Here is a 50,553-nt window from a genome sequence, read left to right as displayed (position 1 = left end):
TCCTTATACAGCGGCAGAGATCGCAAACGCAGTAAGAGATATTGCTTCCAAGCATATCCAGCAGGTTATGGATATCAAGGCAGTAAATGTGGTAGAGACAGCAAACATCCCGGATGAGCCATCAAGCCCAAGCGTACCGAAAAACGGTGTGATCGGCGGACTTCTGGGTATCCTTCTGGCAGCAGCCGTTGTGCTCATCGTATATCTGACAAACGATACTGTAAAGACACCGGAAGACGTAGAGAAATATCTTGGATTAAGCGTACTTGGTACAATCCCATACTCTTCCAAAATGGGCAAGAAATCCAAAAAGAAAAAGAAACGTCACGCATAAAAATAACAACAACGGATCAAAGTGTTGGGAAAGGCCGGGAGCAGCAAAAATATGAAGAAATTTTTTGTGTTTTTATTAGTGGTCATCTGCCTTGGTATGGGAGTCGGTGTAGTATACATGAAGAGCTCCGAGGATAATGAAGGACCGAAGATCACATTTGAAGAGGGAAAAGATACGAATTATACATCCGATATGACAGAAGAGGATCTTCTGAAGGATGTAAAGGCACAGGATGACAGAGATGGAGATGTTACAGAGTCTCTTACTGTAGAAACCATATATCCGAAGACTGACGGAAAACAGGTTTCTGTTATCTTTGTTGCAAAGGACAAAAACAACAATGTAACAAAAAAAGAATTTACCATGGAAGCTCAGGACGGCAGTGCCGAAAATCCGCAGCTGGGACTGATCGATAATGACGGTCTCACAGAGGACGGAGATTCCACAGACACCACAGAGCCTGCAGAAGAGACAGATATGCAGGATGGGACAGAAGCAGACAGCACATATGCTGAAAGCGGAGATTCCGCAGAAGGAGAACTGACTCCGGAGGAACAGGCGCAGAAGACACAGGAAGACAAGATCGAGCAGCTTTCTCCGCAGGATCCGAAGATGTATCTGACTACCTATTACGTAGAGGTACCGGTAGGAACTACGCTGGATAAATTAAGCTATGTAAAGGATATCCAGGATGATACAGAGTCAACCAGTGATCTTTTCAAAAGGATCCAGATCACCGGTGATGTAAATACAGCTGCACCGGGAACTTACGAGCTTACATATTATGTAGTAGACAACAGTGGAAACAGCTCCAACGGAGCCGTACTTACCATTGTAGTGAAATAAATATCATCCCCTCTCCAGGTGCCTGAGATACCGGAGAGGGGATAAAAGTAACAAAAAATGTAAGCGAGGGAAGGCGTAGAAAAGAATATGTATCAAAAAGAAAACAGCAGCTGGGTAAAACATGCAGATTTTACGATTTGCGATATGTTGTGTCTGCAGCTTGCGTTTGTACTTGCATATTGGATCCGAAACGGGATCGATCAGCCATACGAGACGGAGCTGTATCGAAATGTGGCAGTGGTGATGTTTCTTATCCAGCTGATGGTCACATTTTTTAATGAAAGCTTCAGCGGAGTTCTGCGAAGAGGAATGCTGGTGGAACTGAAGAAAACCTTTGAACAGTGTACACTGGTCTGCCTTCTGGTCCTGGCATATATGTTTCTTTTAAGAATTGGAAACAATTATTCCAGAATGATCCTGCTGATCACCTATGTGCTTTATACCTGCTTCAGCTACTGCGGCAGACAGGCACTGAAGAAATTCCTGAAGGATCACAGATACGAAGAAAGCGAGAAGCGATCCCTGCTGATCGTTACAGTCAGTGAAAATGCAGACAATGTGGTGGAAACCATCCGCAAGAATAATTACGGAACCTATCATCTGGCAGGAATCGTCTTTATGGATTGTGACAAGAAGGGTGCATCCGTCTGTGGAGTACCGGTAGTAGCCGGGAGTGAGGATATGATCTCCTATATCCATAAGAACTGGATCGATGAAGTATTTTTTGCAGTGCCTAAGGAAATCCCGATCCCGGAGCAGATGATCAAGGATTGCTCTGCAATGGGAGTTGTCATCCATATGAGACTGGCAACTATGAAATCTCTTGGCAAGAACCAGGTGGTGGAGGAGCTTGGCGGATACACTGTGCTTTCCAGCAGTATCCACATTGTGACACCGCGCCAGATGTTTGTGAAACGAGCTATGGATATCGCAGGCGGTCTGGTAGGTTGTCTTTTTACAGGAATCGCAGCGATCTTTCTGGTTCCGGCCATCAAGATCAAATCTCCGGGTCCTGCATTTTTCTCACAGGTCCGCATGGGAAAGAACGGTCGTCCGTTCAAGATCTATAAATTCCGCTCCATGTATATGGATGCAGAAGAACGCAAAAAAGAACTGATGAAACAGAATAACATAAAAGATGGAATGATGTTCAAAATGGATGATGATCCACGAATCATCAAAGGAGTAGGACATTTTATCCGAAAGACATCCCTGGATGAATTTCCACAGTTCTGGAATATTCTGAAAGGAGATATGAGTCTTGTAGGAACCAGACCGCCGACAATGGATGAGTGGGAGAAGTATGAGCTTCACCATCGCAAACGTCTGGCCATCAAGCCGGGACTTACCGGTATGTGGCAGGTAAGCGGTCGAAGTGATATTACGGATTTCGAGGAAGTCGTAGAGCTTGACACAAAGTATATTGCCGAATGGTGTCTGAAGCTGGATATAGAGATCCTGGTTAAGACAGTTATGGTCGTTTTCCGCGGAAGCGGCGCCAAATGATCCATACATATTGAGATTCGAATATAATGACCCGGGCTGCGGAGACGCAGTTCGGGGATAAAAATAAATTAGATAAGTTATAAATATAAAAGAGGAAGTAAAAAATGCAGATTTTATTGATCATGCTGATCGTAGTACTTCTTGCGTTCTCGGTCCTGCTTCTGGCACTGGCAAAACAAAGTCCCAGGGAAAAGCAGACAGAAGACAAAGAGCAGGAAGAATACATCAGGGATTATGCAGAAACAGTAAGACAGACCGGAGGAAGTATGAAGAAGTTAGAACATTGGAAAGTAATTGCGATATATCTGATCATCTATGACATGATAGCTGTTAATTTTTCTTATTTTATGGCGCTGCTGGTGAGATTCGATTTTCGGTATTCCTCGATCCCCACAGACTATTTTGCCGCATGGAGGAGTTTTGCACCAATCTATACCATTATCATCCTGGCAGTGTTCGGATGCATGCATCTGTATAACAGTGTATGGCGTTTCGCAAGCTTCCATGAGCTGATCAAGATCACGGTAGCAACTGTGATCACAGGCGTTCTGCATATTGTGGGTATCACGATCTTCTGGGAACGGATGCCGGCTTCCTATTATCTGATCGGTATCATGCTGCAGTTTTTTCTGACTGTAGGCGTACGTTTCTCCTATCGTTTTGTACTTCTTGAGCGGAACCGCAGAGAAAAGAGCGAGCGTGAGGAGCGGAGCAAAAACGTGATGATCATCGGTGCAGGAGAAGCGGGAAGGACCATTGTCCGGGAGCTTCAGAATGCAAAGGAAACCAATTCCAGAGTACGCTGCCTGATCGATGACAATCCGAATAAATGGGGAAGATACATGGAAGGCGTTCCGGTGGTAGGCGGAAGAGACGATATTTTTCTCAATGTGGACAAGTATCATATCAATCAGATCCTTCTTGCGATCCCGACGGCAACACCGCATCAGAAGCGGGATATCCTGAACATTTGCAAGGAAACCGGCTGCGAGCTGAAGCAACTTCCTGGTGTATATCAGCTTGTAAACGGAGAAGTATCCCTGAGCAAGATGAAAAAAGTAGCAGTGGAGGATCTTCTCGGACGAGACACCATCAAAGTCAACATGTCAGAGATCTTTCAGTATCTGAAGGGCAAAAGGATCCTGGTAACAGGAGGCGGCGGTTCCATCGGAAGCGAGCTTTGCCGTCAGATCGCAGGTCATGAGCCGGAGCTTCTGGTGATCTTCGATATTTATGAAAATAACGCTTACGACATTGAGCAGGAGCTGAAGGCCAGTTATCCGAACCTGAACCTGAAGGTACTGATCGGCTCCGTCCGTGACAGCAAAAGGATCAACTGGGTATTTGAAACCTATAAGCCGGAGATCGTATATCATGCAGCCGCACATAAGCACGTACCGCTGATGGAGAACAGCCCCTGTGAGGCAATCAAGAACAATGTGGTAGGAACCTATAAGACTGCATATGCGGCAATGATGAACGGCTGCCAGCGATTTGTGCTGATCAGTACCGACAAGGCTGTAAACCCGACCAACATCATGGGCGCCAGCAAACGACTCTGCGAAATGGTAGTCCAGAGCATGAACATGGTCAGCCACAATGGACACACCGACTGGCTGCCACGACTTGGCGGACACAGAAAAGAAAACCTGGATGCACTTCACGACAACGAAGGCCAGGCATATGTAAGTGAAAACCATACATCGAAAGCAGGAACCGGCACAGAATTCGTAGCTGTACGATTCGGAAACGTTCTCGGCAGCAACGGAAGCGTGATCCCGCTGTTCAAGCGCCAGATCGAAAAAGGCGGCCCTGTCACCGTCACACATCCGGACATCATCCGCTACTTTATGACCATCCCGGAGGCCGTAAGCCTTGTCCTCCAGGCAGGAACCTACGCCAAAGGCGGCGAGATCTTTGTCCTGGACATGGGAGCCCCGGTAAAGATCGACACCCTTGCCCGAAACCTGATCAAGCTTTCCGGCTACACACCGGACGTAGACATCAAAGTCACCTACACTGGCCTCCGACCAGGCGAAAAGCTCTACGAAGAAAAGCTGATGGCCGAGGAAGGCATGGAGAAAACTCCAAACGACCTCATCCACATCGGCAAACCCATCGAAATGGACGTACAGGAATTCTTCAAACAGCTGGAAGTCCTGGCAGCATACGGCTACGCCAACAGCGAAAAGATCCGGGACATCGTAGCCGCGATCGTACCGACCTATCACTCTGCGGATTCCGACCTGAAGCTGCATAAGAAGGTGTATGAGGAGCTGATGAGTGAGGCGGCTGTGGCTGCGGAGAAGAATTGATAACTGGTCAATAATTTACATATATACGAAAACGAAGGAGTGTTGAAATAATGAAAATCCCATTTTCACCGCCAGATATTACAGAGACAGAAATCGAACAGGTAGCAGAAGCTTTAAGATCCGGATGGATCACAACAGGACCGAAAACAAAAGAACTGGAAAGAGAAGTTGCGGATTTATGCGGCACCAATAGAGCTGTATGCCTGAATTCGCAGACTGCATGTGCGGAAATGACACTTCGTCTTCTGGGAATCCACGAAGGCGATGAAGTGATCACTTGCGCTTATACCTATACCGCAAGTGCATCGGTGGTGTGTCATGTCGGGGCAAAGCTGGTTCTTATTGATACACAGGAAGATTCTCTGGAAATGGATTATGACAAACTGGCAGAAGCTATTACAGAAAAAACAAAAGTGATCATTCCGGTGGATCTTGGCGGAGTGCCATGCGACTATGACAGGATCTTCTCTATCGTAGAAGAGAAAAAGAAGCTTTTCCATCCAGTCAATAAGCTTCAGGAAGCAATCGGAAGAGTTATCGTAATGGCAGATGCAGCCCATGCATTTGGTGCGACCTGGCATGGAAAACCAGTGGGCAGCATTGCAGATTTTTCAAACTTCAGTTTCCATGCAGTGAAAAACTTTACAACAGCAGAAGGCGGCGCTGTGGCATGGAGAGATATCGAAGGAATTGATAATGAAGAAATCTATCATCAGTATCAGTTGTTATCACTTCATGGTCAGTCAAAGGATGCCCTTGCCAAAACACAGCTTGGCGCCTGGGAGTATGACATCATCGGACCTTGGTTTAAATGCAATATGACCGATGTAGTTGCCGGAATCGGCCTGGCGCAGATGAAACGATATAAAGGCTTGCTTGCAAGAAGAAAAGAAATTATTGGTAAATATGATGCTGCATTTAAGCCACTTGGCATCGGAGCACTGGATCATTACACCGATGAGCATCAGTCCTCCGGACATCTGTACATCACCAGAATCCCGGGAATCACTCTGGAACAGAGACACGAGATCATCGTCAAAATGGCAGAAAAAGGTGTTGCCTGCAACGTACATTACAAACCACTGCCAATGATGACTGCTTATAAAAATATGGGATTTGATATCAAGGATTACCCGAATGCTTATAAGCGATTTGAAAATGAGATCACATTGCCGCTGCATACGAAGTTGACGGATGAGGAAGTGGAGTATGTGATTGAGATGTTTTGTGGGGTTGTGAAGGAATATATTAAATGAAAAAGATCATGATTTTGGGAGCAAGTATACTACAGCTTCCAGCAATAAAAAAGGCAAAGGAAATGGGACTGGAAGTTGTAGTTGTCGATATGAATCCGGACGCAGTAAGCTTTCAGACAGAAGGAATCGAAAAAGAAATCATAAGCACGATTGATATACCTGAGATAGTGAAAGCTGCAAAAAGACATTCTATTGATGGAATCATGACACTTGCTACAGATATGCCAATGAGAGCAGTAGCGGCAGTGGCAAAGGAAATGAATTTGATTGGAATCAGTGCAGATACAGCTGTGAAGGCAACAAATAAAGCGGAAATGAGGAATGCACTGAAAAAAGCAGGTGTTCCAATTCCTGTATTTTACAAAGTATCTACAAAAGAAGAATATCTGGAAGCAGTAGGAAAAATAAAAGAAGCAGGTTATCGATGTATTATAAAACCGGCAGATAATTCGGGAAGCAGGGGGATTGATCTGCTTAAAGATTATAACAGTGAAACTGTGGAAAAGGCTTATAACTACAGTAAGGAATCTTCAAGATCCGGAGATCTCATGGTTGAAGAGTATATGGAAGGGCCAGAGGTAAGTGTAGAAACTTTAAGTGTCAACGGTGTATGCCATGTTATTCAGATTACAGATAAGCTGACAACAGATGCACCATATTTTGTGGAAATGGGACATTCACAGCCATCAGGTCATACAGAAGAAATAAAGAAGCAGATAGCGAAAGTGGCTATTGCAGCGAATCATGCAATTGGTATTTCAAATGGACCATCCCATACAGAAATCAAAATAACGAAGGATGGACCTAAAGTTGTAGAGCTTGGAGCACGGCTGGGAGGAGATAATATTACGACTTATCTCACACCTCTTTCCACAGGTGTAGATATGGTTGAAAGTTGTATACGAATTGCACTTGGTGAAACTGCAGATTTAGAGCCTAAATTTCATAAAGCATCTGCTATAAGATATTTTAGAGTTGAGCAAGGTTTCATTAAAGATATCAGGGGACTTGAAGAAGCCAGAAAGATTCCAGGCGTAAAACAGATTTATGTTGTACATGGAATCGGGGAAAAAATGAATGGCATAAAAAGTAGTGGAGATCGCAGCGGCTTTGTAATCGCTCAGGCAGATACAGCTGAAGAGGCTGTAGAAATATGTGAAAAAGCGCTGGATTTAATAGAAATTGAAATGGAGTAAGGGAAGTATAAATTCATGTATGAAAGATACATAAAAAGATGTTTGGATGTTATATTTGCAGTCATTGCACTGCCAATCGTATTAGTAGTCTGTATTATTTTTGGGGCACTGATCTGGCTGGAGGACAGAGGAACAATTTTTTATCTGGCAAAGAGAAGGGGAAAAGACGGGACAATCTTTAATATGTATAAGCTTCGTTCCATGAAGGTAAATGCGCCAGATATTAGAAATAAGGATAATTCAACTTTTAACAGTGCAGATGATCCAAGAGTAACAAAAATCGGAAAGCTGATGAGAAAAATTTCAGTTGATGAGCTACCGCAGGTATTTAATATTCTGAAAGGAGACATGAGCTGGATCGGACCAAGGCCAGTAACAACAGACAGACCATTGTCTGAGTATGACCAGAAAAGAAAAGATCGTTTAAAAGTAAAACCAGGCATTACAGGGTATACACAGGCCTATTATCGAAATAATATTTCGCAGGAGGACAAACTGGCTTTGGATGCAAAATATGCACAAAAAGTAACATTTCTGGGAGATTTGAAGATTTTCTTTAAAACAATTGAAACTGTAGTATGCAGAAAAAATGTTTATACAAATTAGAAGGGAGAAGAAAAAATGGGTGTTGAAGGAAAAAGACTTTTAGTATTAGGTGCTGGAAGAGGACAGATCGGACTATATAAAGCAGCAAAAGAGATGGGAATTACAACAATTGCAGGAACCATGCCTGATAATAATCCTCCAGGAATTCCTCTGGCAGATGAAGTGTGCTTTATGAATATCGCAAATCCTGATGAGGTTGCTAAAAAAGCAGCGAAGCTTAAATTGGACGGAGTGGCTACTTGCTGTCTGGATACAGGGATTTCAGCTCTTGGAAAAACCTGTGATTCTTTAGGATTAACAGGACTTCCGGAAAAAGCAGCCATCATGTGTAATGATAAGTCAAAAATGAAAAAAGCATTTATGGAATACGGTGTAAGTACAGCACAGTATTTTGAAATTTCCAATGAAGAGGAATTAAAAAATGCATTGGATAAAATTAAATTGCCGGTGATCATTAAAGCAACGGATTTACAGGGAAGCAATGGAATTTACATAGCAAAAACAGAAAAAGATGCCTATGACGGATTTCATGCAGCAATGAAATTAACGAAAAGAAGTTATTGTATTGTTGAGGAATTTATTGAAGGCTGGGAATTTGGCGCACAGGCATTTGTCTATAATAATGAAGTCCTTTTTGTAATGCCGCATGGCGATGAAACATATATGAGTCATACTGCAGTACCTGTAGGACATTATGTTCCGTTGGATTGCGATGAGAACATCCACAAACAGACGGAAGAAGCTGTAAAAAATGCAATCAAAGCTTTAGGATTGAATAATTGTGCAGTAAACGTAGACTTGATTTTGAGAGACAATAAGGTTTATGTAATTGAGCTTACAGGCCGTGTAGGTGCAAACTGTCTTCCTGAACTGGTTGAGATTAACTTTGGAATTGAATATTACAAAATGATTGCTGCAATGGCTGTTGGAGAAAATCCGTTGGAGTATTGGGGAAAGAGAAATTCCAAAACAACGGCAGGACTGGCACGAATGATTCTTTCAACAGAAGAAAGTGGAACCCTAGAAGATATCAAATATACCGGAGAAATGGATGAAGATATTCTGGAAATAACATTCTTTAAAAAAACAGGAGATCAGATTCGAAAATTTGTATTTTCAGCAGATTGTATTGGCCAGATTATTGTAAAAGGATCTACATTGGATGAGTGTAGAGCAAAAATCAATAAAATCATGAGTAATATTGAAATAAAACTCAAATAGGAGAACTGCAGTATAGCTGGCTGTTTATAAAAATTATAAATGGCCAGCTGTATACGATTTTAAGAAAAGATAGAAGAGGAAGATTAATGAAAACGCTGTATTTGCTTACAAATTCCTTTCCTTATGGAGATTGGGAGCCTTATTTGGAAACAGAAGTAAAATATTATGATGACTTTGATGAAGTATATATTTTTGCATTACAGATTAGAAAAGAACACTTAAAAAGAAAAAGAACTGTTGGAAACAATGTGAAAGTAATTCCAATTATGAAAGCGTCAAATAAAACCTATTTATTATATAGTTTCAGGACTCTGACAGATATTAATTTATATAAAGAATTTGCACGCCTGGTGAAATCACGTAGATTATCTGTGCGAAATTTTGTAAACATGTTTGTTTATTTCAGTCGTTCTCATTATGAAGCAGATTTAATAGATAAAAAAATGAAAGGACATGTGAATAAAGAGTCAATATTTTATTCATATCGTTTTGAATATCAGCCATATGTGGCAATGTTATTAAAAAAGAAATGGAAATTGAACAGTAAGATTGTAAGCAGGGCACATCGGTATGATCTTTATGAAGAAGAACATAAAGGGAATTATATACCAATGAGAGAGGGAATTCTTTCAAAAATTGATAATATATATCCATGTTCAGATCATGGTACCGATTATCTGAGAAAAAGATTTCCTCAATATAAACAGAAAGTGCATACCAGATTCTTAGGAACAATAGATCATGGAGAAAAGGAGTATCTTTTCAATGATAAATGTTATGAAATTGTCAGCTGTTCTACAGTGACAAAGGTAAAAAGACTGGATTTATTGATAAATGCATTATCTCAAATTAAGACTATCCCGATTAAGTGGACACATTATGGGGATGGAATTTTAATGGATGAAATAAAAAAAATGGCAAAAGACAAACTGAGAGATAATATTCAATATGAATTTAAAGGAAATGTCAGTAACACAGAATTAATGAAACAATATCAGGATAAAAATTACTACGTGTTCGTGAATGTAAGTTCATCAGAAGGAATTCCTGTATCAATTATGGAAGCAACATCTTTTGGAATTCCGTGCATCGCAACAGATGCAGGGGGAACGAAGGAGATAATTAGTGATAAAGAAAATGGGGTTTTATTAGATAGAGATGCAAGGACAGAAATAATTACAGCTAGTATCAGTAAATTTTGTTCTATGACGGACGAGGAATACAGAGAGTATCGCCGCTGTTCAAGGGAAAGATGGATAAGTAAATTTAATGCAAAATCTAATTATGAAATATATGTTACACAACTTTTGAAACAGATATCAGGAGATAAAGAATGAAGATTAGTTTAAAAATCAATATGAAAATGATTGCATTTTTATTGCTCATGTCTATTTTGGGGATTGTTGCAATAATTGTAAATGTAAAGCCTCTATATCTATTTGTTCTTTGCTGCTGGCTGTATTTAATGTTTTATGCATATAGTGATATAGACAATAGGGGAATGCTGTTTGCTTTTTTAATTGCTTTTTTTGTATTTTTACTTGGAAGAGATTTTCTTCAGGAATTTTTCAAATACAAAGTTGAAAATTTTGATCAAAAAACTCAGAACCACGCATGGATCAGCTCTAGTATTTCATTGTTAACTATTATCATGGTATATCCATTATGTTCAAAAAGATATAAGAAAAAAATATCAAAAAGAAAAAAGGAAAATAAAATATATACTTTAATTGCTCAAAAAATTAGTCGAGTAGTTTATTATTTTTCATGGATATTTGCAGTGACATCTAAAATAGTTGTGGGTATGTTTGTATCTGCAAGAGGTTTTACTGATTATTATACAGATTATTCGGAATATTTGTCAGGAAATTCTTACCTTTATATAATTAGTAAAATGGAATTGATCATGCCGGTTGCCTGGTGTATATATTTGGCAACGTTACCAAGTAAAAAACAGATTAAGATTCCGCTTATTTTATACATATTATATTTAATTGTATCATTGGGAAGTGGGCAGAGATCAACTGCGATATTGGGAATATTGTTTGTTTTTGTATATTTTATTTATAGAAATGGAATGAATTCAGAAGAAAAATGGCTGACAAAAAAAATGATAGTAGGAATAATTCTAATTCTTCCGTTTTTAGCTGTTTTTGTATCTGCATATAATATATGGAGAGAGGGTGGAAATGCCAGTTCTTTAAACTTTTTTGAAGGGATTTTAAACTTTTTTTATGATCAGGGAGTTACAGGTAATGTATTAAAAAGAGCCTATATGTATAAAAATCAGATTCCAAAACAAATTTATACATTAGAGTTTTTACACAGTGGAATTCTTGCAAGATTATTCAATATAAAGGTTTATCATGGAAATACTGTTGATCATGCGATGTACGGAGGAAGCTTTACCCATACATTGGGATATACAGTAATGAATTCTGCATACTTAGCTGGACGGGGAACGGGATCAAGTTATATAGCTGAACTGTACCAGGATTTTGGTTATACAGGGATTATACTTGGAAATATTTTATATAGTTTTCTTTTGGCAAGAATTACAAAAAATGAAGATAATGACAGTTTATTAAAAAAATCAATAAAATTTATGATTATAACACAGCTTTTATGGGCACCTCGTGGAAGCTTTACATATTTTATTTCGCAGAATTTGACTCCTACAACAATAGCAACATTGTTATTAGTTTTTGGTATTTCTTACTTATGGGAGAAAAGAAAGTATGCAAGAAAAAGGAAATATTCTTAGGAGAGATCAAAGATGAGTAGTAACAAAATACAAAAATCGATAGGATGGTCGCTTTTTTCGGAAATTGCAGTTAAATTTGTTGTTCCAATAACAAATATGATTTTAGCAAGAGTGTTGACTCCAGATGCTTTTGGGGTAGTTGCTGTATGTAATATGCTTATAAGCTTTGTGGATTTAATTACGGATGCCGGGTTTGGAAAATATATTGTTCAGCACGATTTTGAAAATGATAAGGATAAAGAAAACTATATAAATGTTTCCTTTTGGACAAATCTTGGTATATCTGTTGTAATGACGAGCCTAATAATAATTTTCCGGGTACAAATGGCAACAATGCTGGGACACAGGGAATATGCAAATGTAATTTCTATTGCCAGTATTCAGTTAATTATAACATCTATATCTAGTACACAAACAGCAATATTTAGACGAAATTTTGAATTCAGAAAATTATTTATTGCACGTATTTCAGTAGCAATTGCGCCATTGGTAATTACAGTACCACTGGCAATTATATTGAGAACTTATTGGGCATTAGTTATAGGAAACCTTTGTGGAGCATTAGTTAATTCTATTGTTTTATCGGTCTTTTCTAATTGGAAACCTTCTGTTTATTATAGCTTTAAGCTGTTAAAAAAGATGTTTAGTTATAGCTTTTGGTCATTATGTGAGGCATTGGCTAATTGGACTATTTTTTGGGTTGATACATTTATTGTAGGAAATTATTTTTCTGAATATCAATTGGGGTTATATAAAAATTCAACTAATATGGTTCAATCGATAATGGGAATGATTTCGGCATCTATGAGTCCAGTTTTACTGTCGACATTATCAAGACTGAAAAATAATCCAGAAAAGTATAAAAAAGCTTTTTTAAATATACATAGTTTGATAATATATTTAGTCGCACCAATGGGAATTGGTTTATTTTTATACCGAAAAATGGCAACTTTATTGTTATTTGGAAGTAAATGGGGAGAGGCTTCTAATATTGTTGGCGCATGGGGACTTATGATGATGTGTAGTGTCATATTTTATAGTTTTCCTGCTGAATTATATAAATCAAAAGGTATTCCACAGATGTTGTTTCTTTCTCAATGTATATATTTGTTATTTATGATACCAATATGCGTAGTAACAGCAAAGTTTGGATTTTGGATTATGGTGTATTCGCGTTGTGGGGCTATAATAATTCAGATGATCATTGGGATTGTCTTTATGAAGAAATTTTTTGAAATAGATTTACAAGATTATTTTAAATCATTTTTATATCCATTGATTGCGACAATTGCTATGATATTAATTTCGGAAGTTACAAAATGGTATTTAAAAGGAATAATTGGAGATTTTATAGGAATATTAGTATGTGTTTTAGTATATTTGGCAGTTGTATATGTTGTAGCCAGAAAGCAGTTATTAAATATTATTCAGACAATAAAAAAAGAAAAAGTATAATAATATAGAAACGCTATTGGTGAGAACAAAGATATACAGTTATTTCAAAGAAGATATATCTAGCATAAATAATGCTCAGGAAGCGTTTTCACTTCCTGGGCATTCTGTAGTAAGTGCGAATATTAATTATCTCCTGTTAGATAAAATGAAATGACACCTCATTTGTAGCAACGAGGATTTACTTGCATATTAGAGTTGATAATAATAGTGGTAACAGGAAGCACTGCATACAAAAGGAAATCACAGAAAACTCATCATTTCTCTCGCAATTTCAGAACATCCTCAAGTGGCAACCCTGAAAATCTGGAGATATCCTCAGGAGAGAAACTGGGATCCTGCAGCATGCGTTGTGCAGTTAATAAAGCTTGTTCCTGAAGACCTTGGGCGTGACCTTGGGATAGACCTTCGGCGCGTGCATCATCGCACATTTCCTGAACAGCCTGACACATATTAACACTCCCTTCTGTTTCTGTGAAACGTAAATTGATACCGGTTATGGAGTCAATGACTCGGGCTGCTTTGAGTTCGAGTGAGCGGAAGCCAGGGGTCTGTGATGTGAGTTCCTGAAGCTTCCGTTTATCTTTGGAGTATTTGATGAAGAGCATGACTTCTTTGAGAGTGCTCTGGAGTTTGTCAAGTTCTTCATCTTTTATCTCGGCGGGTGAGAAGAGATTGATCCGGTAATCCGGGACCATGGAAAGAATTTCGGGGTCCTGGACAGAGAGCATTTCGTGGAGGCTTCTGGGAGCTTTCCAGGTGTCGGAACCGAAGTACACGACTGTGGGTATGACCGGGATCAGCCGGTCATCCTTGTAGAAGCCGGTGAGATATTCTCCGGATGTGGAGGGCCATTGCTTTGCTTCTCTGTGGGTTGTCAGCCATGTAATCTTTGGTGATGGTATCCTTTGTACCCATAGGTTTCACCACCTTCGATCTTGTTATGTGATCAGAGTTATTTTATCATCTGATCCATTTTCAGGGTAACATAGTTCATTGCTTTTGGAAAGAGGATTTTGTGAAAAAGCTTCAGAGCTGCGCAGGTAAGGCGGATATGTTTGTCGAACGGAGTCGAAATAAATCAATAGACAAAAAGAGCGTATTGTGCTACTCTGAAAGCACGAATCACGTGGCGATTGGCATATTTGTATGTGATTTTTCGCATTGAAAGGGAGTGGAACGCGGAATATGAAGAGACCGAAGCTACCGGTGGGAATTGAGAATTTTCAGGAAATTCGTCAGGCGGATTTTTATTATGTAGATAAGACCAGGCTTATCGAACAACTGATCGATCAGTGGGGGAAAGTAAATCTTTTTACGAGACCTCGGCGTTTTGGGAAAACATTGAATATGAGTATGCTTCGTTGTTTCTTCGAGATCGGGGCAGATGAAGCGCTGTTTGAAGGTCTTTATATTTCCCGGAAACAAGAATTGTGTGAACAGTATATGGGGAAATTTCCGGTAGTGTTTTTATCGCTGAAGAATGTTGATGGACTTACCTTTGAGAATGCACGCTATCAGCTGACAGAACTGGTAGGCAGAGAGGCCAGTCGTTTTCTGTTTTTATTGGAGAGTGACAGACTGACAGAAACGGATAAAGATATATATCGTACATTGATCTCTGTGGAGAATGGCCGATATTCTATGGATGAAAATATTCTTTCTTCTGCGTTGCAGATATTGTCTCAGCTGTTGCATAAGCATTATGGGCAGAAGACGATCATTCTTATAGATGAATATGATGTTCCTCTGGATAAGGCTTTTCAGCATGGATATTATAAAGAAATGGTGCTCATGATACGCGGTGTGTTCGGACAGGCACTTAAGACTAACGATTCTCTGTATTTTGCAGTATTAACAGGGTGTCTTCGCGTGTCTAAAGAGAGTATTTTTACAGGACTTAATAACTTCAAAGTGCTTTCGATCACGGATCATCGATTTGATGAGCATTTTGGTTTCACAGATGATGAGGTCTGCAGATTGCTTACAGCATATGGCATGGAGGATCATCTTTCCGAAACAAAGGAATGGTATGATGGATATCATTTTGGAAATACGGATGTGTACTGCCCATGGGATGTGATCAATCATGTAGATTGTCTGCGTGGGAATCCGGATGCGGAGCCGCTGTCTTACTGGATCAATACCAGTGGGAATGAACTGGTAAGGAGATTTATTGACAGGGCAGATAAGACTACAAGAGATGAGATAGAGCGTCTGATCGCAGGTGAGTCTATTGAGAAAACGGTCCGTATGGAGTTGACCTATGATGAAATCGATAATAGTCTGGATAATCTCTGGAGTGTATTATTTACTACAGGATATCTTACACAGGCAGGGAAGACCGAACGAGGAGTGTATCGTCTGACCATTCCGAACAGGGAGATAAGAGAAGTTTATGTGCTTCAGATAAAGGAATGGTTTGACCGCGCAGTGCTGAAAGAGGCGGAGCCGACGAAAAATCTGCTGAAAGCAATAAAAGAAGGGAATGCAGGTGAGATTGAGGAACGCCTTACAAAGATTCTGGGAAATACGATCAGTATTTTTGATACAAAAGGACGAAATGAAGAAAAAGAAATTTTTTATCATGGACTTTTGTTGGGGCTTTTGCGTAGTGATCCAAACTGGCTTGTTCAGTCTAATGCGGAATCTGGAGATGGTTTTGCAGATATTCTGGCAGAACCGGAAGATCCGGATGCCGGGATCGTTATCGAGCTGAAGTATTCTCAGACTTTTTCAGGGCTGCAAAATGCATGTGAAAGAGCGCTGGCACAGATCAGAGAAAAGCGGTACGATGAACGGTTACGTAATGAAGGAAGAAATAATATTCTGGCGTATGGAGTTGCTTTTTGTAAGAAGCGATGTAAAGTGGCTGTTCAGAGGCTGTAAATCTGCTGGAAATATAGATAATATTATTGATGTTCATACAGAAAGATAAGAACAATTCTGATCGATCTGTATGACACATCAATATATAAGATAAGTTATAAATATTAACATACAAAGGAGAGCAAGAAATGGGAAAATATTTTGGTACAGATGGCTTCCGTGGAGAAGCGGGTGTTTCGTTAACTGCAGATCATGCTTTCAAGATCGGGCGTTTTCTGGGATGGTATTATAATGAGCTGCGCAGAAGAGCGGGGGAGACGGCTGCGGCCAGGATCGTGATCGGCAAGGATACCCGACGTTCCAGCTATATGTTTGAGTATTCGCTGGTTGGCGGGCTGGTGGCATCCGGAGCGGATGCTTATCTTCTTCATGTGACAACAACGCCGTCTGTGGCTTATGTTGCCCGTACCGATGGTTTTGACTGCGGTATTATGATCTCTGCCAGCCATAATCCTTATTATGATAACGGGATTAAGCTGATCAACGGCCAGGGTGAGAAGATGGAAGAGGAGATCATCGCTCTGGTGGAGGATTATCTGGATGACCGTCTTCAGCTGTTCGGAGAGAAATGGCATGAGATTCCTTTTACAAAGGGCGGTGAGATCGGCAGGACGGTGGATTATTCGGCAGGCCGGAACCGTTACATAGGATATCTGATCTCCCTGGGAGTATATTCCTTTAAGGGAATGCGGATTGGTCTGGACTGTGCCAACGGAAGTGCATGGAATATCGCAAAGGCGGTTTTTGATGCGCTGGGAGCGAAGACTTATGTGATCAATGCTGAGCCGGATGGTACCAATATCAATAACAATGCCGGTTCCACCCATATTGAGGGTCTCCAAAAGCTTGTAGTGGAGAAGGGGCTGGATGTTGGCTTTGCCTACGACGGAGATGCGGATCGTTGTCTCTGTGTGGATGAGAAGGGAAATGTGGTCAGCGGGGATGCGATCCTTTATGTGTACGGCCGTTATATGAAGGAGCGCGGAAAGCTTCTCACCAATACGGTTGTAACTACGGTAATGTCCAATTTTGGCCTTTACAAGGCTTTTGATGCTCTTGATATTGAGTATGCGAAGACAGCAGTAGGGGATAAATATGTTTATGAATATATGATGCAGAATGGCTGCCGTATTGGTGGTGAGCAGTCCGGGCACATTATTTTTTCCAAGTATGCATCTACCGGGGATGGCATCCTTACAAGTCTGAAGATGATGGAAGTTATAATGGCAAGGAAGAAAAAGCTCAGTGAGCTTACCGCTGATCTGGCGATCTATCCCCAGGTTCTTGAGAACGTGCGTGTCCATGACAAGGCAGCAGCGCAGGCAGATGTGGATGTGCAGGCAGCAGTAGAGCGTGTGGCTGAGGCGCTTGGAGACACCGGAAGGATCCTGGTGAGAGAATCCGGCACAGAACCTCTGCTCCGTGTTATGGTTGAGGCAGAGAGTGAGGAGCTTTGCAGAAAATATGTGGACCAGGTGGTTGAGATCGTCCGTAAGAAGGGGCATGTGGCAGAGTGATGTCCTGGATGCAGACCGCAGGTGTCTGAAGAACGGAGCAGTCAGAAGAATATAAAAATGCAATAAGAGGAGAAAAAAATCATGTGTGGAATTGTAGGTTTTACAGGCAGGCATCAGGCAGCACCCATCCTTCTGGACGGGCTTTCCAAACTGGAATATAGAGGATATGATTCCGCCGGCATCGCAGTGCGTGACGGGGAAAAGGATATCGAGATCATTAAGGCGAAGGGCCGTCTGAAGGTCCTTCTGGAGAAAACAAACGCAGGTGAATCTGTTCCGGGTATGTGCGGGATCGGTCATACCCGCTGGGCAACTCACGGAGAACCATCAGAGGTCAATGCCCATCCTCATGTCAGTGATAACGGAAATGTGGCAGCTGTGCATAACGGCATTATCGAGAATTACCAGGAGCTGAAGGAGAAGCTTCTCCGCAGGGGATATTCTTTTTATTCTTCCACAGATACGGAGGTTGCTGTGAAGCTGGTGGATTATTACTACCAGAAATACGGCGGATCTCCGGTTGAGGCAGTGCGTCATGCCATGGTGCGTATCCGTGGTTCCTATGCGCTGGCAATGATGTTCCGTGATTATCCGGAAGAGATCTTTGTAGCGAGAAAAGACAGCCCTATGATCCTGGGTGTGGAGAATGGAGAATCCTATATCGCATCGGATGTTCCTGCGATCCTGAAGTATACAAGAAATGTTTATTATATCGGAAATCTGGAGCTGGCATGTGTAAAACCGGGTGAGATCACTTTTTACAATTTGGATGGTGAGGAGATCGAGAAGGAGCCTAAGATCATTGAGTGGGATGCAGAGGCAGCGGAGAAAGCCGGTTTTGAGCATTTCATGATGAAGGAGATCCATGAGCAGCCGAAAGCAGTTGCAGATACACTGAACTCCGTTATCCGGGAGGGCAAGCTGGATCTGACGGAGATCGGTCTGGATGATGAGAGGATCCGCAGCATCAGCCAGGTTTATATCGTGGCCTGCGGTTCTGCTTACCATGTGGGAATGGCTGCACAGTATGTGATCGAGGATCTTGCAGGTCTTCCGGTGCGTGTGGAGCTTGCTTCGGAGTTCCGTTACCGGAAGCCGCTTCTGGATTCTGACGGCCTGGCAGTGATCATCAGTCAGTCCGGTGAGACTGCGGACAGTCTGGCTGCGCTTCGGGAATGTAAGGAGAAGGGGATCCGCACGCTGGCTATTGTCAATGTGGTGGGCTCTTCCATTGCAAGAGAGGCGGATCATGTATTCTACACACTTGCAGGACCGGAGATCTCGGTTGCTACCACCAAGGCGTACAGTACACAGCTGATCGCTTCCTATGTGCTGGCATTGCAGATGGCACTGGTCCGCGGAAAGATCTCAGAGGAGCAGTGTGAGTCCTACATTAAGGAACTGAAGACACTTCCGGACAAGATCGGCAGGATCATCGAGGATAAGGAAAGGCTTCAGTGGTTTGCCTCCAAGCAGGCCAATGCAAAGGATATCTTTTTTATCGGAAGAGGGATTGATTATGCCATCAGCCTTGAGGGCAGCCTTAAGATGAAGGAGATCAGCTACATCCATTCTGAGGCGTATGCGGCTGGCGAGCTGAAGCATGGCACCATTTCCCTGATCGAGGACGGCACTCTTGTGATCGGTGTCCTGACACAGCCGGAGCTTTATGAGAAAACAGTCAGCAACATGGTGGAGTGCAGAAGCCGTGGAGCGTATCTGATGGGGCTTACTACGTTTGGAAACTATAATATCGAGGATACTGCAGATTTTACGGTTTATATCCCGAAAACAGATCCGCATTTTGCAACTTCTCTGGCAGTGATCCCGCTGCAGCTTCTGGGTTACTATGTCAGTGTAAATAAAGGTCTGGATGTGGATAAGCCGAGAAATCTTGCTAAGAGTGTTACCGTGGAATAAGGATATCTGTTTCATGGAAGGAACATTTTAGAGGCAGTTCCGTGACATCGTGAGAGCATAAAAGAATCATGATATCACGGAACTGTTTTTGCATTTGGCGATTTACGATATTTCTTGCTTTTATCAGTAAAAAAGCGTAAAATGATTAGGATATTTGAATCTGTACAGAGGGTGTCCATATGTAATATTCTCTGTACCATCAAAAATGGAGGATTGCATATGAGAAAAATGGGAAAACATATCCCAGGGCTGATCGTGACGCTTGTGGTTCTGATCACAGCGATCGTATTTGCGGTCATGCTTCTGAATATGAAGGTGATCCCGACGAAGTTCATTGCAGTGATCGGACTGGTAATGCTGGTCCTGATCGTGATCGTCGGAGCGCTTGTATGGAGTACGGATGGTAAGATAAGATTTGTAGTGGGAGTGATCCTGGCAGCAGTTTTTGCAGCAGTATTTATTCTCGGAAGTATGTATGTTTATAAGACACATTCCACACTGGCAGGGATTTCCGGTGTGAACACAGAGGTTACGGAGGTCGGCATTTATGTCCGTGCAGATGATTCTGCAGATTCCATAGAGGCTACAGCAGATTATGTGTATGGTGTGCTGACAGATCTTGACAGAGCCAATTCGGACAAGGCTATCCAGGAGGTGGATTCCGAGACAGGCAAGACTGTGCAGGTCCAGGAGTATGCAGGACTTACAGAGCTGGTTGACGGTCTTCTGAACGGACAGACAGGTGCGATCGTGCTGAACAGCGCATATTTAAGCGTTATTGAAGAGATGGATGGATATTCCGATATTTCTTCCAGGATCAAAGAGCTGACCGTGAAGAAGGTGGAGACGACCATTGAACCGCAGGAGACAGAGGCGAAGGCTGAAGAGAGTACCAATGACGGTTCTGTATATACCATCTTTATCAGTGGTATCGACAGCCGCAGCGGCCTTGTTGCAAAGAGCCGAAGCGATTCCAATATCATTGCTACGGTAAATACAGCTACCAGACAGGTGCTTCTGATTTCCACACCTCGTGATTATTTTGTACCGCTTTCTATTTCAGGCGGACAGAGAGATAAGCTGACACATGCAGGTATCTATGGTATCAATGTATGTATGGATACTCTGGGAATGCTTTATAATGAGGATATCAACTATTATTTCCGTATCAACTTTGCGGGATTTGAGCAGCTGATCAATTCGCTTGGCGGAGTTACTGTTTATTCTGACTATGACTTTGATTCCAAGAATGAGACAGGATATCACTTCAATCAGGGAGAGAACTACCTGAACGGTGAGCAGGCTCTGGTATTCAGCCGTGAGCGTTATGCCTTTAAAGAGGGCGACCGTCAGCGTGGCAAGAACCAGATGGCAGTGATCAAGGGTGTGATCAACAAGGCTCTTTCACCGGAGCTTCTGAAGAATTATTCTTCTGTTCTTTCCAGCATCCAGGGATGCTTTGAGACCAATATCTCCTACGAGGAGATCGCCAGACTGCTCCAGCAGCAGCTGAACAACGGTGGTGACTGGAACATCGTAAGCTACAGTGTAAATGGTACCGGTGACACACAGAAGCCGTATTCTATGAGCCAGAAGGCTTACGTTATGATTCCGGATGAGTCTACCGTTCAGAAGGCGGAGGCCATGATGAAGAAGGTTCGTGACGGAGAGACTGTTTCCCAGGAGGAGGCAGACAGTGCAACATCAGCGGCAGTAGCTACGGATAATGATGCACAGGCAGCTGCAGAGGGAAGTACAGCAGAAGCGCAGGGTGAGACTGCAGATGCCACACAGAATGGCACAGCAGATGCCCAGAGTGCAGACGGAACTGTTGCACAGCAGTAAGATAAAATTATTAAATTTTAGCATAAGAACAGCCGGGGAAGCGTAAAGCTTTCCACCGGCTGTTTTTTCATGAGAAACAGAACGAAAAAAATCCACCGGCGATCACCGATGGATTTTTTTTTACAGGATCTCTTTCAGATATCTTTCCAGGGCATCCTGCCATGTTGGAAGTGGCTGGAAGCCGTTTTTTACAAGCTTGGATTTATCCAGGCGGCTGTTGAATGGACGTACAGCCTTGGAAACGCCGTACTCTGCAGTTGTGACAGGAGATACCTCTACTTTTTCGTATTCCTTGTGGCCGAGGGCAGCAGCCTGGCGGAAGATCTCTTTAGTGAAATCATACCAGCTGATGAAGCCGCCTTCGTTGGTTGCGTGATAGTAGCCGTATTTCTCTGTCTCGACCATGTCTACCAGAAGACGTGCAAGGTCGTAGGTGTAGGTCGGAGTTCCGATCTGGTCACTGACTACGGTAAGCTTGTCATGGGTTTTTCCCAGATTTACCATGGTACGGATAAAGTTTTTGCCGTTTTTGCCGAATACCCATGCAATACGTACGATAAAGAATTTATCTACAGTGCCGGATACTGCCAGTTCACCGTCAAGCTTGGTCTGACCGTATACGTTCTGTGGAGCGTAGTCCTTGCAGTCCGGATCCCATGGTGTGGTTCCCTGGCCGTCAAAAACGTAGTCTGTGGAAATATACATCATCTTGATGCCAAGCTCCTTGCAGATGTCCGCAATGTTCTGTGTTCCTACAACATTGACAAGACGTACCTTCTCACGGTTTTCCTCGTCCTCTGCAGCATCTACGGCTGTCCATGCGGCACAGTGTACTACTGCATCAGGCTTTACCTCACGGATGGTTTTTGCTACCGCTTCTTTATCTGTGATATCAAGCTGCACATAAGGCATGGTGGTAACAGGAGTACCATCAGCGATGCCGCTGTAGGAAGGAGCAATGTCACTTCCTACGCCTTCATATCCACGGCCGGACAGTTCATTCATTACGTCATGGCCAAGCTGGCCGCCAACACCTGTTACGAAAAATTTCATGCTTTAACCTCCTCGCGGTTTCCATACATTTCTTCGTAGTAGTTCTGATACTCGCCGGAGATGATGGTTTCCCACCATTCCTTGTTGTCAAGGTACCATTTGATGGTCTTTTTGATTCCGTCTGCGAATTTTGTTTCAGGAAGCCATCCAAGCTCGTTGTGGATCTTGGTCGGGTCGATAGCGTAGCGCATGTCATGGCCTTTACGGTCTGCTACATGTGTGATCAGGCTTTCCGGTTTGCCAAGCTCCTTGCAGATCAGTTTTACGATATCGATGTTTTTCATCTCGTTATGTCCGCCTACATTGTAAACCTCGCCTACACGTCCTTTGTGGATGATCAGGTCGATGGCACGGCAGTGATCCTCAACATAGAGCCAGTCGCGGACATTTTCACCCTTTCCGTAAACCGGGAGTGGTTTGTCGTTCAAAGCGTTGGCGATCATCAGCGGGATCAGCTTTTCCGGGAAGTGATACGGGCCGTAGTTGTTGGAGCAGCGGCTGATGGTCACAGGCAGGCCGTAGGTTCTGTGGTATGCGAGAACAAGAAGGTCAGCACCTGCTTTGGAGGAGCTGTACGGGCTGCTTGTATGGATCGGAGTTTCCTCTGTGAAGAAGAGGTCCGGTCTGTCAAGAGGAAGATCTCCGTAAACCTCGTCTGTGGAAACCTGATGATAACGCTGGATTCCGTATTTACGGCAGGCATCCATGAGAACAGCAGTACCCTTGATGTTGGTGTCAAGGAATACCTCCGGGTTTTCGATGGAACGGTCTACGTGGCTCTCAGCTGCGAAGTTTACCACGATGTCAGGATGCTCCTCCTCGAAAAGCTTGTAAACAGCGTCACGGTCTGTGATGCTTTCCTTTACAAAGCGGAAGTTCGGTTTGTCCATGACCGGTGCAAGAGTGGAAAGGTTTCCGGCATAGGTCAGGCAGTCCAGGCATACGATACGGTAATCCGGATGAGCCTCCATCATATGAAAAATAAAGTTGCTTCCGATAAATCCGGCGCCGCCGGTAACGATGATTGTCATAAAAAATCTCCTTTATAATAAATGATTGATCTTATGCGGATTCCGTCGAAACGGAGTCCGCAGGTAAATTCAGTGTCGGAAAATCAGATCGGCTTAGTGAAGCGCGTCCAGATATTTTCCATCCAGAACATCCTTGAGATACTGGCCATACTGGTTTTTCTTAAGGATTTCGTAAACCTTGAGCACGTCCTCCTTTGTGATCCAGCCGTTTAAGTAAGCAATCTCCTCAAGGCATGCGATCTTGCGGTGCTGATGCTGCTCCATGGTTTTTACGAAGTTGGTTGCCTCTACAAGGCTTTCATGTGTACCGGTATCCAGCCATGTGAAGCCCTGGCCCAGAAGCTCAACGTTCAGCTGTCCTTTCTCAAGGTAGATACGGTTCAGGTCTGTGATCTCAAGCTCGCCTCTTGCGCTTGGCTTCAGATTTTTTGCGTACTCTACAACCTTGTTGTCGTAGAAGTAGAGACCGGTTACACAGTAGTTGCTTTTGGGCTTTTCCGGTTTCTCTTCAATGGAAACCGCTTTTCCGTTCTGGTCGAATTCCACGATGCCGAAACGCTCCGGATCATCTACATAGTATCCGAAAACAGTGGCACCTTTGCCTGTTTCTGCGTTGTCTACAGCAGCTTTCAGGCGCTTTTTGAGGCCATGTCCTGCGAAAATGTTGTCACCAAGGACCATACATACGGTGTCGTTGCCGATGAATTCCTCGCCGATGATAAATGCCTGAGCAAGTCCGTCCGGGCTTGGCTGTACAGCATAGGTAAGGTTGACACCGAACTGATGGCCGTCACCGAGAAGCTCCTCAAATCTCGGGGTATCCTGCGGGGTGGAGATGATCAGGATATCACGGATGCCTGCGTTCATAAGAACAGACATAGGATAGTAGATCATCGGTTTGTCAAAGATCGGCAGAAGCTGTTTGGAGGTCACCATGGTAAGTGGGTAAAGACGTGTTCCGGAGCCTCCGGCTAAAATAATTCCTTTCATATGTTTTCTCCTTTGCGTGATGATGTGCAGCATAAGTCGTGCCTGCACATAACTTTGTTACTGTAACTGTATTATAAAAGGTGACGCAAGGTCACCTTCAAGAGCTTTTTTCATATTTTTTATTTTTGGCTATTTTTCACAAAGAAATACGCCGGCATCTTTGGTAATGCGGAATCCTTTGGCAGTTTTTCTGGCGGTGTAGGCCCGGAATTCCTTGTAACGGTCCAATATATACTGATTCTGGTTGCCGTGGCAGGAGAGGACGTAGGAGATCAGCGGCTCCGCATCCTGGACCAGAAGGCAGTCTTCATAAGAAAGCCACTGAGCCTTTGGGAAAAAAGGCGCTAGGATACTCTGACCGTTTTCACGTCCGAACCGTTCATAAAGCCGGTCTGCGGAAAGCACGATCCGTTCATCAAAATCCTGCACCAGCTGGCTGACCTCCTGCATATGTGCCTTTCCGTAAGCACTGCAGAGAAATCTTCCGCCGGGAGCGAGGACACGGCGGACTTCCTTCAGGACGGAAGGAATATCATCGCAGTAAAAAAGCACGTGATTGGCGATCACCAGATCAAAGCTTTCGTCCTTGCAGGGGATTTTTCTGCAGTCAAAGGCCCGGAATGCAAACCGGGTATCCGAGGAACCGATGGCTCGTCTGGCATCGCGGAGCATACCGCTGGAAATATCGGAAAGTGTGATGGAGATATCCTCCGGCAGAAGGGAAAGATTGTCGGTCCATAACGTTCCGTCCCCGCAGCCCAGCTCCAGAATACGAAGACCGGGTGAGATCCGGCATTGCTCAAAGATCCAGGGAAACCATCCCTGTTTGTTCTGGGAGTACAGGCTGTGGAGGTTGATCCTGGAGGAAATGTTGGTGGCATTCTGATACTGATTCTTGAGGCTTTTTTCCATGCCGGTCAGGTGGATCAGGTTCAGCATCTGGCTCCAGTCAATGGTGTGCTGTTCCTTTATCATCTGTGCGGTATCCTGGATCGCTTTTTCCACCAGCTGCATCTGTTCGATCCGGTCACGGACCAGACGAAGCTGGATATTCAGAGAATTCAGCATGAAATGATAATCGGAATCACCGATGGTCATTTCACGGATGTCATCCAGGGAAAAGCCCAGGTATTTCAGAAGGAGGATCTGCTGAAGCCTTGCAAAATCCTCATCTGTATAAAAACGTGCGCCGGATTCGGTGACGAGAGAGGGTTTCAGGATATCCTGTTTATCATAATAGCGGACAGTACGCAGAGTTACGTGTGCCATGCGTGCAAATTCGCCGGAAGAATAGTAGCCGTCTTTTTTCATAAAAAATAGAATCCTTTCTGAGGAAATAACAAACATCCTGTCATAGAAGTCATAAAAGAATTATAATTCAGATCCGGAAGCCGTACAAGAGTAAAACGTATAAGAGCAAACCGTACAGGAGAAAAACAGCATTGACAAAATTCTGCTGGTTTGTTAGTATATCGTTTCGAAAAAAAGGGAACCCCGGAATCATATTTCCGGGATAAGCGTTCGATATAAAAAGGAGTAATTTTTATGCGAAACCGTACTCTGGATATGGTAAAGGCAATCTGTGCTTATGCAGTTGTGCTTCTTCACGTCCATTTTCCGGGAAATGCCGGAATTATAGCCAATGTACTTGCCAGATTTGCAGTACCTGTGTTTTTTATGGTATCCGGATATTTTTGTTTCCGTGGCGATGATACGGAATTTATAAGAACCGGAAAAAAGATCCGGCATGTTCTGAAGCTGATGCTTGTGGCATTTCCGGTCTGCTGTCTGTGGGAGCTGATCCAGAACCACATCGACGGAGCAAGCCAGAAGGAATGGCTGGAAGCCCTGGTTTCGGGGGAACATATCCGCCAGTTTCTTCTATATAATAACAGCTCTCAGGTGAAATGGCATCTGTGGTTTCTCCCGGCACTGCTCTATTGTTATCTTCTTTTTGCCCTGGCAGCAAGATTCCGGATTTGTAAGCAGGTATATGTTCTGATACCGGTGCTTCTTCTGATCCATTTCGGAATGGAGGAATTTTCGACCTTCCTGTTCCCGGAAAAGCATTTCCGTGTTATGCAGTTTCGAAACTATCTGTTTACCGGATTTCCGTTTTTTATGTTGGGACATCTGATACACAGACATCAGGAAAAGCTGGAAGCCTGGTTTGCCGGAAAAAAAGTGCTTCTTTTGTATGGCATGGCAGCTGGCGGCGGGATCGCAAGTCTGCTGGAATACCGGTATTTTGGCAAACTGGAATTGTTTCTGGGGTCAGTATCTATGGCTGTTGGTCTTTTTCTCATTGCGATCATGGGAAAGAATCGGAAAGTGCCCGAGCTTCCGGCAGCCATCGGTCAGAAATATGCGTTTTTTATTTATCTGTTCCATCTCTGCGTGGCTGATATCCTGAAGGATGTGGCTGTGGCAGCTGGAATTGAGAAAAATCTTTTATATCTGTGGATGAGACCGGTGATGGTCTGTGTTCTTGTGACTGCTGTGGCGGTAATGTATGGATATGGAATGAAGATCTGCCGGAAATAGAAGAGTTTATGGTATTTTCATATTTATGCGCTGTGATTTTGTACCAAAATATGCTAAAATATCCTTTATTGATAAGTCACAGCACCCACCCGGAGGATGTGGGGAAAGCGACTGGAATATCCCGCTTCAGGGTAAAAAATACTGAGACATGAAAGAAAAAGGAGATTTTTATGGATTTACAAAACAGAGCGGAGGCCGGCAGTGACGGACACGATGAGAGTGTACTGAATCCGGAGATGCCCAACGAAACTGATCTGACGAAGAAGGAACGCCGCCGGATCGAAAGAGAGAAACTGAAGGGAATGGGAACAGGTAAGAAGATTCAGTATATCTGGATGTATTATAAGATACATATGCTGTGCGTGCTTCTTGCCATTGGCGGAGTCTGTCTGGGAGTGAATATTTATCGTCACGCACAGATGAAGACGGTGCTTTCCATTGCGGTGGTGAATGCAGGGAATTATGACTCTGAGAAGGTGGAAGAGGATGTTTTGAAGACACTGGGAACAGAGGATAAATATGCAGAAGTCAGTGTGGCGCAGAATCTGATGACGGACGAGACAGGAGAGGATTTTGATTACTATGCCAGGATCGCATATGTGACGGAAATCCAGAGTGCTACCGTTGATGTCCTGATCATGCCGAAGGAACTCTATGAACATGAGAAAGATAGCGGAATGTATGCAAATCTCAGGGAAACGTTTGGAGATGAGGTGTTTGAGTCTCTGGGCGCTGTGGATGATCAGCATCTGGAGCTTGACGGCAGCAGTAGTGTTGCTCAGGACTTTGGCCTGAGATATGATCCGGTGTGCATCTGCCTTCCGGGTAATGTGAAGAATAAAGAGAATGCGTTGAAATGGATCCAGTCTGTTCTGAAATGATGGATCCATATGTTTAGCTGAGTACAGAGATAAATAAGGCCTCCGGTTCGTAACACAGGAACCGGAGGCCTTATTATATATGAATATTACAGTGTATCGTTACGTTTGATGTAGCCAGGCTCATCCGCAGGACGGATGATCTCCTTGGCATGCGTGATCTTGGCATGCTTGTCTACCACCAGATTTTCGATATGGACATTCTCACCGATGGTACAGTCTGCAAGAACGACACAGTTCTTGATAACAGCGCCCTTTTTGATGGTACAGCCACGTCCGACAATGGAATTTTCTACAGTTCCCTCGATCATGGAGCCGTTGGAGATAACGGAGTTGGAAACATTGGCTGTGTCAAAATAATGGGTCGGACAGGAGTTGTTGGTGCGTGTATAGATCGGCCAGTTATCATGGAAAAGATCGGTTGCAGTTTTGTAGTCGATCAGATCCATATTTGCATCGTGATAGCTCTTGAAATCAGTGATCGATGCAAAATATCCGCGATGAGATATACCACGCACATCCAGCTCACCGTCTCTGCAGCCGGCATTGATCACGTCTGCAAGGGTATAAAGAGAGGAGATCTCTTTTGCCTTATGGATGAGGCTGATGAAAAGCTCCTTGCTCATTACGTAGGTATCCATGAAAATGTTGCGGTTCTTTGCATTGCCGTGGTTGTGCTCAATGGAGAGAACACCCTTCTGACGGTTCAGGTTCAGGATGTGGCAGTTCAGATAGTTCTCCTTGGCATTATCAACGGAATGATAAAGCATGGTCACATCTGCACCGGATTCGATATGGGCATCGATCAGCTTGGAATAGTCGGTGGTGTAGATCATGTAATTCGGAGCGATAACAACATACGGATAATGAACTGCTTCGATGCACTCCAGATTGGAGTAGTAGTTGTCGATATCGGTGTTATAGATATCGTTGACTCCGGAATGCTCTGAAAAGAGGAGTTGGAGATTACCGCTCTTGGAGTTGATGTTGTAGTGACGTCCGGTTCCGAGATGTTCTACAAGAGAACGGGGTTTGTTCTTTACATAGACCTGAATGTACTCAATTCCGCTGTTGGTCATATTTGAGATCGGGAAGTCGATGACACGATATCTTCCGAGAAATGAAAAGGCGCCGATCGCACGGTAGTCCTGAAGCCCCTCCACATGGATATTTCTTTCTGAGGAATTCACGATTCCAAATGCTTTAAACATATTACTCAGCCCCCTTTACACGTTTTGATACAAGTTCGATGTGCTCACTGTCCTTGGAACCGACACGAGCATTGGTACCGATCACGACTCCGTCTGCAACGAGAGCACGCTGGACAACGGCACCTGCTTCAACAACAACACCCGGCATCAGGACACTGTCGATGATCTTGGCACCAGGACCGACCTTGACGCCTGTGAAAAGTACGGAGTTGGTGATCTCACCTTCTACAACACAGCCCTGAGTAATGAAAGCAGTGTTGATCACAGCGGTATCACAGATATACTGTGGAAGAGAGGTAGCATCCTCAGTGTAGATTTTCCAGGTAGGATCGTTAAGATCCAGTTCACTGTTAGGACTGAGAAGATCCATGTTCGCTTCCCAGAGGGAATCGATGGTTCCTACATCCTTCCAGTAGCCTTTGAACTTGTAGGCGTAGAGCGCCTTGTCCTGTGCAAGGAGTGTAGGGATGATGTCTTTACCGAAATCGTGATTGGAATCCGGATTTTTGATATCTGCCAGCAGGAGCTTGCGCAGAAGCTTCCAGTTGAATATGTAGATACCCATGGAGGCAAGATTGCTCTTCGGGTGTTCCGGTTTCTCTTCAAATTCCACGATGCGGTCATCTTCACCGGTGTTCATGATACCGAAACGGCTGGCTTCCTTCATGGGAACCTCGATAACTGCAATAGTGGCATCTGCCTTATGCTGGATATGGTCATCAAGCATCTTTGCATAATTCATCTTATAGATGTGGTCACCGGAAAGGATCAGAAGGTATTCCGGGTTCTGTGAGTCGATGAAATCAATATTCTGAGAGATCGCATCAGCTGTTCCACGGTATACATCCAGACCGGCATCCGCTTTCTCACGTGGAGGAAGTACATAAACTCCGCTGTCCTTGGCATCAAGGCCCCAGCGGCCACCGGCTGCTACATAGCTGTTCAGTAAAACTGATTCATACTGTGTCAGTACACCTACGACATCAATGCCACTGTTGGCACAGTTACTGAGCGGAAAATCCACGATACGGTATTTACCGCCATAACCAACGGCTGGCTTGGCAACTTTATTCGTCAACTCGTGAAGACGACTTCCTCTTCCACCGGCCAGGATCATTGCTAACATACTGTTTTGTTTCATGGCGAATCCTCACTTTCATTTCTTGTTTACTGCCAGGTGTCTTTAACCATAAAAACAATAAACTTTGTTAATATTATACACCTTTCGAAAAAGAAAATCCAGTTTTTTGTGCAAAAAAACGTTATTTTTATATTGGGAAATTAGACGGATTTGGGAAAATTGATGGATGATCTGTCGAAAAAAAGAAACGTTTAAGAAGGTTCCGGGATGCTGAAAAAACAGTAACACTGAAAATAGCCGGATTTCGGATACATCGGCGAAGATTCTTGCGGAAAATGTGAAAGCAGTGTATTCTGTAAAAAAAGTCCGGAATACAGCGGAGAAAGGATATCGATATCAGACAGGGAGAAGACAGGATGAAAGAAGAAAGAATTTCCAACTATGTAAAACTATGTGAAGAGTGGGCACAACGCTTTTTGAAGATGGATCAGGCAGATCTGCATAAACGGGTGCCGGAACTGAAGGAAGAAAACGGGTTTCTCACGATCATTCATTTCGGAAGAAGATATGGGGTGAGTCTGGAAGACGGCAGTATCCGGAGCCTGGATGGACAGAGAGAACCGGATACTACGGAGATGCTGAATATTTATACGCTTCTGGGGTATGCGAAAGAGGGGGCTTTTATTATGGATAAGTGGGTCCCTTTTGCAGATCTCAGGAATGCAAGACCATTTGCGCCGGCGTATCAGATCGGAGAGACGGATGTGTTCAGTGCTACATTTTCCGGCCATGAAAAGGAATTGAGGGAGGCGTTTCAGAAGCTTGACGGCAGGGAACTGCCCCAGGGTGATGTGGGATATGAGATCAGGGCCTTTGACTGTATGCCTATGAGATTCTTTTTCTGGGAACGGGACGAGGAGTTTGAAGCACAGGGAAATATCCTGTTTGATTACAGCGCCACAGATTTCAATCATGTGGAGAGTGCGGTATCCATAGCAGATTCCGGGATCAAAAGGCTTGCGGAGCTTGCCGGGGTTCCGCTCAGGGGGAAATCTTTTCAGATGCGCTGATAACCGAAATATAATAAAACCAATATGAAAAATAAATAATACGAAAGATAATTGCAGTTATCAGAAAAATCGTATATAATGAAGGAATATTTAAGGATTTTGAGACAGTAACTGTCACGAAGGATCTATGAGAAATTTACGAATCCGGAGGTGATGCTCGTGGGGAAAAATGCATCGGGAATGTATGTCATAGATGAGGATTATAAGATTATCAGCTATAACCTGGCAGCACGTGAGATCTATCCGCAGCTGAAGAGGGGCGAGAAATGCTATCACTGTCTGAGAAACAGAGAAACTCCCTGTGAGATCTGTCCGGTCGTTAACGGGATCAAAGGTCCGAAGAACTATCTGGAACCGGGACGGAATATCCTGCGTTCGGTTGATGCTGTGGAGATTCCGCTGGAATCCGGCGGGACAGGACATGCCCTTGTTTTTTCGGATACAGAGACGAATGATGAGATCAGCAGCGGAATGATGGAGAATCCGCTTCTTATGGGGATCATTAATGTTCTCGGAAAAAATTTTATCAATATCTACTCTGTTGACAGAGAGACTCATAAGGTCCAGGTATGCCGCTTCCAGGGGCAGAGTGGAGCTTATGTGGAGGAGGGACTTCGCAGTGATGAATCCTATGAGAAGATCATGGATATTTATATTGAGAGCAGTGTTGCGGCAGAGGACAGGATCCGGATGCATCAGATGATGGATTTTGAGAAGATATGCCAACGTCTTACAAGGATTCCCCAGTTGATGGTACATTATCGTGTACGCCGAAGCAACGGGAGGATTGAATATTTCTATGTGAAATGTGCCAGGGTAGGAACGGCTGAGGATTTTCAGGCCGTGGTGTTTGCTTTTGCCAATGAGGATATGGATGTACGGTACAGTGAGATGGAGGCCGTACTGGAACCAGGAGGAACAGCATCCGGAAGAAAACTTCTTATTGTAGTGAATGACGAGACGGATCGGAAAGCGCTTACAGAACATCTGGAGGGCAGTTTTGAGGTTATCACTGCGATGAATGAAGCAGAGGGGATGAAGCGTCTGTCTGAGAATTACAAAACCCTTTCTGCAATTCTTCTTGATATGAGTGTGCCGGTATGTGATGAATTTCAGTTTCTGGAGCTGATCCGTGATGATGTGATGCTGACCTCTGTGCCTGTGATCATCATAACCGGAAGTAACCGGTTGGAGGATGAGGTGCGATGTCTGGAACTGGGAGCAGTGGATTTTGTACGGAAACCGTATAATGTCCGTATATTAAAAAGTAAGATCAACAATGTGATCAAGCTGAGAGAGTCCGTGATGGTACTCTCAGCTCTGGAATATGATGATCTTACAGGGCTTTATATCAGACAGGCCTTTTTCCATCATGCAAAGACGCTGATGCGCTTTAATACGAATCAGGATTTTCATGTGGTGGTGGCAGATATAAAGAACTTTAAATGGATCAACGGAACCTATGGAGAGAAGACCGGTGATCAGGTTCTTACCTATCTGGGAGATACGTATAGAAATCAGGTTCGCTACGGGACGGTGGGCAGATATGGAGGAGACCAGTTTGTAGCCATCATATATGGAAAGAAAGAGATCCGTATGGCAGATATGGAGAAATTTATCCACAGGGTCGAGAGTGGAGCACCGATTCCTAATCTGGTGGTCAACTATGGGGTCTATGAGAATGTGGATAAGACACTGCCTTTTACCCTGATCTGTGACAGGGCTTTTCTGGCCATGAAGAGTATCCGGGATGACTATGAGCACCAGATCGCTTTTTATGATGATGAGATGAGAAAGAGGCATATCCGTAACGGACAGATGGAGAATGCTTTCGTGGAGGCTATACGCAATGAAGAATTCGTAGTCTACCTGCAGCCGAAATACAGTGTGGAGACAGAAGAGATCGTTGGGGCGGAGGCACTGGTGCGCTGGAAGAGAGCGGAAGGAACTATGGTTTCGCCGGGAGAATTTATCCCTCTTTTTGAGAAGGATGGTCTGATCGTACGCCTTGATGAATATGTTTTCCGAAAGGTATGCAGCATCCAGGGGGAACGTATAAGATCAGGGAAAAAGATACTTCCGATTTCGGTGAATCTGTCACGTGCCAGTATCCATTACGATAATATGATCTGTCGTTATGTGAAGATCGTGGAAGAAAATGGCATTCCGTTTTCTTCTGTTCCCATTGAATTGACAGAAACTGCTACGTTGTATAATGATCGGATCAGTAAGCTCATAGAGAAGATGGTGGATGCAGGATTCGAGCTGCATATGGATGATTTTGGCTCCGGCTATTCATCTATGACAAGCCTGAACCAGCTGCCATTCGATACTCTGAAGCTGGATAAAAGTCTGATCGATTACATAGAGAATTTTCGTGGGCAGCAGGTGATCCGTCATACCATTTCGCTGGCACACAGCCTGGGAATGAAGGTTCTTGCCGAGGGCGTGGAGAAAGCAAAACAGGTGGAGATCCTGCGAAGCCTGAGCTGCGATGAGATCCAGGGCTTTTATTATGCACGGCCTTTGCCGTGGGAAAACTTTGAAACAAAGGTTATAAGAGCAAAAGAGGCGTGTAAAAAATGAGAGATCATTTTTACACGCCCTTTTTACAGCTAATGCTTCCGGACCTGTTTTTCAATAAGATAAAGTGCAAAATACAGCAGCATGGCAATGATGCAGAGGATCACAATGGACATCAGGACCCATGTAAGTCTGAATGTCTGGCTTCCGTAAATGATCAGGTATCCCAGGCCTTTTCGGGCACCGATAAATTCTCCGATGATCACGCCTACCAGGCAAAGCCCGATGTTGACCTTCATCACACTCAGGATAAGAGGAACGGAGGAGGGCAGGACGATCTTCAGAAGCTTTTCCTTTTTGTGTCCCCCAAGAGTTTCGATCAGCTTCAGCTTTTCCGGATCTGCCTGGCAGAAACCGGAGTACAGATTGATAACGGAGCCGAAGATGGCTACAGACATGCCGGCGACTACAATGGTACGTTCGTTGGCACCAAGCCATACGATCAGAAGAGGGGCCAGAGCAGATTTCGGGAGACTGTTCAGTACCACCAGACATGGCTCCAGGATCCGTGCGATCCGTCGGGAGCACCAGAGAAGTACTGCGGTTCCTACACCCAGGATCACAACAAAAAAGAAACTGACAAGAGTTTCTGCCAGTGTCACGGCAATATGTGCAAACAGGGACTGATCCCTGCACATGGAAAGAAAGGTCTTTGCGATCAGGGAAGGACTGCTGAAGATAAAGGAATCGATCCATCCAAGATCAGAGGATATTTCCCAAAGTCCCATAAAAAGAACAAAAAGAAGTGTCCGTGCAGCCAGGATAATGTGTTTTTCTTTTTTCTGCCGTGCAAGATATTGTTTCTGCTGTTTGGAAATTTCAGGCATTTTCATTGAGCTCCTTCCATATGATGTTAAAATATTTCTTAAAATCCGGAGCATTTCTGGAGGAGAGGGGAGTGCGGTCGCTGATATCCAGATCGATATCAATGATCTTTCGTACAGTGGCAGGACGTGCAGAAAGGATCAGTACCCGGTCGGCCATACTGATGGCTTCGGAGATGTCATGAGTGACCAGGATCGCAGGCTTGCCGGAGCTTTTGAGGATTTTTCCGATATCATCACTGACATTTAAGCGTGTCTGGTAATCCAGAGCGGAAAATGGTTCGTCCAGAAGAAGGAGCTCCGGTTCCAGCACCAGGGTCCGGATCAGAGCGGCACGTTGGCGCATTCCGCCGGAAAGCTGGGAAGGGCGGGCATCACGGAAACGGTCCAGACCGTAGGTCTGAAGAAGGGCTTCTGCATGTGCCAGTTTTTCAGGTGTGAGCTCTTTCCGGATCTCCAGGCCGAGAAGGATGTTTTTGTAGATGCTCCGCCATTCCAGAAGATGATCCTTCTGGAGCATATATCCTACAGCGGCACTGCCGGAGGATACCGGACGGTCTCCCAGAGTAATGGAACCGTGCTCAGGAGTGAGCAGGCCGGCAATGAGATTCAGAAGAGTGGATTTTCCGCATCCGGAAGGTCCTACAATGGACAGGAATTCACCGGGCATCAGGTCAAAGGATATATGAGAAAGGGCGGGTGTCTCACCGGACAATGTGTGATAGGAGAGACACACGTCCCGCACTTTCAGGACAGGATTCATGGATGTTGCCTCCTTTTCGTAGATAATGGTATAATATTATCATATGTCTGAAACATGAGAAGGCCAATGGCAGAGATGCATACTTTGATGTCTGCCTGAAAACGGTCATAGAGAAAGGAATTACAAACATTGAACAAGAGAAACTACCAGAAAGAACTGGATAAACTGATTGAAAGAAACCAGAAAGAAGGGAAAACCCCCAGACTTTTTCTGCATGCCTGCTGTGCGCCATGCAGCAGCTATGTGATGGAATATCTGTCGCAGTATTTTGAGATCACGATATTTTTTTATAATCCCAATATCGCACCGTTGGAGGAATATTCACACCGCGTGGCTGAGATCCGCCGCCTGATCGGGGAGATGGAATTTGTCCATCCGGTAACTCTTATGGAGGGCCGGTATGACCCGAAGGAATTTTATGAAATGGCAAAAGGCCTGGAAGATGTTCCAGAAGGAGGAGAGAGGTGCTTTCGGTGTTACCGCCTGCGGATGGAAGAGGCGGCAAAGCTGGCGAAGGAGGGAGGATATGATTATTTCACCACAACATTAAGTATCAGTCCGCTGAAAAATGCACAGAAGATCAATGAGATTGGCGAGGAGCTGGCAGAAATCTATAAAGTGCCACATCTGACTTCAGATTTTAAGAAAAAGAATGGCTACAAGCGTTCTATTGAGCTGTCTCATGAGCATGCTCTGTACCGGCAGAATTACTGCGGCTGTGTATTTTCAAAGAAAGAAGCCATGGACAGAGAACGGCTGGTTACTGAGAACCGAGTGAACAGTAACAACGGCTGAAGACAGCAAACGTATAATTATGAAAAACTTTGCATTTTTATAAAAATATGTTACACTAACACAGAAAAGTGCAGACGTCCGGGAGACGGAGCTCGTGTATGTCCGGAGAAGATAGTTCTGCCGCAAAAAAGAAAAGTGAGGAAGAATCAATATGGCACAGTTATGGGGAGGCCGTTTTACAAAAGAAACGGACAAGCTGGTTTACAATTTTAACGCATCCATTTCCTTTGATCAAAAATTTTACAGACAGGATATCCGTGGAAGCAAGGCACATGTTGCCATGCTTGCAAAACAGGGGATCCTGACAGAGGAAGAAAAGGAGCAGATCACAGAAGGACTGGACGGTATCCTTGCAGACGTGGAAGCAGGCAAGCTGGAGATCACAGCGGAGTATGAGGATATCCACAGCTTCGTGGAGGCAAACCTGATCGACCGTATCGGAGATGCCGGAAAGAAGCTTCACACAGGAAGAAGCCGTAATGACCAGGTAGCTCTGGATATGAAGCTTTATGTCCGCGACGAGATCGATGAGACAGATAAGGAGCTGAAGGACCTTCTTCTTGCCCTGCAGAAGATCATGGAAGAGAATGTTCACACCTACATGCCGGGATTTACCCACCTTCAGAAGGCACAGCCGGTAACTCTGGCACACCATGTAGGCGCATATTTTGAGATGTTCCGCAGAGACCGTGACAGACTTTTTGATATCCGTAAGAGAATGAATACCTGTCCGCTTGGAGCGGGAGCACTGGCAGGAACCACTTATCCGCTGGATCGTGCCTATACTGCAGAGCTTCTCGGCTTTGATGCACCAACCAGAAACAGTATGGATTCCGTATCTGACAGAGATTATGTCATCGAGCTTCTCAGTGCATTTTCTACAATCATGATGCATCTGAGCCGTTTTTCAGAGGAGATCATTCTGTGGAATTCCAATGAGTACCGTTTCGTTGAGATCGATGACGCATACAGCACAGGCAGCAGTATCATGCCGCAGAAGAAGAATCCGGATATCGCAGAGCTTGTCCGTGGAAAAACAGGCCGTGTTTACGGAGCGCTGACATCTATTCTCACAACCATGAAGGGAATCCCGCTTGCATACAACAAAGATATGCAGGAAGACAAGGAGCTGACCTTTGATGCCATCGACACCGTAAAAGGCTGTATCGCCCTGTTTACCGGCATGGTTTCCACTATGCAGTTCAACAAAGCCAACATGGAGGCAAGTGCAAAGAGAGGCTTTACAAACGCCACAGACGCAGCAGACTATCTGGTTAACCACGGTGTACCGTTCCGTGATGCTCACGGCATCGTCGGAAGACTGGTCCTTCTCTGTCTGGATAAGGGAATCTCTCTGGATGAGCTTCCGCTTTCCGAGTACAAAGAGATCAGTCCTGTGTTTGAGGAGGACATCTATGAAGCCATCAGTATGAAGACCTGCGTGGAAAAACGTGTGACTCTGGGAGCGCCGGGACCGGACGTGATGGAGCAGGTGATCGCTCAGAATAAAGAATATCTTGAAAAAAATTAAGATAATGCTTGCATTTTAGGAAAAATTGGTATAGTATTTACAGAAAAGACAAATGTGTGCCATGGAGGGACACGAGATGAGGAGAGTTTTATTATGAGTGAAAAGCTTAAAGTCGGTATTTTAGGTGCAACTGGAATGGTTGGTCAGAGATTCATTTCTCTTCTGGAGAATCACCCGTGGTTTGAGGTGGTTACTGTAGCGGCAAGCCCGAGAAGCGCAGGCAAGACCTACGAGGAGGCTGTGGGCGGCAGATGGAAAATGGATACTCCGATGCCGGAGGCAGTAAAGAAGCTGGTTGTTATGGATATCCACGAGGTTGAGAAGGTTGCAGCTACTGTTGACTTTGTATTTTCCGCAGTTGATATGACGAAGGATGAGATCAAGGCGATCGAGGAAGAATATGCAAAGACAGAGACACCGGTTGTGTCCAACAACAGCGCACACCGCTGGACACCGGACGTTCCGATGGTAGTTCCGGAAATCAATCCGGAGCACTTTGAGGTTATCGAATTCCAGAAGAAACGTCTCGGAACAAAACGCGGCTTTGTAGCTGTTAAACCGAACTGCTCTATCCAGAGCTACGCTCCGGTACTTACCGCATGGAAAGAGTTCGAGCCGTATGAAGTAGTTGCCACTACATACCAGGCTATTTCCGGAGCAGGAAAAACCTTCAAGGACTGGCCGGAGATGGAGCACAACATCATTCCGTACATCGGTGGTGAGGAAGAGAAGAGTGAGAAGGAGCCATTAAGACTCTGGGGCAAGATCGAGGACGGCGTGATCGCTCCGGCTACCACACCTGTCATCACATGCCAGTGTGTACGTGTTCCGGTCCTCAACGGACATACAGCAGCTGTATTCGTTAAATTCCGCAAGAAACCTACCAAAGAGCAGCTGATCCAGAAGCTGGTTGAGTTTAAGGGACTTCCGCAGGAGCTTGAGCTTCCAAGCGCTCCGAAGCAGTTCATCCAGTATCTTGAGGAGGACAACCGTCCGCAGGTACAGATGGATGTAAACTATGAGAATGGAATGGGAGTATCTGTAGGACGTCTTCGTGAGGATACTGTTTATGATTACAAGTTCATCGGACTTTCCCATAACACAGTAAGAGGTGCCGCAGGCGGAGCAGTTCTCTGTGCAGAAACTCTGAAAGCGAAAGGATATATCCAGGCTAAATAAGAACTGGATCCTTTACAGGAAATAAAGAAAATCGTCAGAAACGGGATATCGGTTTTTCCGGTGTCCTGTTTTTGCGTATGTGGAAGGAACAAAGGAGATATGCGCAGAAAAGTAATTACTACAGTTGTGACATTTTCCACAACCACGGCTGCCATGAAAATGGAAAAAATGGCCAGGGAATCTGAATTTCCGGGAAGGCTGATCCCGATCCCTTCAGAGATCAGTGCCCAGTGCGGACTGGCATGGAAATGCGTGGAGCAATCAGAGGAGGAAACAGAAAATTTCCTGAAAAAAAAGGAACTGGCCTGGGATGGCATCTATCGTGTTCTGGTATAAAACGGATATTGTTTGTTGTATGTAACAAAACGGAAATTTTTGAAAATTTTCGCATTTTTATTGTTAAATAATTAGTAAAGTGTTACAATATAACAAGCAGATTTCCGGAAAGCGTGTTGCTGTGAACAAAGAAGCAGCAACAAAGTGCCACGCTTGCTAAAATATGTGGAGGTGCTATTTATGAACAGGGAGGATGTAGAGAAACTGTCAACCGCTGCGAAGGGTAAGATAAACTTACTGAACAGCAATTTCGGAAAATACTTTATGCGGGCGATCATGGCCGGATTTTTTATTGATGTGGCGATGATCTACAGTAACGTTGTTGGAAATGTATTTTCCAAGACATTCCCGGAATGGGGGAAATTCCTTGGAGCCATCGTGTTCTCTATTGCGGTCCTGCTGATCGCAATGGTAGGAGGAGAGCTGTTTACCGGTAACAATCTGGTAATGGCTTTTGGTGCGTATGACAAGAGCGTATCATGGAAAGATGTTGGCAAGGTCTGGGGAATCAGTTACATCGGCAATTTTGTGGGATGCCTGATCCTGGCGCTGATCTTTGTAGGTGCCGGAGCGTCCGGTACAGCAGATTATTTTGCCGGATTTATAAACGGAAAACTGAGTATTCCGGCAGGACAGATGTTTTTCCGTGCGGTACTTTGTAATTTCTTCGTCTGTCTTGCTGTTCTCTGCGGCATTAAGCTGAAGAGTGAGTCAGGCAAGTTCCTGATGATCGTGATCTGTATTTCAGGTTTCGTTGTCAGCGGATTTGAGCATTGTATTGCAAATATGGGTATTTTTACAGTTGCATTCTGTATGGTGCCAGGATTGTCTGTCGGCGCTATGCTTAAAAGCATGGTGATCGTAACACTGGGAAATATAGTTGGCGGAGGTGTGCTTCTGGCATGGCCGCTTAGAAAGATGAGTGCAGATAAATAGTATGGCAAAGGCTTTATACATAGCGGAGAAGCCCAGCGTGGCACAGGAATTTGCGAAGGCTTTGAAAATCAACGGTCAGAGAAAAGACGGATATCTGGAATCTGATGATTCTGTGGTAACCTGGTGTGTAGGACACCTGGTTACCATGAGCTATCCCGAAAAATATGATATCAAGTTTAAAAGGTGGAGTTTTGATACCCTGCCTTTTTTGCCGCGCGAATTTAAATATGAAGTGATCCCCGGGGTCAAAAAGCAGTTCGAGATCGTAAAAGGACTGCTGAACCGGCCGGATGTGGATACCATTTATGTGTGTACCGACTCCGGACGTGAGGGTGAATATATCTACCGTCTGGTAGCCCAGATGGCAGGAGTAAAGGGGAAAGTCCAGAAACGTGTGTGGATCGATTCCCAGACAGAGGAAGAGATCTTAAGAGGAATCCGTGAAGCGAAGGATATCTCGGAGTATGATAATCTGGCAGCATCTGCGTATCTCCGCGCAAAGGAAGATTATCTTATGGGAATCAATTTTTCCAGAGTTCTGACCTTGCGCTACGGAAGCAGTGTCACCAATTATCTCCATTCCAAATATCAGGCCATTGCAGTTGGGCGTGTGATGACCTGTGTTCTTGGCATGGTGGTGCGGAGAGAACGGGAGATCCGTGTCTTTGTGAAGACACCGTTTTACCGTGTCCTTGGCAGCATTGGACTTGCAGGCGAAAATTTTGACGGTGAATGGAGAGCTGTGGAAGGCAGCCGGTATTTCCAGTCCCCGTATCTTTATAAAGAAAACGGCTTCAGGAAAAAAGAGCATGCACAGATGCTGATCGATCAGCTGATGGTGAACCAGCCCCTTTCCTGTATTGTGGAAAAGGTGGAACGAAAAAAAGAAAACAAAAATCCGCCGCTTCTTTTTAACTTGGCGGAGCTTCAGAATGTGTGCTCAAAGCTGTTTAAGATCAGTCCGGACGAGACACTCCGGATCGTACAGGAGCTTTATGAGAAGAAGCTGGTGACTTATCCGAGAACGGATGCCAGAGTTCTTTCCACGGCAGTGGCCAAGGAGATATACAAGAATATATCCGGTCTTCGAAATTATCAGCAGGCCGGTGCTGCGGCGGCAGAGGTTTTGGGGATGGAATCCTGGAAAAGCATTGCAAAGACCAGATATGTGAATGACAAGCAGATCACAGACCATTACGCGATCATTCCTACCGGTCAGGGACTGAACGCGCTGGGAAATGTGTCTCTTACCGCACAGCGTGTGTACGAGACCATTGTACGGAGATTTTTATGTATTTTTTATCCGCCGGCCGTTTATCAGAAGGTGAGTCTTGTGACGAAGCTGGACGGAGAGGCATTCTTTTCATCCTTTAAGGTTCTCAAAGAAGAAGGCTATCTGAAGATTGCCACGAATTCTTTTTCGCGGAAAAGGGCTTCAGACAGTGAGAAAAACGGAAATGGAGAGGAAGACGAGGCTTCCTGTGATACTGTGCTCCTGGAGGCGTTGCAGAAGCTGAAAAAGGGTGATATACTTCCTGTGAACGGTTTGAGTATCAAGGAGGGTGAGACTTCACCGCCCAAACGATACAATTCCGGTTCCATGATCCTTGCCATGGAAAATGCAGGACAGCTGATCGAGGATGAGGAGCTTCGAGCCCAGATCAAGGGAAGCGGGATCGGCACCAGTGCTACCCGTGCCGAGATCCTGAAGAAGCTTTTTAACATCAAATATCTGGCACTGAACAAAAAGACCCAGGTGATCACTCCAACGCTTCTTGGGGAAATGATCTTTGATGTGGTAAATTGTTCTATCCGGCAGCTTCTGAACCCGGAGCTTACGGCAAGCTGGGAAAAGGGGCTCACCTATGTGGCAGAGGGCAGCATCACGGAACAGGAATATATGGACAAGCTGGAGCATTTTGTGCGGGTACGTACCCGGCAGGTGGAGGCAAGCAATTATCAGTATAACCTGCGGCAGTTTTTTGATGCGGCCGCTGTAAACTACAGGAAGCCGGAGCGGGCTTCCGGACAGGGAGGAAAGAGATCATCATGATGAAAGATTTTACTATCAGCAATATGCTGGATCTGAATGAGACCATTGCAGCAGAGCTTTTTGAGGGAAAAACCTATCCGTGGGAGGTTCTTCCGGAGATCGGAGATTTCATTATTAAGCTGGGAAAAACACTGGATCCTTCTGAATATGAGGAGAAGGGCGAAAATGTATGGATCGCAAGATCCGCTACAGTTGCGCCGACTGCAAGTATCACCGGACCGGCTATCATTGGCAGAGACGCCGAGGTGCGCCACTGTGCATTTATCCGCGGCAAGGCTATCGTTGGTGAGGGCGCAGTTGTGGGAAATTCCACAGAGCTTAAGAATGCAGTGCTGTTTAACAAGGTTCAGGTTCCTCATTATAATTATGTTGGAGATGCTGTGCTGGGATATAAGTCCCACATGGGTGCCGGATCGATCTGTTCCAACGTAAAATCAGACAAGAAGCTGGTTGTCGTAAAAGACGGGGATGAAAAGATCGAAACCGGTCTTAAGAAATTCGGAGCGATGCTCGGAGATCATGTTGAAGTCGGATGCGGTTCTGTGCTGAATCCCGGTACTGTGATCGGACGGAATTCTAATATCTACCCGCTGTCACCGGTACGTGGATGTGTTCCGGCGGATTCCATTTATAAAAATGCAAAAGAAATTGTGAAGAAAAAATAGTTTTTCTTTGTTTTTTGAAATAAGTTCTGCTTGGTAAGCAGCGGAAGGTTCGAGGAGGGGAAGCACTCACAGTTGCGAAGGCCGTCTCCCCTCCTCGAGCTCCTCCCCTCCTGGCCACGCAGGGAAGCCGCACTTTTTTGAGAGTGTGGCTTTTTTTGATGGGGCGATGGATGCGACGGTATTGTTTGCGAGAGGCTGTGCCGATCGGGTGAGAGGGGGACGGAAGGCGGCCTGCGTAGCAGGCCTGTTCCTGGATTGATGAATGAATAGTTTGACTTTTAGATGTGGTAAAACAGAACATACAATTATAATCGGCACAGTGATAAATGGGTGATAGAAGTGGAATACAGGACCGAACCAGGAGTGTTACATTATGAAGGGGCCTGGCCGAATTGCGTGCCCGGAAAGAGGGGTGCCTGAGGGGAGAAAAACGGGCTTCGCAACTCTGAGTGCTTTCTCCCCTCAGAACTCCCCACTGGAAAAGTGCAGAACTGAAATCTCAAAACTTTTCACATACAACACGCACATCCATATAAGACAATAAGAAAAAAAGAATTAAGACAGAAATAAAATCTGTCGAAGTATGACCAGTCCCATAATATGGACTGGATAAAACCAGTAAAAGAAATATTTTGCTGCTTTTCCGCGGATGAAGCCTCTTTTTCCATTGTACAGGTTAATGGACAGAAAGGCGAAACAGGCTCTCCATTCATAGTAAAGCCAGCAGCTTCCGAGGATTGCCTGGCCTGGCTTGTCGTTTCGCATATAATACATGATCAGCAGGAAGATATATCCCCGCCATCCATAGTCTGCTTTCAGAAAAATGGAAACAACAAGCAGCCCCAGGATGCAGAAAAGCTGTATCGAAGGTCTGGTCTGGAAATATTCGATGGCACAAAAGGCCAGATATCCGAGAAAAAGCGTGAAAAACACATTCTGTCTTTCATAATGCAGCGTATTTGTAAACATCAGATTCCACGGAATTTCTGAGAGCAGTGCAAAAAGAAGGAGATTTCTCCCATAGCGGAACCGGCTCCGTGTATGCCGGAAGCCTTCCAGCAGGAGAAAACAGAAGATGGGAAAAGCAGCTCTGCCGATATCGCGGAAAATAAGATATACAGTATATTCTCTGCCGAAAAGCGTAAACAGGATTTTCTGTGCGGGCTGATACATACTGAGCAGTACAGCTCCGATATGATCGATCAGCATGGTGATAACAGCGATCATTTTCAAAGTACTTCCGCTGAGAACACGGTATTTTTCTGGAAAAACAGAATCCACAGATGCATTCATGAAAAATATACCTCCAGGGTTAAACTTGCTAATATATTATCACATACATATAGCAGTTGCCAGAAATATTTGACAGTTAGGCATGCAATACTGCCGGAATAACTACCAATATTATGCGTTTTATGGCAAAATTTTATCAAATATGACTGGACGAAACAAAGGTTTTGTGAGAAAATAGCCATAGGGTGTTATCGAACTTTTTTTCTCAATAACATCGGTCAATCTATACTTGAAAGGAGTTTTAAAATGATTTATTCACGCGAAGTAGAAGAAATGTGTCCAGTGGCACAGGGCGTACATCATGGTGCCGCTCCGATCCCGGAAGAAGCAAAATGGGTTCAGGCAAAAGAAGTAAAGGATATCTCCGGATTTACACACGGTGTTGGCTGGTGTGCTCCGCAGCAGGGTGCTTGTAAGCTTTCCCTTAACGTTAAAGAGGGAATCATCCAGGAGGCACTTGTTGAGACGATCGGATGTTCAGGAATGACTCACTCTGCAGCTATGGCTTCTGAGATCCTTCCAGGACTTACCGTTATGGAGGCGCTGAACACAGACCTTGTATGTGATGCAATCAATACAGCTATGAGAGAGCTTTTCCTTCAGATCGTTTACGGACGTTCCCAGTCTGCATTCTCCGAGGACGGACTTGCAGTAGGAGCTGGTCTTGAGGACCTTGGAAAAGGACTTCGTTCTCAGGTTGGTACAATGTATGGAACTCTGAAAAAAGGACCTCGTTACCTTGAGATGGCTGAGGGTTATGTTACAGGTATCGCTCTTGATGAGAACGATGAGATCATCGGATATCAGTTCGTAAGCCTTGGAAAAATGACTGACTTCATTAAGAAAGGTGATGACCCGAACACAGCATGGGAGAAAGCAAAAGGTCAGTACGGTCGTGTTGCAGATGCTGTTAAGATCATCGACCCAAGAAAAGAGTAATTACACTTCGTAAGGTAAAAATATCAGGAGGTTACAGGAAATGGCTTTATTTGAATCATATGAGAGACGAATTGACAAGATCAATTCTGTTTTAAACAGCTATGGAATCGCTTCTATCGAAGAAGCTGAGAAAATCACTAAAGACGCAGGACTGAACGTTTACGATCAGATCAAAGGCATTCAGCCGATCTGCTTCGAGAACGCTTGCTGGGCTTACACAGTAGGTGCAGCTATCGCGATCAAAAAAGGCTGCAGAAGAGCCGCTGACGCAGCAGCAGCTATCGGAGAAGGCCTTCAGGCTTTCTGTATCCCGGGATCCGTTGCAGACACACGTAAAGTAGGTCTTGGACATGGAAACCTTGGAAAGATGCTTCTTGAGGAAGAGACAGACTGCTTCTGCTTCCTTGCAGGACATGAGTCCTTCGCAGCAGCTGAGGGTGCTATCGGTATCGCCGAGAAAGCAAACAAAGTTCGTAAAAAACCTCTTCGTGTTATCCTGAACGGTCTTGGAAAAGACGCTGCTCAGATCATCTCCCGTATCAACGGCTTTACATATGTAGAGACAGAGTATGATCCATATAAGAACGAGGTTAAGGAAGTATTCCGTAAATCCTATTCAGAGGGACTTCGTGCAAAAGTTAACTGCTACGGCGCTAACAGCGTTCCGGAAGGTGTTGCGATCATGTGGAAAGAGGGCGTTGACGTTTCCATCACAGGAAACTCTACAAACCCGACTCGTTTCCAGCATCCGGTAGCAGGAACATACAAAAAAGAGTGCAACGAGAAAGGTAAAAAATACTTCTCCGTTGCTTCCGGCGGTGGTACAGGACGTACACTTCATCCGGACAACATGGCAGCAGGTCCTGCTTCCTACGGTATGACTGATACACTTGGACGTATGCATTCTGACGCTCAGTTCGCAGGATCTTCTTCCGTACCGGCTCACGTAGAGATGATGGGTCTTATCGGCGCTGGAAACAACCCGATGGTTGGTATGACAGTTGCTGTAGCTGTTTCCGTACAGGAAGCTGCTGACGCTGGCAAGTTCTAATAAAACCTTTTTAATTAAAGAGTCAACAAACCTTGAAAGTACCGTAGTTCCAAGGGCTGCGGTACTTTTCTTAATTTTGATCGTAAAAAAGAAGATGTAATTTGAGTCAGTGTGAGAAGTCTTGAAAATGGTAAGATAGGCAACAGGTAGGTAACAAGTAGGTAACAGAGCGAAGGAAACAAAAAGAAGAGCCGATCACAGCCCCTTTCATTGATTAAGAATTAACGATATCATCAATCTTCTTAAGTTCTTCATCTGAAAAATCAGTATGTCCGATTATCTTGATATTATCAAGAATCTGCTCAGGTTTTGAAGCTCCAATTAGGACACTTGTTACTTTATCATCTTTTAGAATCCAGCTAAGAGCCATCTCGGCAAGCGTCTGTCCTCTTTCCATAGCAATTTCGTTAAGTGCCTGAATCTGGGAAAGCTTTTCTGATGTAAGTGCAGTCTCATTAAGGAATCGTCCGTCAGTGGCAATTCTGCTATCAGCAGGGATACCATTGAGGTAGCGCTTCGTAAGAAGTCCCTGTGCGAGAGGAGAGAAAGCTATGATACCTTTTCCAAGCTCATAGGCAGTGTCCTTAAGCCCGTTATTCTCAATTGTTCTGTCAAAGATAGAATAACGGTTCTGGTTGATTACGAAAGGACATTTCAAATCGGTTAGGATTTCTGTAGCTTTTTTAAGTGTGGGACCATCATAATTTGAAAGACCTACATAAAGGGCTTTTCCACTTCGAACGATAGAGTCAAGAGCACCCATAGTCTCCTCAAGTGGTGTCTCAGGATCCATTCTGTGATGATAGAAGATATCGACATAATCAAGTCCAAGTCGCTTAAGACTCTGGTCCAGGCTTGCAATAAGGTACTTGCGGCTTCCCCAATTGCCATAAGGTCCTTCCCACATATCAAATCCGGCCTTTGTGCTGATGAGCATTTCATCTCGGTATGGATGAAGTTCTTCCCTGAAAAGCTTGCCGAAATTGCGTTCTGCACTGCCATAAGCAGGCCCATAATTATTGGCAAGGTCAAAATGAGTGATTCCATTGTCAAAAGAGGTAAAGCACATCTGCTTCATATTTTCGTAGATACTTGTATCACCAAAATTGTGCCAGAGTCCAAGTGAAACAACAGGCAGCTTCAAGCCACTTTTACCGCAGCGGTTGTAAACCATTGTGTCGTATCTTTTTTTGTCTGCAATGTACATGTGTATATACCTCCATGATTATATCTTTCTGCTACACTTAGGATATCATATTTTTTCTTCAATTGCATCCAGCTCTTCATTTCAGCCTCTGTTTTCGCTGTATGCGTTACTGTTCACACGATGTGCGACCAGCAACGCATCTCGCCATTTTAAATTGCCTTTGGCGATGGGGCGAGATGCATTCAAGCCAAAACATGCATCCTCCGTGTCAATCAGCGAAGTGATTGACACGGGAGTGAACAGTAACCTGTATGCTACTGCAATTTCTCCAACAATTCCAGATGAAGTTTCTGCACCTTAATCTTTTGTTTTTGTATATTCACTCTTTGAGTGGACTTTCCTCCTTCGATTTTCTTTAAAGCTTTATGCTTCATAAACTCTTCTTTTATATAGTTTTTTCAAAACAACTATAGTAATATAGAGTTATCACAATCTTAGCTTTCTACTATTCAACGGTTCCTTTTCGCCATATCCAGTGGGGTGGGTAAAGATGACCCAATAAGTGAATGTAATTGAAGAAATTAAAAAAAGGACTATTTTTTATGAACAATATAAAAGAAAGAATAAAAATATTTTCAGGGGCGCAGCTTAAATACATTGCTTTTCTATCTATGCTTATCGATCACACAAACAAAGCGTTAATCTATCCGAATTTGGATGGAGGAGCATTGAATCGGTTGAGTGACTTTTTTGATATTTTAGGAAGAATCGCATTTCCAATATTCATCTTCCTTCTCGTGGAAGGCTATTTCCACACAAAAAATAAATGGAAGTATTTAATTACACTTCTTGTATTTGGAGTAATATCAGAAATTCCTTTTGATATGTGTACAACAGCTACATTTTTTGAAGCCAACTGGAACAATATTATGTTTACGTTAGCCTTGGTGCTTGCCATGATCTGGCTGATTGATGTACTCAAGGAAAAGATGGCAGCATTGCCGAAAGCTTTATGGTATTTCGTATCATTTCTCATTGTGGCAGTATTGTGCTTTGCTGCAATGAATCTGGGATTAGATTATGAACACCATGCGGTGCTGATTGGATATTTCTATTATATTTTTCATGACCGACAGGCACTTGCGATTCCATTTTCCTATCTTTCCATGTTCAAAGAACCATGGGCTTTGCTTGGATTTGGCCTGACACTTACTTATAATGGAGAACGTGGAAAACAGAATAAGTGGTTTAATTATCTTTTTTATCCAGTACATTTGCTGATTTTAGGAATTATAAGAATGTGTCTTAAGATTTGAATATGAAATTTAAAAAAGGACTTTTCTTTTAAAATGAACGAAAAGTCCTCTTTTTGCGTAGATGACTGTTATTTCACAGCCCCTTTCTTTGTGTCTAAAGAAAAATAGAACAAATCAGTCTGAGAACGCATGAAAATTTATGCGTAGCTTACAGATAGCTTACACGTAGCTTACATTTTTGGGGAATTTGTGAAATATTTCTTGGAGAAATTCATAAAATAAATCAAAGCGGCAGGGGAGATACTGAGAATATTCATGGAAGCGCTTGTGAATTATATTAAACCGGAATTGCTGATCACAGCAATCGCTTTGTATTTTATGGGGATCGCACTGAAGGAGGCTCAGGCTGTGAAGGACAAATATATTCCGCTGATATTGGGGTGTGCAGGAATCCTTATATGCGGAATTTATGTTTTTGCTACCTGTTCCTGTAAAAATGCACAGGATATTGCAATGGCAGTATTTACATCCACAACACAGGGAGTCCTGGTGGCGGGGCTTTCTACATATGTGAACCAGCTGATCAAACAGCTGGAAAAAGATGAATAATGGATTTTGTAAGGTAGTTTCAGATACTTGCAGCAGCTGCAGGAATTTATGTGCCAGAAGAAAGCCGTTCAGAACAGGATGCAGGTAATTGGCGGAAATGCCATAATTGAGAGTAGGAGAAAATATATCATAAAAAGGAAGGATACATCATGCATGAGCAGATGTATCCTTCCTTTTTGAATTGGTTATTTATGCATTTTTCAGTGCCTGTTCCAGATCTTTGATAATATCATCCACATTTTCGATACCGATGGAAAGACGGATCATTCCAGGAGAAACTCCTGCTTCAACCAACTGCTCGTCGTTCATCTGGCGATGTGTATGGCTGGCTGGGTGAAGGACCATAGTGATGGAAGCAGCAACATGAGTTGCGATGGTGGCAAGCTTCAGACTGTCCATAAAACGGACTGCTGCATCACGGCCACCGGTCAGTTCAAAGGAGATAACGCCGCAGGTACGGCCATCCTTCATATATTTCTGAGCCAGTGCGTGATATTTATCCTCCGGAAGTCCTGCATAATTTACATGAGAAACCTTTTCGTGTGCGTTTAGGTATTCTGCGATCTTCTGGGCATTGGAGCAATGGCGTTCAACACGCAGTGGAAGCGTTTCCAGGCCGAGGTTCAGAAGGAAGCAGTTCATCGGAGACGGAATAGAGCCCAGATCACGCATCAGCTGGGAAGTAGCCTTAGTGATGTAAGCTTTTTTTCCAAACTGCTTTGTATAGACAACACCGTGATAGGATTCATCCGGCTCTGTCAGACCGTGATATTTATGGCCATAGGCATCCCAGTCGAAGTTACCGCTGTCGACAATGGCGCCGCCTACCTGAACGGCATGCCCGTCCATATATTTGGTGGTGGAGTGGGTAACGATATCTGCACCCCACTCGAAGGGACGGCAGTTTACCGGTGTGGCAAAGGTGTTATCCACAATAAGAGGTACGCCGTTCTGGTGTGCAACGTGTGCAAATTTCTCGATGTCCAGGACGACCAGAGCCGGATTGGCGATGGTTTCTGCAAAAAGAACCTTTGTGTTCGGTTTAAATGCGGCAGCAATCTCTTCTTC

Annotated in this window: 41 protein-coding genes and 1 pseudogene; 30 read left to right on the top strand and 12 right to left on the bottom strand. The window is 44.1% G+C overall.

Going from position 1 to position 50,553, the window contains the following annotated elements; translation table 11 throughout:
* The 11 genes and pseudogenes from ABCM67_RS12740 to ABCM67_RS12690 all read left to right on the top strand — a co-directional run.
* Positions 1-334 (top strand): annotated as a pseudogene (locus tag ABCM67_RS12740) (protein-tyrosine kinase); the annotation flags it as partial.
* Positions 335-385: 51 nt separating this feature from the next.
* Complete coding sequence (locus tag ABCM67_RS12735) at positions 386-1,180, top strand: immunoglobulin-like domain-containing protein (RefSeq protein WP_114002397.1); 795 nt, start codon at positions 386-388, stop codon at positions 1,178-1,180.
* An 87-nt stretch (positions 1,181-1,267) separates the two neighbouring features.
* Positions 1,268-2,686, top strand: coding sequence for a sugar transferase (locus ABCM67_RS12730; protein WP_278654724.1), 1,419 nt, complete (start codon positions 1,268-1,270; stop codon positions 2,684-2,686).
* Between the two features lie 266 nt (positions 2,687-2,952).
* The gene (locus ABCM67_RS12725) at positions 2,953-5,001 is read left to right on the top strand and encodes a nucleoside-diphosphate sugar epimerase/dehydratase (protein ID WP_334297730.1); all 2,049 of its coding nucleotides are present in this window, start codon (positions 2,953-2,955) and stop codon (positions 4,999-5,001) included.
* A 50-nt stretch (positions 5,002-5,051) separates the two neighbouring features.
* A complete protein-coding gene (locus ABCM67_RS12720) occupies positions 5,052-6,257 on the top strand; it encodes a DegT/DnrJ/EryC1/StrS family aminotransferase (protein WP_022426284.1) in 1,206 nt (401 codons plus the stop codon).
* Positions 6,254-7,453, top strand: coding sequence for an ATP-grasp domain-containing protein (locus tag ABCM67_RS12715; RefSeq protein WP_022426283.1), 1,200 nt, complete (start codon positions 6,254-6,256; stop codon positions 7,451-7,453). Before ABCM67_RS12720 ends, ABCM67_RS12715 begins: the two co-directional genes overlap by 4 nt.
* 15 nt (positions 7,454-7,468) lie before the next feature.
* On the top strand, positions 7,469-8,059 hold the full coding sequence (locus tag ABCM67_RS12710; protein WP_022426282.1) for a sugar transferase: 591 nt from the start codon (positions 7,469-7,471) through the stop codon (positions 8,057-8,059).
* Positions 8,060-8,074: 15 nt separating this feature from the next.
* Positions 8,075-9,280 carry an ATP-grasp domain-containing protein gene (locus tag ABCM67_RS12705; protein WP_022426281.1) on the top strand — a complete coding sequence of 402 codons (1,206 nt, stop codon included), beginning with the start codon at positions 8,075-8,077 and terminating at the stop codon, positions 9,278-9,280.
* 86 nt (positions 9,281-9,366) lie between these two features.
* A complete protein-coding gene (locus ABCM67_RS12700; RefSeq protein ID WP_022426280.1) occupies positions 9,367-10,617 on the top strand; it encodes a glycosyltransferase in 1,251 nt (416 codons plus the stop codon).
* Positions 10,614-12,044 (top strand): O-antigen polysaccharide polymerase Wzy family protein, encoded by a 1,431-nt coding sequence (locus tag ABCM67_RS12695; protein ID WP_022426279.1) that lies wholly within the window; start codon positions 10,614-10,616, stop codon positions 12,042-12,044. The genes ABCM67_RS12700 and ABCM67_RS12695 overlap by 4 nt, the downstream gene beginning before the upstream one ends.
* Positions 12,045-12,056: 12 nt before the next feature.
* The gene (locus ABCM67_RS12690) at positions 12,057-13,499 is read left to right on the top strand and encodes a lipopolysaccharide biosynthesis protein (RefSeq protein WP_022426278.1); all 1,443 of its coding nucleotides are present in this window, start codon (positions 12,057-12,059) and stop codon (positions 13,497-13,499) included.
* Between the two features lie 254 nt (positions 13,500-13,753).
* Here ABCM67_RS12690 and ABCM67_RS12685 read toward each other — a convergent pair whose 3' ends face one another.
* On the bottom strand, positions 13,754-14,296 hold the full coding sequence (locus ABCM67_RS12685) for an Rpn family recombination-promoting nuclease/putative transposase (protein WP_330611310.1): 543 nt from the start codon (positions 14,294-14,296) through the stop codon (positions 13,754-13,756).
* A 388-nt stretch (positions 14,297-14,684) separates the two neighbouring features.
* Here ABCM67_RS12685 and ABCM67_RS12680 point away from each other — a divergent pair, with 388 nt between their 5' ends.
* From ABCM67_RS12680 to ABCM67_RS12665, 4 genes are all read left to right on the top strand, one after another.
* Positions 14,685-16,385, top strand: coding sequence for an AAA family ATPase (locus tag ABCM67_RS12680; RefSeq protein ID WP_173722638.1), 1,701 nt, complete (start codon positions 14,685-14,687; stop codon positions 16,383-16,385).
* Between the two features lie 128 nt (positions 16,386-16,513).
* The gene (glmM, locus tag ABCM67_RS12675) at positions 16,514-17,902 is read left to right on the top strand and encodes a phosphoglucosamine mutase (protein WP_173722636.1); all 1,389 of its coding nucleotides are present in this window, start codon (positions 16,514-16,516) and stop codon (positions 17,900-17,902) included.
* 81 nt (positions 17,903-17,983) lie between these two features.
* A complete protein-coding gene (glmS, locus tag ABCM67_RS12670) occupies positions 17,984-19,822 on the top strand; it encodes a glutamine--fructose-6-phosphate transaminase (isomerizing) (RefSeq protein ID WP_022426275.1) in 1,839 nt (612 codons plus the stop codon).
* A 219-nt stretch (positions 19,823-20,041) separates the two neighbouring features.
* A complete protein-coding gene (locus tag ABCM67_RS12665; RefSeq protein WP_342992900.1) occupies positions 20,042-21,667 on the top strand; it encodes an LCP family protein in 1,626 nt (541 codons plus the stop codon).
* Between the two features lie 120 nt (positions 21,668-21,787).
* Here the strand turns inward: ABCM67_RS12665 and rfbD are convergent, their stop codons facing one another.
* The 4 genes from rfbD to ABCM67_RS12645 all read right to left on the bottom strand — a co-directional run bounded on the left by rfbD (position 21,788) and on the right by ABCM67_RS12645 (position 26,052).
* Positions 21,788-22,720 (bottom strand): dTDP-4-dehydrorhamnose reductase, encoded by a 933-nt coding sequence (rfbD, locus tag ABCM67_RS12660; protein WP_059086316.1) that lies wholly within the window; start codon positions 22,718-22,720, stop codon positions 21,788-21,790.
* Positions 22,717-23,751, bottom strand: a complete 1,035-nt coding sequence (gene rfbB, locus ABCM67_RS12655; protein ID WP_021651092.1) for a dTDP-glucose 4,6-dehydratase — start codon at positions 23,749-23,751, stop codon at positions 22,717-22,719. The genes rfbD and rfbB overlap by 4 nt, the downstream gene beginning before the upstream one ends.
* A 93-nt stretch (positions 23,752-23,844) precedes the next feature.
* Positions 23,845-24,741, bottom strand: a complete 897-nt coding sequence (rfbA, locus tag ABCM67_RS12650; RefSeq protein ID WP_015525711.1) for a glucose-1-phosphate thymidylyltransferase RfbA — start codon at positions 24,739-24,741, stop codon at positions 23,845-23,847.
* A gap of 129 nt (positions 24,742-24,870) precedes the next feature.
* The gene (locus tag ABCM67_RS12645; protein ID WP_021976536.1) at positions 24,871-26,052 is read right to left on the bottom strand and encodes a methyltransferase domain-containing protein; all 1,182 of its coding nucleotides are present in this window, start codon (positions 26,050-26,052) and stop codon (positions 24,871-24,873) included.
* A gap of 234 nt (positions 26,053-26,286) precedes the next feature.
* Between ABCM67_RS12645 and ABCM67_RS12640 the strand changes: the two genes are divergently transcribed.
* Complete coding sequence (locus tag ABCM67_RS12640) at positions 26,287-27,285, top strand: acyltransferase (RefSeq protein ID WP_059086315.1); 999 nt, start codon at positions 26,287-26,289, stop codon at positions 27,283-27,285.
* Between the two features lie 170 nt (positions 27,286-27,455).
* Positions 27,456-28,166: a hypothetical protein gene (locus tag ABCM67_RS12635; RefSeq protein WP_015525714.1), complete on the top strand. Its 711-nt coding sequence runs from the start codon at positions 27,456-27,458 to the stop codon at positions 28,164-28,166.
* A gap of 86 nt (positions 28,167-28,252) precedes the next feature.
* Here ABCM67_RS12635 and glgD read toward each other — a convergent pair whose 3' ends face one another.
* Both glgD and ABCM67_RS12625 read right to left on the bottom strand, forming a co-directional pair.
* Entirely contained in the window at positions 28,253-29,374 is a 1,122-nt protein-coding gene (gene glgD, locus ABCM67_RS12630) for a glucose-1-phosphate adenylyltransferase subunit GlgD (RefSeq protein WP_015525715.1), read from the bottom strand.
* 1 nt (position 29,375) lies between these two features.
* Positions 29,376-30,515, bottom strand: coding sequence for a glucose-1-phosphate adenylyltransferase (locus tag ABCM67_RS12625; RefSeq protein ID WP_059086314.1), 1,140 nt, complete (start codon positions 30,513-30,515; stop codon positions 29,376-29,378).
* Between the two features lie 356 nt (positions 30,516-30,871).
* Here ABCM67_RS12625 and ABCM67_RS12620 point away from each other — a divergent pair, with 356 nt between their 5' ends.
* Both ABCM67_RS12620 and ABCM67_RS12615 read left to right on the top strand, forming a co-directional pair.
* Positions 30,872-31,525, top strand: a complete 654-nt coding sequence (locus ABCM67_RS12620) for a DUF3786 domain-containing protein (protein ID WP_015525717.1) — start codon at positions 30,872-30,874, stop codon at positions 31,523-31,525.
* A 159-nt stretch (positions 31,526-31,684) separates the two neighbouring features.
* A complete protein-coding gene (locus ABCM67_RS12615) occupies positions 31,685-34,111 on the top strand; it encodes an EAL domain-containing response regulator (protein ID WP_302746933.1) in 2,427 nt (808 codons plus the stop codon).
* Between the two features lie 29 nt (positions 34,112-34,140).
* Here ABCM67_RS12615 and ABCM67_RS12610 read toward each other — a convergent pair whose 3' ends face one another.
* Positions 34,141-34,935 (bottom strand): ABC transporter permease, encoded by a 795-nt coding sequence (locus ABCM67_RS12610; RefSeq protein ID WP_173741486.1) that lies wholly within the window; start codon positions 34,933-34,935, stop codon positions 34,141-34,143.
* Complete coding sequence (locus ABCM67_RS12605; protein WP_144094139.1) at positions 34,928-35,695, bottom strand: ABC transporter ATP-binding protein; 768 nt, start codon at positions 35,693-35,695, stop codon at positions 34,928-34,930. Before ABCM67_RS12605 ends, ABCM67_RS12610 begins: the two co-directional genes overlap by 8 nt.
* A 129-nt stretch (positions 35,696-35,824) precedes the next feature.
* Between ABCM67_RS12605 and ABCM67_RS12600 the strand changes: the two genes are divergently transcribed.
* From ABCM67_RS12600 to ABCM67_RS12570, 7 genes are all read left to right on the top strand, one after another.
* On the top strand, positions 35,825-36,490 hold the full coding sequence (locus ABCM67_RS12600) for an epoxyqueuosine reductase QueH (RefSeq protein ID WP_173739925.1): 666 nt from the start codon (positions 35,825-35,827) through the stop codon (positions 36,488-36,490).
* Positions 36,491-36,641: 151 nt separating this feature from the next.
* On the top strand, positions 36,642-38,021 hold the full coding sequence (argH, locus tag ABCM67_RS12595) for an argininosuccinate lyase (protein WP_015525719.1): 1,380 nt from the start codon (positions 36,642-36,644) through the stop codon (positions 38,019-38,021).
* A gap of 93 nt (positions 38,022-38,114) precedes the next feature.
* Positions 38,115-39,200, top strand: coding sequence for an aspartate-semialdehyde dehydrogenase (asd, locus tag ABCM67_RS12590; protein ID WP_302415558.1), 1,086 nt, complete (start codon positions 38,115-38,117; stop codon positions 39,198-39,200).
* Positions 39,201-39,299: 99 nt separating this feature from the next.
* Positions 39,300-39,536, top strand: coding sequence for a DUF3343 domain-containing protein (locus tag ABCM67_RS12585; protein ID WP_279030647.1), 237 nt, complete (start codon positions 39,300-39,302; stop codon positions 39,534-39,536).
* 180 nt (positions 39,537-39,716) lie between these two features.
* Positions 39,717-40,472, top strand: a complete 756-nt coding sequence (locus ABCM67_RS12580; RefSeq protein ID WP_173740673.1) for a formate/nitrite transporter family protein — start codon at positions 39,717-39,719, stop codon at positions 40,470-40,472.
* Between the two features lies 1 nt (position 40,473).
* On the top strand, positions 40,474-42,525 hold the full coding sequence (locus tag ABCM67_RS12575; protein WP_215638509.1) for a DNA topoisomerase: 2,052 nt from the start codon (positions 40,474-40,476) through the stop codon (positions 42,523-42,525).
* On the top strand, positions 42,522-43,190 hold the full coding sequence (locus tag ABCM67_RS12570) for a transferase (RefSeq protein WP_021651109.1): 669 nt from the start codon (positions 42,522-42,524) through the stop codon (positions 43,188-43,190). Before ABCM67_RS12575 ends, ABCM67_RS12570 begins: the two co-directional genes overlap by 4 nt.
* A 555-nt stretch (positions 43,191-43,745) precedes the next feature.
* On the opposite strand, the gene ABCM67_RS12565 is transcribed toward ABCM67_RS12570, so the two are convergent.
* Positions 43,746-44,483 carry a TraX family protein gene (locus ABCM67_RS12565; protein WP_147603620.1) on the bottom strand — a complete coding sequence of 246 codons (738 nt, stop codon included), beginning with the start codon at positions 44,481-44,483 and terminating at the stop codon, positions 43,746-43,748.
* Between the two features lie 246 nt (positions 44,484-44,729).
* On the opposite strand from ABCM67_RS12565, the gene ABCM67_RS12560 reads away from it, so the two are divergent.
* Both ABCM67_RS12560 and ABCM67_RS12555 read left to right on the top strand, forming a co-directional pair.
* Positions 44,730-45,422: a hypothetical protein gene (locus ABCM67_RS12560; protein WP_015525726.1), complete on the top strand. Its 693-nt coding sequence runs from the start codon at positions 44,730-44,732 to the stop codon at positions 45,420-45,422.
* Positions 45,423-45,462: 40 nt separating this feature from the next.
* Positions 45,463-46,473, top strand: coding sequence for a GGGtGRT protein (locus ABCM67_RS12555; protein WP_015525727.1), 1,011 nt, complete (start codon positions 45,463-45,465; stop codon positions 46,471-46,473).
* 214 nt (positions 46,474-46,687) lie between these two features.
* On the opposite strand, the gene ABCM67_RS12550 is transcribed toward ABCM67_RS12555, so the two are convergent.
* On the bottom strand, positions 46,688-47,680 hold the full coding sequence (locus ABCM67_RS12550) for an aldo/keto reductase (protein WP_092069272.1): 993 nt from the start codon (positions 47,678-47,680) through the stop codon (positions 46,688-46,690).
* 542 nt (positions 47,681-48,222) lie between these two features.
* On the opposite strand from ABCM67_RS12550, the gene ABCM67_RS12545 reads away from it, so the two are divergent.
* Positions 48,223-48,936 carry a TraX family protein gene (locus tag ABCM67_RS12545; RefSeq protein WP_021885873.1) on the top strand — a complete coding sequence of 238 codons (714 nt, stop codon included), beginning with the start codon at positions 48,223-48,225 and terminating at the stop codon, positions 48,934-48,936.
* A gap of 255 nt (positions 48,937-49,191) precedes the next feature.
* The gene (locus ABCM67_RS12540) at positions 49,192-49,485 is read left to right on the top strand and encodes a phage holin family protein (protein ID WP_092069275.1); all 294 of its coding nucleotides are present in this window, start codon (positions 49,192-49,194) and stop codon (positions 49,483-49,485) included.
* Positions 49,486-49,674: 189 nt separating this feature from the next.
* Here ABCM67_RS12540 and ABCM67_RS12535 read toward each other — a convergent pair.
* A partial coding sequence (locus ABCM67_RS12535; protein ID WP_342992899.1) for a PLP-dependent transferase occupies positions 49,675-50,553 on the bottom strand: 879 nt, incomplete at its 5' end.

The organism is Blautia sp. 2227st1_G12_2227SCRN_220401 (assembly GCF_039062885.1).
Classification (GTDB): Bacteria; Bacillota; Clostridia; order Lachnospirales; family Lachnospiraceae; genus Blautia_A; species Blautia_A fusiformis.
Note: the sequence above shows the minus strand (reverse complement) of the source record. Positions and strands in the feature narration are given on the sequence as shown.

Coding starts and splice junctions, on each gene's coding strand:
- ABCM67_RS12545 (WP_021885873.1), top strand. CDS start 48,223: ATGAACAATATAAAAGAAAGAATAAAAATATTTTCAGGGGCGCAGCTT.
- ABCM67_RS12625 (WP_059086314.1), bottom strand. CDS start 30,515: ATGAAACAAAACAGTATGTTAGCAATGATCCTGGCCGGTGGAAGAGGA.
- ABCM67_RS12695 (WP_022426279.1), top strand. CDS start 10,614: ATGAAGATTAGTTTAAAAATCAATATGAAAATGATTGCATTTTTATTG.
- asd (WP_302415558.1), top strand. CDS start 38,115: ATGAGTGAAAAGCTTAAAGTCGGTATTTTAGGTGCAACTGGAATGGTT.
- ABCM67_RS12610 (WP_173741486.1), bottom strand. CDS start 34,935: ATGCCTGAAATTTCCAAACAGCAGAAACAATATCTTGCACGGCAGAAA.
- glgD (WP_015525715.1), bottom strand. CDS start 29,374: ATGTTTAAAGCATTTGGAATCGTGAATTCCTCAGAAAGAAATATCCAT.
- ABCM67_RS12715 (WP_022426283.1), top strand. CDS start 6,254: ATGAAAAAGATCATGATTTTGGGAGCAAGTATACTACAGCTTCCAGCA.
- ABCM67_RS12725 (WP_334297730.1), top strand. CDS start 2,953: ATGAAGAAGTTAGAACATTGGAAAGTAATTGCGATATATCTGATCATC.
- ABCM67_RS12730 (WP_278654724.1), top strand. CDS start 1,268: ATGTATCAAAAAGAAAACAGCAGCTGGGTAAAACATGCAGATTTTACG.
- ABCM67_RS12550 (WP_092069272.1), bottom strand. CDS start 47,680: ATGTACATTGCAGACAAAAAAAGATACGACACAATGGTTTACAACCGC.
- ABCM67_RS12570 (WP_021651109.1), top strand. CDS start 42,522: ATGATGAAAGATTTTACTATCAGCAATATGCTGGATCTGAATGAGACC.
- ABCM67_RS12700 (WP_022426280.1), top strand. CDS start 9,367: ATGAAAACGCTGTATTTGCTTACAAATTCCTTTCCTTATGGAGATTGG.
- ABCM67_RS12720 (WP_022426284.1), top strand. CDS start 5,052: ATGAAAATCCCATTTTCACCGCCAGATATTACAGAGACAGAAATCGAA.
- ABCM67_RS12540 (WP_092069275.1), top strand. CDS start 49,192: ATGGAAGCGCTTGTGAATTATATTAAACCGGAATTGCTGATCACAGCA.
- ABCM67_RS12735 (WP_114002397.1), top strand. CDS start 386: ATGAAGAAATTTTTTGTGTTTTTATTAGTGGTCATCTGCCTTGGTATG.
- ABCM67_RS12605 (WP_144094139.1), bottom strand. CDS start 35,695: ATGAATCCTGTCCTGAAAGTGCGGGACGTGTGTCTCTCCTATCACACA.
- ABCM67_RS12580 (WP_173740673.1), top strand. CDS start 39,717: ATGAACAGGGAGGATGTAGAGAAACTGTCAACCGCTGCGAAGGGTAAG.
- rfbD (WP_059086316.1), bottom strand. CDS start 22,720: ATGAAATTTTTCGTAACAGGTGTTGGCGGCCAGCTTGGCCATGACGTA.
- ABCM67_RS12665 (WP_342992900.1), top strand. CDS start 20,042: ATGAGAAAAATGGGAAAACATATCCCAGGGCTGATCGTGACGCTTGTG.
- ABCM67_RS12680 (WP_173722638.1), top strand. CDS start 14,685: ATGAAGAGACCGAAGCTACCGGTGGGAATTGAGAATTTTCAGGAAATT.
- glmS (WP_022426275.1), top strand. CDS start 17,984: ATGTGTGGAATTGTAGGTTTTACAGGCAGGCATCAGGCAGCACCCATC.
- ABCM67_RS12585 (WP_279030647.1), top strand. CDS start 39,300: ATGCGCAGAAAAGTAATTACTACAGTTGTGACATTTTCCACAACCACG.
- ABCM67_RS12575 (WP_215638509.1), top strand. CDS start 40,474: ATGGCAAAGGCTTTATACATAGCGGAGAAGCCCAGCGTGGCACAGGAA.
- ABCM67_RS12690 (WP_022426278.1), top strand. CDS start 12,057: ATGAGTAGTAACAAAATACAAAAATCGATAGGATGGTCGCTTTTTTCG.
- ABCM67_RS12620 (WP_015525717.1), top strand. CDS start 30,872: ATGAAAGAAGAAAGAATTTCCAACTATGTAAAACTATGTGAAGAGTGG.
- rfbA (WP_015525711.1), bottom strand. CDS start 24,741: ATGAAAGGAATTATTTTAGCCGGAGGCTCCGGAACACGTCTTTACCCA.
- argH (WP_015525719.1), top strand. CDS start 36,642: ATGGCACAGTTATGGGGAGGCCGTTTTACAAAAGAAACGGACAAGCTG.
- ABCM67_RS12560 (WP_015525726.1), top strand. CDS start 44,730: ATGATTTATTCACGCGAAGTAGAAGAAATGTGTCCAGTGGCACAGGGC.
- rfbB (WP_021651092.1), bottom strand. CDS start 23,751: ATGACAATCATCGTTACCGGCGGCGCCGGATTTATCGGAAGCAACTTT.
- ABCM67_RS12710 (WP_022426282.1), top strand. CDS start 7,469: ATGTATGAAAGATACATAAAAAGATGTTTGGATGTTATATTTGCAGTC.
- ABCM67_RS12705 (WP_022426281.1), top strand. CDS start 8,075: ATGGGTGTTGAAGGAAAAAGACTTTTAGTATTAGGTGCTGGAAGAGGA.
- ABCM67_RS12635 (WP_015525714.1), top strand. CDS start 27,456: ATGGATTTACAAAACAGAGCGGAGGCCGGCAGTGACGGACACGATGAG.
- ABCM67_RS12640 (WP_059086315.1), top strand. CDS start 26,287: ATGCGAAACCGTACTCTGGATATGGTAAAGGCAATCTGTGCTTATGCA.
- ABCM67_RS12555 (WP_015525727.1), top strand. CDS start 45,463: ATGGCTTTATTTGAATCATATGAGAGACGAATTGACAAGATCAATTCT.
- ABCM67_RS12645 (WP_021976536.1), bottom strand. CDS start 26,052: ATGAAAAAAGACGGCTACTATTCTTCCGGCGAATTTGCACGCATGGCA.
- glmM (WP_173722636.1), top strand. CDS start 16,514: ATGGGAAAATATTTTGGTACAGATGGCTTCCGTGGAGAAGCGGGTGTT.
- ABCM67_RS12565 (WP_147603620.1), bottom strand. CDS start 44,483: ATGAATGCATCTGTGGATTCTGTTTTTCCAGAAAAATACCGTGTTCTC.